Here is a 56,768-nt window from a genome sequence, read left to right on the forward strand (position 1 = left end):
TAGTCGGAGAATTTCGCGCCCGCCTCCTGCTTGCCGTCGACCACTCTGGCGCGCATGAAGGCGCGTTCCTTCATGTAGGTCCGCAATTTGCCGACAAGATCGGCATTTTCGGCGAACTGTTCCGACAGGATGTCGCGCGCGCCTTCCAATGCGGCCTTGGCATCGGCCACCTCTTCGCTGACATAGGCCAGCGCCAGTTCGGCGGGCACGAGCGAACGATCGGCGAGGATGGCCTCCGCCAGCGGCCCCAACCCGCGCTCCCGAGCGATCTCGGCCTTGGTGCGGCGCTTGGGCTTGTAGGGCAGATAGATGTCTTCCAGCTCCGCCTTGGTGGCGGCGGCGATGATCTTGCCCTCGAGTTCCTCGGTCAGCTTGCCCTGCTCGCGGATGGAGCCAAGGATCGTGTCACGTCGCGCGTCGAGCTCACGCAGATAGGCCAGCCGCTCGGCAAGGTCGCGTAGCTGCGTATCGTCCAGCCCGCCGGTGACTTCCTTGCGGTAGCGCGCCACGAACGGCACCGTCGCACCTTCATCGAGCAGTTCGATCGCCGCGGCCGCCTGCTCGGGCCGCGCCGCGATCTCGGTCGCGATGATGGCTGCGATGCGCTTGATGTCGGATGCCATGTCATTCCCACTCTTGTCGAAAGAGCGGCGACCATAGGCGCTGACATCCGGTCCGCCAACCGCCGCGCTTCCGTCAGCCCGGCGGGTCCACAGGAAAGCACTCGCTAATTTGGTGGCAGGAGGCGTTTAGACCATCCGGCTCAGCGCTTCGAAAAACGCCACAAGCTCGATATCCAGCGGATCGTCGACCGGCTCCGGCTGCGACGACATCTTGGCGATCACCACTTCGGTCGTCGGGTCGACATAGAGCCACTGGCCATGGATGCCGATGCCGCAATAGGCGCCGTTCTCGTGTCCGGTCTGGTACCATTTGTTGCGATAGCGCCCCTTCGGGAACAGCGGCTGCATCGCGCCGCGCTGCCAGGCTTCCGCGCTGCCGCCGGTGCTGGTCGTGTCGCGCACCCAGGCCTCCGGCACAATGCGCCGGCCATTGGCCGTGCCGCCCTGACGCATCATTTCGCCGACACGCGCCAGATCGCGCGGCGTCACCGAGATGCCGCCGGCGGTGCGTGCCGTGCCTTCCATGTCGACGCCGATAGAAGCCTCGCCGACGGCGCCGAGCGGCAGCCAGAGCTTATCGCGCATCAGCTCGTTGAAACGCTGGCCCGAGGCACGCTCCAGCAACAGGCCGAGCAGGTCGGAATTGGGCGAACGGTAGCGGAAGGTCTGGCCATGCGGCTCGGCCAGCCGCTGCAAGGTCAGGATGAATTCGCGCAGGCTTTCGGTGCCGCCGCCCGGGTTCCACAGCGTCGCCCGGCGATAGCGGGCAAAGGCGCTTTCCGGATCGAGATAGGCTTCCTCGAAATCGAGGCTGACGCTCATGTCGAGCACATGCCGCGCACTCGCATCGCCATAGGCCGAGCCGGCGGCCTCCGGAATGTAGTGCGCCACTGGTGCTTCCGCATCGAACACACCCTCGGCTTCCAGTATGCCGGCAATGATGGCGGTCACCGACTTGCTGATCGAGAAGATGATGTGGCGGGCGCCGAAATCCATATGCGGCGCGAACCAGTCGCCGATAATCTTGCCGCCTTTCATGATGGTCAGCGCGTCGGTGCTGGAGCGGACGAGAAATTCGGCCACCGTTTCCGGCGCGCTGGCGACCGAGACCTTTTCGCCAAGCAGGCCACCGAGATCTTGCATCGGTGCTTCGATGTCCCCCGCCGCCGTGACTCGCGCCGTCGGCACCAGTTCGCCGAGGTTCTGGAACGACCATCGGTTGAACGGGCTCTCGCGCCAGTTGGCGAGCAGCACCTCGTTGCGACGGAAGCCGTAGCGGGTCTCGAACGCGGTCATGCCGGTCATGGCGTTTCCTCTTGGAGTCGTTTTTTCTATGGGGCTCAGCTCAACGCGGCGGCGATGGCATGCACGGCCTTCAATGTCGCCATGGAGTAGGCGAGGTTGTTGAAGTCCGGATAGCTCGACAGCTTCACCACGACCATTCCCGTGTTCCAGTCGATGTGGATCATCTGCCCGAACACGCCCCGGCACATCAGCGCGCGCGAGCGGGGATCCTCGATCCAGAACTGGTTGCGGTAGCTGCCTTCCGGCAGGCTGGCGGAGAAATCGGGGCCATGCCTGCCATTGCGTGTCGTCTCGATCCATTCGGCCGGCACGATGCCGCCGCCATTGTCGAGGATCATCTGGCCGAAGCGGCCATAGTCGCGCAACGTTGCATTGAAGCCACCATCGGCGAGCGCATAGCCGGCGCTGTCGACGGTAAAGCAGGCGCTTTCGTCGGCGCCGAGCTTTTGCCAGAGCTCTTCCGAGACCAACTGCGCCAGCCGCTTGCCCGTCACCCGTTCCATGATGAAGGCGAGCACGTCGGTCTCGATCGAGCGGTACTCGAATTTCGCGCCGTGCGGACGGATTGTGTCCTTCAAGCCCAGGATCAGGTCGAACATATGCGAAGGCCAGCGAAAGTCCGGATCGCTGCCCGGCGGCACCGGCTTCCAGCCGGTCGCGACATCGACCTGGCCGATGTCGGAATAGCGGTCGGTGTATTCCTCGGAGAAGCGCACGCCCGTGGTCATGTCGAGCACATGCTGGACGCTGGCACCGGCCCATCCCGTTGCCTTCAGCTCTGGCAGGTAGTCGGTCACCGCCTTGGCTGGATCGATCAGGTCACGGCCGGCCAATATGCCGAACACCGATCCGGTGACGGACTTCGCCATCGACTGCGACAGATGCAGCGTGCGCTCGTCCATGCCATTGAAATAGCGCTCATAGGCGACCTTACCGTTTTTGAGCACCAGGATGCCATCCGTGTAGGTCTCGTCGAGCAGCCCGGCGAGCGTCGAAGGCTGGCCCTCGCTGCCCTCGACCGGCAGCCCGTCGAGATCGACCTCGGCGCGTTCGAGGCGGTGGCGATGCCCATTGCCGCGCCAGACTTCAGCCGTCGGCAGAATTTCCCTGATGTGCTGGAACGCCCAGCGGTTCCATGGCGGCCTGTCCCAGTCGAGCTTCGGCGGCACCATGGCGGGCGGCGAGCCCTGCATGATCGGCGGCCGCGGATCGCTGTTGCGATAGGAGTCCATGAAAGCCATTCCCGGAACAAAAAAGACCCGGCGGCGTGTGCCGCCGGGTCCATCGCGTAGCGATTACTTCTGCAGCTCGGTCCAGATTTTAGTGTAGAGTTCCTGCGTTTCAGGCGGGCACATCTTCTGGAATTCGCCTTTCGGCTTGGCGTCGGCCGGAATAATGACTTCCGGCGCGTCCTTCATGTCGGCCGGCATGTACTTGTCCGAGCCGGTGATGGCGTTGGCATAGCGGTGGAAGGCCGAGAGGCCAGCCGCGTTTTCCGGATCCATGATGAAGTTCTGGAACAGCTTGGCGTTTTCGACGTTCTTGGCTTCCTTGAGGACGACGACGTTGTCGCTCCACAGGCCAAAGCCTTCCTTCGGATAATTGTAGTGGATGGCCGGGTTGGCCAGCCGCTGGCGCAGCGCCGAGCCGTTCCAGTCACTGGTTGCCTTGAAGTCGCCGGCGCCCATCTTTTCGATGGTGTTGTATTCCATGGCGATCCAGTTCGGCTTGGCCGCCACCAGGAGGTCACGTACCTTCTTCAGCACCGCCTTGTCATCGGTGCACTGCTGGCCGCCGACATATTTGATCGCCGCGAAGATGACGTCGCCCATTTCCGGGACGACATTGACCTTGCCCTTCAGTTCGTCCGGCGTGTTGAAGACAATGCCCCACGTATCGGCCGGGCCCTTATAGGCATCGGTGTTGACGACGACGCCGATCGTGCCCCAGGCCCACGGCACGGAATATTTGCGGCCGGGGTCGAATTCAGGATTGGCCCATTCCGGCGCCACGTTCTTGAAGTTCTCCATCTTGCCCGGATCGGTCTCCAGCACGAGACCTTCCTTGATCCAGATCGGCACATAGGTCTGCGACGGAACCGCGATGTCGAAACCGGTGCCGCCCTGGCGAATCTTCGCAAGCGCGGTGTCGTTGGAATCGTAGTCGGTGATGGTCACCTTGACCTTGTATTTGTCCTCGAACTTCTTGATCACGTCGGGGCTGGTGTAGTTGCCCCAATTGTAGATGTTGAGCACGCCTTCTGCGCGGGCAAGCCCCGTCGATGCGAGCAACGCCAACCCCATGGCGGTCGCTGTTGTCTTCCAGTTCATCGTTCTAACTCCCATTTCAGGTTTCAGTCTCGTTTCCTGCTGACGAAGAAAAACAACGTGACGATCGCGACCGAAAGCAGCAGGAAAGCGGTCGATATCGCGTTGATCTCGGGTGTGATGCCGCGGCGTATCTGGCCGAGCATGTAGGTGGGCAACGTGTCCTGGCCGCCCGACTTGACGAACTCGGTGATGACGACATCATCGAGCGAGATGACGAAGGCCAGCATCAGTCCGGCCAGGATGCCGGGCCACAAAAGCGGCAGCGTGATGCGGCGGAAGGTCTTCCACGGCGTCGCGTAGAGGTCGGCGGCCGCACGTTCCAGCGTCAGGTCCATATTCTCCAGCCGCGCCCGGATCGGCAGGTAGGCGAAGGGAATGCAGAACGCCGTATGCGCGGCGACCAAATAGCCGATCCCCGAATAACCAGTGAAGATCTTGATGCGCGAGAAGAAGATCAGCAGCGCCACGCCGGTGACGATCTCGGGCACCATCAGCGGCTGGTTGATCGCCGCGTATTTGAAGGTGAGGCCGGGATAGGATGCCGTGCGCGTGGTGGCGAGCGCCGCCATGGTGGCGAAGATGGTCGAAAGCACCGCCGCGATGGAACCGATCTGGAAGGATCGCAGCGTCGCATCGATGACCTGCGTGTTCTGGTACGCCGACTGGAACCACTTGAACGAAAACCCGCCCCATTCCGATGTCGAGCTGGCTGCGTTGAAGGCGTAGATGACCAGCACGATGATGGGCAGATAGAGCACGACGAAGCAGGTCGCGGCGATCGCCGTGAACCCCGGCTGGTGCTTGATGGAGAAGTTGTCAGCCATGACGCACTCCCGACTTGCCGGCATTGCGCACATAGGCAAGCAGCGCCACCATGACGATGATCATCACCGTGATCGACAGCGCCGAGCCGAGCGGCCAGTTGCGGCCCTGGCCGAACTGCAGTTCGATCAGGTTGGACAGCATCATGTTCTTGCCGCCGCCAAGCACGCTCGGCGTCACATAGGCGCCAAGTGCGGGGATGAAGACCAGGATCGAGCCGGCGATAACGCCGGGTTTGACCAGCGGGAAAATGATCTTGCGCAGCACCTTGAAGCGCGTCGCGTAGAGATCATAGCCCGCCTCGACCAAACGAAAATCGAGCTTCTCCATGCTGGCATAGATCGGCAGCACCATCAGCGGCAGGTAGACATAGGCCATGCCGACCAGGATCGCCGTATCGGTGTAGAGGATCTGGATCGGCGCCGAGACGATGCCGAGCTTCAAGAGGATCGTGTTAATGATGCCTTCGTTGCGGATGATCTGCAGCACGGCGAAGGTACGGATCAGGAGGTTGGTCCAGAACGGGATGGTGATCAGGAACAGCCAGAGATCCCTCGTCTTCTCGCTTCGCGTCGCCATGAAATAGGCGGTCGGGAAACCGAGCGCCAAGGTCGCGAGCGTCGTCACCACCGCAAGCTTGACCGAACGCCAGAGGATGGTGACATGCGCCGCAGCGAGCGAAAGCGTGTCGTCGAAAATGTCGCGCTCCAGCAGCACCGATGTCCAGGCGTCGGACGAGAACTGCCATTTCACGTCGCCATAGGCGCCGGGCGTCAGGAACGAATAGACAAGCACGATCAGCAACGGGCCGGTCGCGGCAAACAGAATGACCAGCAGCGCCGGTGCTGACAACAGCCAGCGGTCACGCACATCGCGCCGCTCCGCTGCCTTGGCGACTTCTTCCGCGGTCGCCATCAGTCCCTCAGCACTTGCGCGGCGTCGTTGCCGATCTTGATGCCGACCTTGTCGCCGCGTTCGAAACCGCAGCCGGCGCTGCGCGTGTTCTGCTGGCGCACGGTGAAAGCCTCGCCGCTGTCGAGCTGGACATGGATATGCGTGTCGGTGCCGAAATAGACGATGTTTTCGACCGTGCCCGCGAGGTCGCCCTTGTCCCTCGTCAGCTTGGCATGCTCGGGCCTCACCACCACGGTAGCGTTGTCCTTTGGCTGGAAGCCTTCGGCTACGGTCGCCTCGATGGCCGTGCCGGATTTGAGCGTCGCGCGCACCCTTCCGTTGCCGATGCCCGATATCGCTGCGGTGAGGAAGTTGGTTTCGCCGATGAAGTCGGCGACGAAGCGTTCCGCCGGCTTGTCGTAAATGTCCCAGGGCGAGCCGACCTGCAGGATCTTGCCCGACGACATCACCGCGATGCGGTCCGACATCGTCAGCGCTTCTTCCTGGTCGTGGGTGACGAAGATGAAGGTGATGCCGGTCTCGTGCTGCAGCCGCTTCAGTTCGATCTGCATCTCTTTGCGCAGCTTGTAGTCGAGTGCGGACAGCGGTTCGTCGAGCAACAGCACTTTGGGCTGCGGCGCCAGCGCCCGGGCCAGGGCCACGCGCTGCTGCTGGCCGCCGGAGATCTGGCTGGTGCGCCGGCCCGCCAGCGCTTCCATCTTGACCAGCTTCAGCATCTCGGCGACGCGCGCCTTGATCTCGGCCTTGGGCTTACCCAGCATTTCCAGGCCGAAGCCGATATTGTCGGCCACCGTCATGTGCGGAAACAGCGCGTAGGACTGGAAGACGGTGTTGACCGGCCGCTTGAAGGGCGGCAACGGTGCGATGTCCTGGCCGTAAAGCAGGATCTCGCCGGCGGTTGGAAAATCGAAGCCGGCGATCAGCCGCAGCAGCGTGGTCTTGCCGCAGCCGGATGGTCCCAGCAGCGTGAAGAACTCGTTTTCGCGGATGGTCACCGACACCGTATCGAGGGCAGCGACCTGCCCTTCCCCTGATCCGAAAATTTTACTGACGTTTACGACTTCAATTGCATTCCGATCCGGTTTTTCCGGCACGATACGCCTCACTGTTGACCCCGCTCTTGCTGGCGAGGTTTTTCCCCTGTTGGATGTGACCACACGGCCGGTAGGTTGGCAAGTCCGGCATTGAATCACAGTTCAGTAGTCATTCATCCGGCTAGCAAGCCGCATGCCATTGTCAGGCCTGGTAGGTGACCTTGCCGCCGCAGATCGTCGTCACCGGCCGCAGTCTGTGCAGTTCGGCCGGCGCGGTCCTCTCGATATCATCGGACAAAACCACCAGATCGGCCATATAGCCTGGTTTCAGCATACCCTTGCGGTGCTCGGCGAACTCCGCATAGGCACCCTCCACCGTGTACGCGGTGAGCGATTCATGCAGCGAGAAGCTCTGGTCCGGGTCGCTTTCTGCCCATGGTTTGCGCATCACTGCCGCCTGAATACCCAGGATCGGATCGATCGGCGACACCGGCCAGTCCGATGCGAACACGACATGCGCGCCGGCATTCTTCAAGGTCCGCCAGGCATAGCTCAGCGGCCAACGGGCCGGCCCGATGCGCGACACGGTCGGCTCCAGCGGAAAATCCATGGCGCCGGGCGGATGCGGCGGCTGCATGGAAGCGATGACACCGAGTTCGGCGAAGCGCGGCACGTCCGATGTGGTTATGACCTCGATATGTTCGACGCGATGCCGGCTGTCGCGCTTGCCATTGGCCTTTTGCGCCGCCTCGTAGCCGTCGAGCACGGCGCGGACGGCGCCGTCGCCGATCGAGTGCACGGCGATCTGCAGTCCACGTCTGTCGACGGCAACCGCCAGATCGATGAACTGCTGCGGCGTGAACAGTGGCTCGCCGACCCAGTCGGTGCGATCGGCATAAGGCTCGACCATCACCGCCGTCCAGGAATCGAGCACGCCATCGTAGAACACCTTGACCATGCCCGAGGACAGCCACTCGCTGTTGTAGCGCTCGGTCATCACGGACGCCTTGTCGAGCATGTCGAGCGTCATGAAATTCTTGTAGTGGAACGGGATCTGGACGCGGCAGGGCAAGCCTTCCGCGGCCTCGATCTCGGCCAGCAGCTCAAGCTGGTAGAGATTGCCGTCCATGTTCTGGATCGAGGTGATGCCGTGGCGCGCGCACCAGGCAAGCCCGCGCCGCATGATGTCGCGGTCGGCGGCGCGTTCTTCAGCCGACGGCATCGGGTCCGGCTCGCCGCCTGTCGCCAGCCCCAGCCGCACCCGGCTCTCGCCGGCAAGGTCGAGCACCGGACCGAAGGCCTCGCCCTCGCGCAATTCGCCCGCCGCCAGCCCATCGTCACCCATGACGATCTCGTTGCCCGGACCAAGCGTGCGGCCGTGCAGGATGCCGGCCATCTCCAGCGCCCTGGTGTTGGCCCACATCGTGTGATGGTCGGGCGCGGCCATGCAGAAGGGCCGGTCCGGCAGGATTTGATCGAGATGGTGGCGCGTCACCCGCTCGCTGCCAAGCACGGTGTAGTCGACGCCCTGCCCGACCAGCATCGCGGCATTGGGCCGGGTCGGCGCATAGTCGCGGATCGCCTTTTGCAACGCCTCGAAGCCATGGACGCCGCCAAGCTGAAGATGCGCGAGCTCGGCCCCGCCCGAAAACAGATGCATGTGGGCTTCGATGAAGCCTGGGATCACCGAGCCGCCCTTGGCGTCGATCACTTTTGTGGCCGGACCTTTGAGCTCTTCGATGGAGGCGCGGCTGCCGATGGCGATGATGGTGCCGTCCTTGACGGCAACGGCCTCGGCGGTGGGATTGTCATCGTCCATGGTCAGCACATGACCATTGATGACGATCAGATCCGCATTGTGACCCGCACCTGTGACAGACATCGCGACTCCGCGCTTTTGACGACTGACTGAGACCGGCAATCCTCTTGTCCGACAACCTGCCACGTCACCGCAGCCGCGTTATCGGATGAAAATGATGCCAGTGCGCTGTCTCTGGAAATTCCCCTTGTGATCCCTGAAAACAGCGTGGATAAAAGAATGCGACTAATTATTCGCGTTTGTCAACGTACCGAATTTCGAATGTATTGGACAGCACCTGCACCCGTATTGATACCCGGCAGGGAACGAGGACATCGAGCAGTGAAGCGCAGTCTCAGCCGCGAAACCAGGATGGCGCTCGAACCGCGCAAGCAGCCGCGGCAACAGCGGTCGAGCAAGGTGGTCGACCGGATTCTCGACGCGGCGCTGGTCTTGACACGGGAGCAGGGAACCAAGGCGCCGACGACGCTCGCCATTGCCCGGCGCGCCGGCCTGTCGGTCGGTTCGGTCTACCAATACTTTCCCAACAAGGAAGCCATTCTCCTGGATCTCGCCCGACGCTGGCTGTCCTCCTTTCCCGAGGTGATCGCGAGGCGCATCGAGGTCGCCCCGCCCACCAACCGCGACGAGTTTCGCCAGGAAGTGCGCAAGCTCTTCATCGACACGTCCACGCTCTATCGCGACAACGCCACCCTGATGCCGGTGATCGAGGCTATTTCCGGTAACGCCGACCTCAGGCCGATCCAGGACGAATATGACGAGCAGATCATTGCCCTCTACGCCGCATGGCTGCAGCATGTGAATCCGGCCCTTGAAGACGAGATCGCCAGCCGGCTCGGCGTGCTGATGATGGATGTCGGGCACGCCTGCCGGCTCGTAGGGCTGAAAAGAGATCGCAAGACATACGACCTCATCGAGGACGATGTGGAAAGAATGTGGCTCGCTTTGGTGACCCCCTATCTCAACCTTGACTGATTTCGCATTTCGAGAGGAATTTTATGAAGACTGTCTATTCGCCGCTTCATGCCGGTCATGCCGGCCAGATGGAACTGGTCACATCGGCGATCGTGCCGGGTTTTGAAAAGCCCTCGCGCGCCGAATTCATCAAGGCGCGGGTCGAAAGCGAGAAGCTCGGTCCGATCGTCCTGCCGCTCGAGCACGATCTTGCCGCCGCCAAACGCATTCACAAATCGGACTATATCGACTTCCTGCCGACGGTCTGGCCGCAATGGGTGGCCTCCGGTCACGAGGGCACGGCCATGCCCTTCACCTGGCCGACGCGCGGCCTGCGCGGCGACGTGCCGCCGAAGCGTGTCGATGCGCTGCTCGGCTACTATTCTTTCGATGCCGGCGCCACCTTCGTTGAAGGCACGTGGGCGGCGATCAAGTCATCCTATGACGTGGCGCTCACCGCCGCCGGCCTGGTGAAGGCCGGCGAAAGGTCCGCCTTCGCGCTCTGCCGTCCGCCCGGCCATCATGCCGGCGCCGGCTTCATGGGCGGCTATTGCTACATCAACAACGCCGCCGTCGCGGCGCAGTGGTTCCGCGATCAGGGTGCCAAGCGCATCTCGATCCTGGATGTCGACTATCACCACGGCAACGGCACGCAGGAGATCTTCTATGACCGCGCCGACGTGCAGGTTCTCAATCTGCATGGCGACCCGATGGTCGAATATCCGTTCTTCCTCGGCCATGCCGACGAGCGTGGCGCCGGCGCGGGCGAAGGCTTCAACATCAACTATCCGATGCCCTTCGGCACCGGCTGGGACGTCTGGAACGCCTCGCTGGAGGACGCCTGCGCCAAGCTCGCCGCCTACGCGCCCGACATCGTCATCGTCTCGCTCGGCGTCGACACCTTCGAGAAGGACCCGATCAGCCAGTTCAAGCTGACCAGCCCCGATTATCCCAAGATCGGCCGCCGCATCGCCAAGCTCGGCCTGCCGACGCTGTTCGTCATGGAAGGCGGCTATGCCGTCGAGGAGATCGGCATCAACGCCGTGGGCGTGCTGACCGGTTTCGAAGATCGGTAGCCTTCTCGCAAGCACAGCGACAGGCACGAAAGAAAAGGGCGGCGCGGCCGCCCTTTTTGCAGGCTACGCCGCGGTGCCAGTGCTTGGCGCGGCCATCGGCGCCACTGGCTTGCGTGACCGGCCGAGATAATAGACCGCCGCCGCAGCGATGACGCCGGCGGCCAGGATGCCAACCGCCAGAACCGGCCGATACCAGAACCAGGCAATCGCGATTGTCGTCGTGCCGACCAGAATCGCCAGGAAGAAGGCGATGATGCCGGTTCCCATCCGCGCCATGCTGCCGAGGAACGGGATGACGTCGAGGATCACGCCAATCGGGCTGAGGAACAGGGCAAAGCCGATCGTCAGGAGCAGCAGGCCAGCGGCACGCAGCAGCCAGGTGATCAGCGTGTTGGCGCTGACCGCCTCGGCGAACATCTTGTCGGCCGGTACCTGGCCCATATCGACCATCAGCAGCGCATCGCCTGCCTCGGTCTGGTAGGACTCGAACCGGCTGCCGGCCTGGCGCGCGACAATGCTCACCACGCCGAGCGGCGCAAGCTCGTAGCCGATGCGGTAGTCGCCGAGCGCCGGCGTTGTGTTGTCGGTACCGAGATAGATCCTGCCGTCGACGATGCTGAGCGGCTTCGTACCGGTGTAGGCGGCCTTTATCGCGGCCGACTGGCTTGGCGATAGCGAAAGATCCTTGTCGCCCTCGATGCGATCCAGCACCGGCGCATCGAGATCGAAGGCGACGAGCTTGCCTTCCGGAATCTGGAAGGTCCGGCTGTGGATCGCCAACGGCGGATTCTGATGGCCATCAGGCTTCTTGAAATCCGACGAGTCGATCTGGCTGTCGTCCCACACCTTCGAATAGCTGTAGGTCGTCTCCGTCTCCTCGCCGCCGCCGAGCTTCTTGGTGGTCTCGGATTTGGAGTCTTCCTTCCACTGATACATCTCAACGCTGCGCGACAGGCGCAGGCCTTGCGCAGCGATCCCGAAATCCGGATCCGACAGCCCGCTATCGGCTGTCACCGGCCCGCTGACATGCACCAGTTTGCCGTCATTGGCGGCGTCGACACTGTCGGCGCCGGCCGAGACGACGGCGCCGGCGCCCTCGGCCAGCGAGCGCGCCGTCTGCACCGCGCGGCCTTCGTTCCAGAACAGCCCGATCACCATCAGCACGACCAGAAGCAGGCCGAATACGACCCCGCCGACAGCGCGCTTGATCCGCCCGAACCACGAGACGGATGTAACTTCCCGAAATGAATCGCTCATTGTTTCCCCCGAAACCGGACCATGCCATGAGCCTGCGTACGACTGCCCCGACGACTTCGTCAAACATGCCGTCTACAGGCTCTATTGCCGGAGATGCCCCACCCCTTCGGCATTTCGAATCTATCGCAACGGGCGGGCCGACGATATGGCCGGCTTGCGCAGTCCCGACATTTTCACGCCTCGAAGGCTACGAAAATCGCCTCCTGAGTCGCACTTGAGTCCATCAGATTCGATTTTGTCAAATCGCGTTTGATGTCGGATTCATCTGCGGGTAGATTAGACCCGAATCAGCCGGTCCTCGGGGGGCGCGGCGACCACCCAAAGTCTCACGTTCCGGAAATTTTCCGGCGCCAGACGCGGACGGCTTCGCGTTCCCTGAATGGATTCCGTCTGATTGGGCGCGGCCCCGCGCCTCGTGTGTGTCTCGTAAAAGTAACGCGTTTTCAGGTTCGGCGGTTGGCTCTCCAGCATCCGGACATCAGAATCGATTCCGGCCAAAAGCAACAGATGAGCAGTCCCGCCGCGCTTCTTCAATCCGACACATTAGGCTCGCGCCTGACGTCGCGCGGTGATCTCACCGGCTTTTTCATGGAATTGACCGCCGAGATCGGCGCTGACAGCTACATGCTGGTCGCCATCGTCCATGACCAGGACCGCAACGACGCGCGCATCGTCTCCTCGAACTGGATATTCGACGCCATCGAATTGATCGGCAAGCGGCTGATCGCCGGCCTTGCCCAGGGTGCTCTCACCGTTGCGCCCGGTATCCGTCCAAGGCCGCTGGTGGCGGCGCAGGCGCCGGATGCGGATGGACTGGTCTCCGGTGAAGAGGCGCGCCTCCTCGACGTACTCGGCCATGCCGAGATTTATTCGCTGCGGCTGAATGTCGGTCGTCAGCGCCTGTTCGCCCTGTTCTCGGCGGCAAGTGCCGGCAAGATCGACCAGCCGGCGCTGATGAAGGCGCAACTGAAGTGCTGCTATGCGCTCTCGCACATTCCGCAGTTGATCGCCGCCGCCGCCATGCAGGATCCGCTGTCGGACCGCGAGCGCGAATGCCTGTTCTGGGTTTCGGAGGGCAAGACCACCGATGAGGTCGCCGTCATCCTTGGCGTCTCGTCCAACACCGTCAACAGCTACATCACCCACGCCATCCAGAAGTTCGCCGCCAGCAACCGCGCGATGGCCATCGCCACGGCGATCAGGAGTGGCATCATTTGAAAAACGCCGACATCAAGGAAGCAGCCGAAGCCCTTTTCAACGAGCAGCGCAACCCGTTCGGCGCCTTCTCGCTCGGCTCCGAGACGCATCACGCGGTCACCATTCCCGATGCCGTCCGCCGCTGCCGCTGGATATCGGTCGACATCAACGCCTCGGCCTTCGGCCTGTTCTTCGTCAGCCCGTCACCGGAGCGGGCACGGCTGGTCCCGTGTTTCGATTCCGACTATCCCGGCATCGCGGTGGCGACGAAGTTCATCTCAGGCGCCAATGGCGAGGAGATCGTGCGCCATACCCGCAACTCGACGGAGCCGCGCTGGTGGACGGATGACGGCGTCGCGCCGATGGCTGAGATGTTCGGCAAACTCGCCTGGACCGAACAGATCGCAGCGCTGGCGCCCGGCACCAGCGGTATCGCCCTTCCCGTCCATGCCGATCGCGGCCAGTGCGGTCTCGTCGTCTTCCTCGGATCGGAGATCGCCCTCCCCCAGGATACGCTCTACGAAATCCATGCCCGCTGTTTTTCGCTGTTCGCCGCTGTCGCCCGGATCCGCCCCAGCGATGCCGGCAGGATGCGCGCCATCTCCAAGCGCGAACTCGAATGCCTGAAGCTGACCGCCAACGGCAACACCAGCGAAGAGATCGCGCGGCTGCTGAAACTGTCGGTGCACACCGCCAACCAGTACCTGACCCAGTCGACGCAGAAGCTCAACGCAGTCAACCGCAACCAGGCGGTGGCCAAGGCGCTGCGGCTCGGTTTGATCGAGTAGCGAAACGATCAGAGCGGTCGAGCTCTGTTGAGGTTCAAGTAGGTATCAGAAGGCGAGCGGCTCGACCCTGCGGATACGCGCCTCTTCGATCACGGTCTCGAGCAAGGCCGTATTGTGCTCGGGATCTTCGCCCGGCTTCTCGAACGACACGTAGTTGACCACGACCGAGTTGCCGTTCTCGCTCAGCGTCAGCTGGAAATAGACCGTCGCCCCGGGTGGCCGCAGTTCCAGGTCGAGCACGATGCGCGGGCTGCCGCTCCAGTCGACATGCGCCTCGCCGCCATGGCCGAGCCTGAGCGTGCCGGGCATGAAGAACAGCTCCGCCGCTGAATCGACCAGATCCGACAGGCAGGCGAAGTGCTCCAGCCGGATGAAGGCGATATAGTCGGCGACATCGATCAGCCTCAGTTCGCCCACCACTTGCTCGATGGCGCTGGCGACGATGATCTCGCGGGATTTTGCGTGCGGTTGGCGGTTCATGAAATCTGTCTGCGCTCAGCCTTTTTCGAGTAGACGATCCGCACCAGTTCGGCGACGGCCTGGTAGAATTGCGACGGGATCACATTATCGACCGAAACTTGCTTGTACATGGAGCGGGCAAGCGCCACGTCCTCGAAGATCGGGATGTTGTGTTCCCTGGCGATCTCGCGGATTTTCAGCGCCACCAGGTCCTGCCCCTTGGCCACCACGAGCGGCGCCGAATCCTCGTCACGCACATATTTCAGCGCGATCGAGAAGTGGGTCGGATTGGCGATGATCAGCGTCGCGCGCGGCACCGCCGTCATCATCCGCTTGCGCGCGCGGTCGCGTGCCAGCGAGCGCAGCCGCGACTTGACGATCGGGTCGCCCTCGGACTGCTTGAACTCGTCCTTGACCTCCTGCTTGCTCATGCGCAGGTCCTGCTTCCAGTGGAAGCGCGACCAGACGATGTCGATCGCCGCGATCAGCCCCATGACGAAGACGATCGCCACCAATATATCGACCGCGATGCCGCGGATGACGAGGCCGAAGGCAACGGGATTGGTGATCATCCCGGCGAGCAGCTTGCGGTGATCCTCCGACAGCGTGAAGGAGAGCACGGCAATGGCGAAGCCGACCTTCCCCAGGGATTTCAGGAACTCGACCCAGCCCTGGACACCGAACATGCGGTTCCAGCCCTTGACGATCGAGATGCGCGAAAACTGCGGCCTGATGCGCTCGCCGACGATTTGCGGCATGTTCTGCAGCACCGAGGCGCCGATGCCGGCGACGGTCAACAGCACCAGCAGGCTGACGAGGGCGCGGCCCACTTCCAGCATGACGAGTTTATAGAGCGCGATGACATCGGTCTCGGTGTCCATCGGCCAGGCTTCCGGCTTCTCGAGGAACGTCGCCAGGAACATGCCGAGGTCGATGATGGCATCCTTGGCATAGAAGACGGTGAACACCAGTATGGCGACGAAGGAGGCGAGAAGCGCGGTTTCCCTCGAATGGGGCAGCTTGCCCTGTTCGATGGTGTCGCGGATCTTCTTTTCCGTCGCCTCCTCGGTTTTCGAATCCTTGTCGACGGCGTCGGACATGCCTTAGGCGGCGTCCTGCGTCGAAGGAAGTTCGAACGCGCCTTCGCGCGACAGGCGGATGGTCGCCGTCACGATGGTCTTGCGTGCCGCCGTGATGTCGGCGGCGGGAATGCCTTCCGACCCCTCCCCGAGTTCGGCTTCGATCATCCGTCGCGACCGTGCGCCGATCGCCGACAGCACCGCCTCGGCGAGCGCCGCAGACGTGCCGCGCAACGCCAGCGTGACAAGTTCGGTCGACAGTCCGTCGAACAGCAGCACGCGTGCCTTCTGCGTAAGCAGCGGCAGGTCGTCGAAAGCGAACAGTCGCGCGCGCACGCCGTCGAGATCAGGCGTACCGGCGGCTTCCAGATCCTGCATGACCTCCTCGAGCAGCGGCTTGTCCAGTTCATTGAGCACGCTGGCGACGCGTGCCTGCCCCACCGACGTATCCTTGGTCGAGGTCTCCGCCAGCACGCTGGTGCGCAGCCGGTTCTCGACAATCCTGGCCGCGGCATCCGGAACATTGGCCATGGTCACCATGCGCTTGATGATTTCGCCACGCATCGGCTTGGTCAGGGTCAAAAGCACCCCCGCCGCCGTCTGCGGCGCCAGCTTCGACAGCACCATGGCCGCTGTCTGCGGATGTTCGCCGGCCAGAAACGTGCCCAGCCGCGCCGGCTCGAGCTTCTCGAGCTCCGGCCAGATCGGTGGTGGGCCTTCCGGAGCGACCTCGAATTTCTTGTCGCCCATGATCGCGCTCATCTCTTCGGGCGAGAGCGATTCATTGAGGATCGTGTCCATCCTGTCGGCGGAATCGAGCAAGCCCGCGCCCTCGGTGAATTCGGCCTCGAATTCGGCGACGATGCGCTCGAGATCGCTCTGTGGAATGGTCCTGAGCAGCCGCGCACCCTCGATCAGCGCCTTCAGCTCCTCCTGCTTGAAGAATTTCAGGAGACGGCTGGCCGACGGCTTGCCCATCGCCACCAGGATGGCGGCCGCCTTCTGCGCGCGCGTCAGGGTCGCCGGCGTCGTCATATTGCCTCTCGCCTCCGCTGCCACCGGCAAGCCCCGCAAACCATGTCTAGGCGCCCTTCGTACCGGCGATGATTTCGGTCAGCCTGATGCCGAAGCGCGAGGGATCGCTTTCCAGCACCGTGATCTCGCCACGCGCGATCTTGCGACCGTTGACGACGACGTCGACCGGTTCGCCGATGCGGCGGTTGAGCGCGACCGTCGACCCTTTCTGCAACGCCATCAGGTCGGACACAGCCATCTCGGTGCTGCCGAGAATGATCTGGACATCGACGGGGATGTTCATGATGACGCTGGAATTGGCTCCTGCCGCGGCCCGGAAGGCTGCGTCGGGGCGCTGTTCCTCTTCATGCAGGACCCCGCGCAATTCCTCGATGGCGCGGTCGAGCTGCTCGTCCGGCTGGTCGAGGTCTGGTTCTGCCTTGGTCTTGGCCATGTATCGTCTCCAAATGGTCAGGCGCGCCCGGCGCCAGCCGGCATCAACCCGTCGATAAAGTCCTGCCCGGCATCGAAGGGATGCCTGATCCGGACGGTGTAATTCTGTCCCAGTTTGCCGAACTCGCATACGAACAGCGTCTGGCCGCGCGCGCTGAGGCGAGCCCGCGATTGCGCCGTTTCCTCGAAATCGATGACCTGGCCCACTTCCAGCCTCGCAAGGTCGCCCAGCGTCAGCCGCGCCAGCGGCATGGTGGCTTCGAGCGCCACCGTCGAGCGCATCACCTCTTCAGAAAAGCGTGCGCGCCAACTGGTGCCGGGATCGGCCTCGCTGGCGCTGGCGATGCCGTCGCGGCCGGCCAGCACGATACGCTGCGGCATCGTCACCGTGATGCTGCCGCTGTCGACCGGCGTCGAGATGCCAAGGACGATGCGAATTGCCGCGCCGTCGCGCAAAACATGCCGCCTGGCCTCGATGCCGGACATGGCCCTGGGGGCCGGCAGTCGCAGTTCGAGCGAGCGCTGCCCCGATCCGTTCAGCGCCTGCGCCACCTCCTGGAACACCATGGTCGAGACATCGGCCTCGAGCGGCGACAGGTCGCGCTCGATCGGCGACACCGGCATGTCCGGGTCGCCGCCAAACAACGTGGAGACCATGATCGCGATCGCGGCTGCGTCGATGACGAGTGTCATCGCGTCCGACGAAGCCGGTGAGCCGACCACGGTCATGGCGAAATTGTCGCCGGCGCGCGAGCGCGCCTCGGTAACGCGGCTGACCTCGACCGCCTTGAGATCGACGATGACGGGGACGCCAAGCCCGCTCGACAGTCCCTTCTGCAGCAGCGGCACGGCGCGTTCGGCCATGGCACGGCCGGCGTCGATGACCTGATCGGCCTCGCCGCTGTCACCGACCAGACGCTCTATGATCAGCGAGCGCGCTTGCGCGGGGCTGCCTGGACTGGTCATGACCGTGTGGGCACCGATCTGTCGTGCATCGCTCAGGCGGCCTTCTTCTCGGCGGCGCCGGTGTTCATCGTGCTCTGCTCGACGGCGTCGATGGTCGGCCGCTCATAGGACGAGATGGTCTTGCGGCCGAACTCGATCGCCACCTGCGGCAGGGCGCCGTTCATGTAGGCGAGGAGCGTCTGCTTGACGATGATGTAGAGGCGGTTCTTCTTCTCGCGCACCGTCTTGATCTTGGTGGCGACAGGCCCGACCACGGCGTAGGACAGGAAGATGCCGAGGAACGTGCCGACCAGGGCGGCGCCGATCAGGCCGCCGAGGATTTCCGGCGACTGGTCGAGCGCGCCCATCGCCTTGACCACGCCGAGCACGGCGGCGACGATGCCGAGCGCAGGCAGGCCGTCGCCGACCGCGACCAGCGCGTGATAGGCCTTCATCTTGTCGGACTTGATGGTCTGGATTTCCTCGTCCATCAGCGCCTCGATCTCATGCGAGCGGGCATTGCCGATGATGATGATGCGGCAGTAGTCGCAGATGAAGGCCATCAAATCGTGGTTCTTGAGCACGGTCGGAAAGGCCTGGAAGATCGCTGATTCTTCCGGATTGTCGATATGCGCCTCGACCTCGCTGCGCGATTTCGAGCGCAGCTCGCGCATCAGGCTGTGCAGCACGCCGAGCGTCTCCAGGTAATCCTGTTCCTTCGGCACCGCCTGCTTGAAGGCCTCGAGGATGCCCCTGCCGGTATCCTTGACCGTCTTCATCGGGTTGGCGACCAGGAAGGTGCCCAGTGCAGCGCCGCAGATGACCACGGCTTCCCAGGGCTGGACCAGCACGTGCAGATGCCCGCCCATGGCCATGAAGCCGCCGAGGACGCAGCCAAGCGTCACCACCAGTCCAATCAGAATGCCCACGACAGGTCCTTCCGCATTTCACATCAGGTGCAAGGGATAGTCCCCGTGCCTTGTGTGAGGCTTGAATCGGAGCCGCCATGGAACGAATTGAGGCGATTCAGTTTCGCGCAAGGAAGTGGCGCTATTGTGCTGGCATTGCTTCGGCCGGAGGCGCGTCCTTGCTCAATACCTTTACCAGCTACCAGTTGATCACCAGAGACATCTCGAAGTCGATCGACCGGATCGAGAAACAGCCGACGGTCGATCGCGATACGCAATATTATCTCGCCAACATCACCAAGGTGAAATCGATCGACGATTTCGTCAAGAACGATCGGTTGTTCAAATATGCCATGAAGGCCTACGGGCTTGAAGACATGGACTACGCCAAGGCGTTCATGGTCAAGGCGCTCAAGGAAGGCGTCACCGATCCCGACAGTTTCGCCAACAAGCTGACCGACAAGCGCTATGCCCAGTTCGTCAGCGCATTCAATTTTGCCGCCAACGGCGCCGATGCGACGATCTACAACAAGTCGCAGCAGCTGGTGACGAAGAACTACGCCACGCAGGCGCAGATCGCCGGTCTCGATCCGAATTCCGACTATGTGAAGGGCGAGACGACCTATTATCTCGCCAACATCACCAAGGTGAAGTCCGTCGACGATCTGATGTCGAACAGCCGGCTCTACACCTACGCGCTGGCTGCATATGGTCTGGACTCCGCGACCGAGGACAAGGACCTGATCAAGCAGGTTCTGCAAAGCAAGGTGAGCGATCCTGACAGCGTCGCCAACAAGCAGACGAACCCAGCTTACGCGGGACTGGCTTTGGCCTTCAATTTCGAAGCCAATGGCGAGAACGCCACCACCATCAATCCCGTGCAGCAGCCGACCGTCGACAAGTATCTGCGCCAGACTCTCGAAGAGGATGCCGGCCAGACCAATCAGGGCGTGCGGCTGGCGCTTTATTTCCAACGCAAGGCGCCTGACATAACCAGCTGGTACGACGTGCTGGCCGACACGGCTCTTGCCAGCGTCGTGCGCACCGCGCTCGGCCTGCCCGATTCCTTTGCCACCGCCGACATCGACAAGCAGGCGCAGTTGTTCGAGCAGAAGCTCGACCTCACGGATTTCACCGATCCCGCGAAGCTCACCAAGTTCCTGACCCGCTTCACCAGCATGTATGAGATCAACAACCCGACCTCGACCGCGGTGTCGTCGATCAGCGTGCTCTTCGCCAAGCCGGTCACGTCGGGCATTTCCACCGACCTGATGATGGCCATGCAGAAGTTGAAGTTCTGATCATGCGGGACAGTCTCTACGTCGCCCTTTCCGCGCAAATGGCGCTCGAGCGCCGGCTCGACACGATCGCCGACAATGTCGCCAACGCCAACACTGTCGGGTTTCGCGCCACGGGCGTGAAATTCGAGGACGTGGTGTCCGGCACCGGGCAGAAGTCGGTCTCCTTCGCTTCGTCCGGCAAGACCTATCTTTCCGGCGCCCACGGCCCCTTGACCGAGACCGGCAACCCGTTCGATTTCGCCATTCAGGGCGACGCCTGGTTCGCCATCGACACGCCCGCCGGCCCTGTCATGACCCGCGACGGCCGGTTTTCCATGAACGAGAATGGCGAGCTGATGTCGATCGAGGGCCATCCGGTGCTCGATGCCGGCGGCGCGCCGATCCAGCTCGACCCGCGCAACGGCCCGCCCAAGGCAGGAGCCGACGGCTCGCTGCGCCAGAACGACCAGCTTGTCGGCTCGATCGGCCTCTACAATTTCGATCCGGGCGTAAACTTCGTGCGCTACGGCAATTCGGGCATCGTGCCGGCACGCACGCCCGAACCGGTCACCGATCGCTCCGATGTCGGCATCGCCCAGGGCTTCGTCGAGGAGTCCAACGTCAATCCGGTGCTGGAAATGACGCGGCTGATCATGGTCCAGCGCGCCTTCGAAAACACCGCGGCCCTGATGCGGCAGACGGAATCCTCCACCGATGAGGCGATCAAGACGCTCGGCTCGAAGTAGCATGTCGCTCCAACAGCCATCCATCCGCGCACCCGAGAGACAGCTGCAGCCGGCGCCGGAAGACCGTCTCGCTGCACTCGAGCGTGTATGGCGCCGCTTCAGCGGCGCCGACGGGCTGGTCAAGCGCGGCGGCCTCGTCACCGAAGTCACGCCCACGCACTACAAGGTGCGCGGCCTTTCCGATTTCGCTCGGTTGGGCGATATCGTCGAGCAGCGTGGCCTGGCCGGCGCGCGCCGCGGCGAGATCGTCAAGATCAGCCGCGACGAGGTTGTCGTAGCCCCCTTCGAACGCAGTGCCGATGCCGGTATCGGCGATGCCGTCTTCCGCCGCGGCCCGCTCGCCGTGGCTCCGCACGGCTCGTGGCGCGGCCGCACCATCGATGCGCTGACCCGGGCGATCGACGGAGGCCCGCCGCTCGTCAGGGGTGACGACATGGCGGCCAGCGCCACCACGCCCGGTGCTATGGCCAGGCAGCGGGTCGGCACGGCGTTCATGACCGGCGTCAAGGTCATCGACATCTTCACGCCGCTGTGCCTGGGCCAGCGCCTCGGCGTCTTTGCCGGCTCCGGCGTCGGCAAGTCGACGCTGCTTGCCATGCTCGCCGGTGCCGACGCTTTCGACACCGTCGTCGTCGCGCTGATCGGTGAACGCGGCCGCGAGGTCCGCGAATTCCTCGAGGACACGATCGGCGACAGCATGGCCAAGACCGTGGCCGTGGTCGCCACCAGCGACGAGAGCGCCATGATGCGCCGTCGCGCACCCGACACCGCCATGCGGGTCGCGGAGCATTTTCGCGACCAGGGCCACCGCGTGCTCCTGGTGCTGGATTCGATCACCCGCTTCGCCCATGCGTTGCGCGAAGTGGCTACGGGAACCGGCGAGCCGCCGGTCGCCCGCGGATACCCCGCCTCGGTTTTCACCGAACTGCCGAAGCTGCTTGAGCGAGCCGGGCCAGGAGCCGAGGGAAAAGGCTCGATCACCGCCATCATTTCCGTGTTGGTCGATGGCGACGATCACAACGACCCGGTCGCCGATTCCGTGCGCGGCATCCTCGATGGCCATGTCGTGCTCGACCGCGCGATCGCCGAACAGGGCCGCTATCCGCCGGTCAATCCGCTGTCATCCATATCGCGTCTAGCTGGCAAGGCGTGGAGCCTCGAGCAGCGCGCCCTGGTGACGCGGCTGAAGTCGATGATCTCGCGCTTCGAGGACACACGCGACATTCGCCTGCTCGGCGCCTATCAGGGTGGCGTCGATGCCGAGCTCGACATTGCCGTGCGCCAGGTGCCGCTGATCTACGAGGCGCTGACGCAATCGCCCAGGGACCGTCCTTCGACCGATCCGTTCTCCGACCTTGCCCGTCATCTCAAGGGAAAGCAGAATGCCGAACCAGGAGAGTGAGCGACAGTACACCGAACGCGTCCTGCGCGAGATGATCGCCGAGGCGAACGCCGCGGAGGAAGCCAGGACACGGGAAGCGAATGCGGCCAAGGCAAAAGCCGCTCGTGCCATAGCCGCCAAGGCCGAAGCCGTTCTGGCCAGGGCTGTCAAGCCGATCCTGCCCAGGGCCGGCAGAGCCGAGCCTATCGTGCCCAGGATTGTCGAAGCCACCCTGCACGAGGTTCCTCATGCAGAGGCTGCCGAGATGGCGCAGGCCAGTCGCAACTTGCTGATCGACGACCTGTTCCGCGTCACCGAGTGGCCCCAGCCGCCAAAGGCGCAATTTCCCAGGGTGGGCAAGAAGCCCGACCGGCGAAGCGATGTCGTCATTGCCGCGCTCGGCATTGCGCTGGGTCTCACCTGCGCCCTGTTTCCCTGGTACATCTTCTTCAATCAGGACCAGTTCGGCGTCCAGGCGATCAAGTTCGGCGGTACCGGCACCAATTCGGGGCGCGAGGGTGGCGGCGTGGTCGCCGAACGCAGCGCTCCGCTGACGGCGAAGGACGTTCCCAACGCCAATCTCGACCTGTTTGCCACGGCAACGGTGCAGGACGATTCAAGGCCGGCATCGCCGCCCGGCGATCAGCCTTTTCCTGCCGACGTCGCGAAATTCCGTATGGTCCACGTCGCCAACGGCCGCGCCATGATCGAGGACGACACCGGCCTGTGGCTCGTCCAGCGCGGCTCGAAATTGCCCGATTCCAGCAAGGTGTCGGCGATCGAACAGCGCAACGGCAAATGGGTCATGCTCACCAGCACCAACCAGGTGATCGAGCTTTCCAGGTAGTCGACGCGGTTTGCCCTAAATGAAAGGGATAAGGCCTGATGCCTGGACAAACAGTGCCCGTTTGTCCGAGAAAACCGGGTCACGCTTTTGGGCATCCCGCTCTAGCGGTCGTCCGCAAGGTCCGCGCAAGACTGGCGGCCTAGTCTCTGGGGCATCTGCCCGGAGATTCCCATGGAGCCCGTTTCCCTTTTCGATCTCGCCGCCAAGCAAGCGCAGTGGCTGGCCGTGCGCCAGTCGGCGGTCGCCGGCAACATCGCCAACGCCAACACGCCGGGTTACACGGCAAACGATGTCGAGCCGTTCGAAAAGGTGCTCGACCGTGCTGCCGTGTCGCTGCAGGCCACCCAGGCCGGCCATCTTGGCAGCGCTGCCACCAACGCCGGCTTCGCCATCAAGCCGCAGGAAGACGACGGTGTTGTCATGCCCTCCAAGAATTCGGTGGTGCTCGAGGACCAGCTTCTCAAGGCCGGCGAGGTGCGCCGTTCCTTCGAGCTCAACACGGCCATCGTCAAGGCGTTCCACTCGATGATGATGATGGCGGTTAAGAGCTGACCATGGACGCGCTGACCGCAGCCCTGAAAGTCGCAGCATCCGGCCTTGGCGCCCAGTCCGAACGCCTGCGCGTTGTTTCTGAAAACCTCGCCAATGCCCAGTCGACCGGCACCACGCCCGGCTCCGACCCGTATCGCCGCAAGACCATCAGCTTCGTTTCCGAACTTGACAGAGCCTCGGGCAGCTCGACCGTCGAAGTGAACTCGATCGACCGCGACCCGAGCGACTTTCCCGTCGAATTCCAGCCCGGCAACGAAGCCGCCGATGAGAAGGGCTACGTCAAGATGCCCAATGTCAACGTGCTGATCGAAATGGCCGACATGACCGAAGCCAACCGCTCCTACGAGGCCAACCTGCAAGTCGTGAAGCAGGCGCGCGACCTCATTTCCATGACCATCGACCTGATGAGGAACCAATGATCGTGAACGGCATCGGCGCGCTTAACCTGAAGCCGGGTCTGGGCGACACTACGACTGACCTGCTTCAAGGCGGCGTTGCGCCCGCGGCGCCCGGCAACCTTGGCACGTCCTTCGCCGAGGCGCTGAGCCGGGCCGCCTCCAAAACCGTCAGCACGATGCAGAATGCCGAGCAGGTGTCGATGCAGGCACTCAAGGGCGACGCCGATACCCGCCAGGTCGTCGATGCCGTGATGAGTGCTCAGCAGGCGCTTCAGACCGCCGTCGCCATCCGCGACAAGGTCGTTTCGGCCTATCTCGAAGTTAGTCGTATGGGCATCTGAGGAACAGGCCATGAAAGCACTCGCCATCGCCGCCACCGGCATGAATGCCCAGCAGACGAATCTGGAAGTCATCGCCAACAACATCGCCAACATCAACACCACCGGCTACAAGCGGGCACGCGCCGAATTCTCCGACCTGCTCTACCAGGTCGACCGCACGCAAGGCGTGCCCAACCGCTCGAACGCCTCGCTGGTGCCGGAAGGCGTCTCGATCGGCCTCGGCGTCAAGACGACGGCCGTACGCAACGTCCACACCCAGGGCGAACTGACCAGCACCGGCAACAGTTTCGACATGGCGCTCACCGGCCGGGGCTGGTTCCAGATCGAGGGCGCCGATGGCGGCACGCTCTACAGCCGCGCCGGTGCCTTCAACACCAACGCCACCGGCCAGTTGGTGACCGTGGACGGAGCCAGTGTCATTCCGGCCATCAACGTGCCTGTCGACGCCGTCGAGGTCATCGTCAACAAGACCGGCCAGGTCTTCGCCCGCATCGATGGCCAGACCGACCTGCAGAACCTCGGCCAGCTTCAGATCGCGAACTTCGCCAACGAGGCGGGCCTCGCCCCGCTCGGCGACAACCTGTTCCAGGAAACGACCGCCTCCGGCCCGGCCAATGTCGGCGTTCCCGGCGACCCCGGCTTCGCCACCATCCAGCAGGGCTACCTCGAGGCCTCCAACGTCGATCCGGTCAAGGAAATCACCGAGCTGATCTCGGCGCAGCGCGCCTATGAGATGAACTCCAAGGTCATTCAGGCCGCCGACGACATGGCCTCCGTCGTCTCCAAGAACATCAGGTAACGATGGCCATGCCGATCTCCTGCTCCGCATTCCGCCACACCGCGCTCGTCCTTGCGCTGGTGACCGGCGGCATGCCGGCTTTCGCCCAGGAATCGACAAACCAATCGACAGGTCAATCGGCAAACCAATCGGCTACTCAGATCGCCAGCAATCAAGCCGGCGGCGAGGTCGTGCTGATCCCCAACCGGGTCATCTATCCCGGCGAGACCATCGAGCTCACCGCCTTGAAACAGGTGACCCTGATCCCGGGCAAGCACAAGCCCGAGGCGATGGCGACGCTGGCCGAGGAACTCCAGGGCAAGGTCGCCAAACGCACGCTGCTGCCCGGCCGCTATATTCCTTCGACAGCCGTTCGCGATGCCTGGCTGGTCGAACAGGGCGCAGCCGTGCAGGTCTTCTTCATCTCGGGCGGCCTGACGATATCGGCCACCGCCGTGACATTGCAGCCCGGTTCCGCCGGCGACCTCATCAAGGTTCGTAACAGCGACAGCGGCAAGATTCTCTCCGGCACGGTGATGGCCGACGGAACCATCCAGGTCAGCGCTTCATGATGCGTCCGCTTGCCCTTCTGCTGGCGGCCTTGCTCGGCCTGCAGCCGGCGCTGGCTGACGGCCTGACACCCAAGGCCAAGCGCGAACTCGCGGCCAGGAATGGCGGCGTCTACGACGATCCCGAATACGATCCGGCCACCACCACTCGCATGTTCCGCGTTTCGCCCGGGCCAAGCTCGCTGCCGCCTGGCCAGGTCGCCTCGCGCATCAAGGACATCGCCCAGCTGCAGAGTTCGCGCGACAACCAGCTCGTCGGTTACGGCCTGGTCATCGGGCTTGCCGGATCGGGCGATAGCCTGCGCAATTCGCCGTTCACCGAACAGTCGATCCGCGCCATGCTCGAAAACCTCGGCATCGCCACCGAAGGCGGCAGCGCACGCGCCAAGAACGTCGCCGCCGTCATCGTCACCGCCAACATGCCGCCCTATGTGCAGTCGGGCGCGCGCATCGACATCGACGTCTCCTCGATGGGCGACGCGACCTCGCTTGCCGGCGGCACGCTGATCATGACGCCGCTGAAAGCGGCGGACGGCGAGATCTACGCCGTCGGCCAGGGCGCGGTCATCGTTTCGGGCTTTACCGCCCAAGGGCAGGCCGAGCAATTGACGCAAGGCGTGCCGACCGCCGGCCGGGTGCCGAACGGCGCCATCGTCGAGCGTTCGGTGAAAGCCGAGTTCGACGACCAGGCGATCCTCACGCTGCAATTGCGCAATCCCGATTTTTCGACCGCCATCCGCATCGCCGACGCAATCAACGACTACACCAGCCAGCGCTTCGGCATGCGCGTGGCGGGCGAGCGCGATTCCCGAACCGTGCAGATCAGGCGGCCGAAGAATGTTTCGGCGGCGCGCTTCTACGCCGAGATCGAGAATCTGGTGGTCGAGTCCGACACGCCGGCCCGCGTCGTCATCGACGAGCGCACCGGCACCATCGTCATCGGCAACGACGTCAAGATTTCGCGCGTCGCCATCAGCCACGGCACGCTGACCGTGCGCATTACCGAAGCGCCGCGCGTCGTGCAGCCCGAACCCTTCTCCAAGGGCGAAACCGCCGTCGAGCCGTTCACCGCCATCGACGCCAGCCGGCCGGACGCCCGTGTCGCCGTGCTGGACGGGCCGGACCTGCAGACCCTCGTCTCCGGCCTCAACCGGCTCGGCGTCAAGCCGGACGGCATCATTGCCATCCTGCAAGGCATCAAGTCGGCTGGCGCCCTGCAAGCCGATCTGGTTCTCCAATAGGCGATGCCGATGATCCTTTCCCTCTCACCCCATGAAAAACGTCGCTCCGGCGCGATCCTGCTCGCCATAGCTACCCTTGCCGCCATGTCCTTTTCCGGCAGCGCGCGCGGCGAGGATACAGTTCGCCAGGTTCTGCCCGGAGCGCAGCCCGCCGTGGCACCACAGCAATTGACACGGCAGAAGGCACCGGACCAAAGCGAGATCGAGCGCTTTTGCTCAAACATAGCCGATGCCGCCCGTGACCGCCGCTATGCCTTGCAGGCCGAGGAGCTGAAGCAGCTCCAGGCCGGTATCGACGAGCGCATGAAGGCTCTGGACGCAAAGAAGGCCGAATACGAGACCTGGCTGAAGCGGCGCGAGGTCTTCCTGGCCCGGGCAGAGGACGGCGTCGTCAAGATCTATGCCGGCATGAAGCCCGATGCCGCGGCCGAGCGCCTGGCAATCGTCAACGCAGACCTCGCCGCGGCCATCCTGATGAAGCTCGATTCGCGCAAGGCCGGCGTCATCCTCAATGAAATGGACCAGAAGGCGGCGGCGACGCTCACCGGCATCATGGCCAGCGCAGCCCGAAGGGTAGATCCGTCATGATCCGCAGAACGCTCATCCTGTTCGCGGTGGCTGCGCTGTCCGGCTGCGGCACCAACCTCAAGGAAGTCGGCAAGGAACCGGCCCTCTCTCCGGTCGGCTCGGGCATAGACGGCGGCGATACCGGGTCCCTTTACAAATATCCCGAGACGCCGCGCGCGCCGGTCAAGAAATTCTCGCTGTGGGACGATCGCCAGAGCCGGCTGTTCACCGATCCACGGGCACTGTCTCAGGGCGACATCCTGACCGTCAGGATCAAGATCAACGACCGCGCCAACTTCAAGAACCAGAACGACCGGAGCCGTACCGCCAACCGCAAGCTCGGTTTCGATATCAGCGCCCAATGGGACAAGATCGGCAGCACTGCCGGCAAAGGCGCTGGAGCGCTGAATTCCCAAACCGACACGACCGCCGATGGTGAGATAAAGCGATCCGAGACATTGGAGCTCAACGTGGCGGCCATCGTCACCGACGTCCTGCCCAATGGCAATCTGATGATCACAGGCTCGCAGGAAGTGCGTGTCAATGCCGAACTCAGGGTGCTGACCATCGCCGGCATCGTGCGGCCGGCCGATATCGGCGCCGAGAACACGATCCCCTACGAACGCATCGCCGAAGCGCGCATTTCCTATGGCGGACGCGGCCGTATCACCGAGGTCCAGCAACCCCCCTACGGCCAGCAGGTTCTCGACCAGGTTCTTCCGTTCTAGGATTGGGAAGCGAAAACGTGGCCAACGTCGAACAGCTTCAGCATCGCAAGGGTCCTTCCCTCGCCGTCCAGGGTGCCATGCTGCTGGTGGTGACGGCCGCCGCCATCGGCATGGGCTGGATGTCGGGCGGCTATCTCAAGGGTGTCGGCGCACCGTCATCGGTGCCGGCTGCGGAGAATGAGGGCAAGACGGCCGAGCCCGCCGCCACGCATGAAGCTGGCACGGGATCGACCCTCGTTGCACTGGCGCCGATCACCACCAACATCGCCTCGCCCGCAGAAACCTGGCTCAGGATGGAAGTGTCGGTGGTCTATGACGCGCCGCAGCCGCCGGCCATGTCGGAGGACATCCATCAGGATCTTCTGGCCTTCGTCCGCACCTTGAAGATGCACCAGATCGAAGGCGCCAGCGGCTACCAGCACCTGAAGGCAGATCTCGACGAACGCGCGTCGATCCGCAGTCAGGGACACGCCAAGCAAGTACTCATCAGGACATTTCTGCTCGAATGAGAAAACTCCTTCTCGCCGCGGCGCTGATTGGCGCCACCACATCGATCGCAGCGGCCCAGCAGCTGGATCTTGGCGGCATCGGCAAGGCCGACGGCGCCACCGTCGGCTACATCATCCAGATGTTCGGCCTGCTGACCGTGCTGTCGGTAGCGCCGGGCCTGCTGATCATGGTGACCAGCTTCACCCGTTTCGTCATCGCCTTCTCGATCCTGCGCGCCGGCATCGGCCTGCAATCGACACCCGCGAACCTTATCCTGATCTCGCTATCGCTGTTCATGACCTTCTATGTCATGGCGCCGACCTTCGACCAGGCATGGAACACCGGCGTCAAGCCGCTGATGGACAATCAGATCAGCCAGACCGAAGCCTTCGACAATATCTCGGATCCGTTCCGCACCTTCATGCTGCACAATGTGCGCGACAAGGATTTCGACCTTTTCGCCGACCTCGCTCGCGAGCGCGGCCAGACCGTTTCGCGCGACACCGTCGACCTGCGCATCCTGGTGCCTGCCTTCATGATTTCCGAGATCCGGCGTGGCTTCGAGATCGGCTTCCTGATCGTGCTGCCGTTCCTGGTCATCGACCTGATCGTCGCCACCATCACCATGGCGATGGGCATGATGATGCTGCCGCCGACCGTGGTGTCGCTGCCGTTCAAGATACTGTTCTTCGTGCTGATCGACGGCTGGAACCTGCTCGTCGGCAGCCTGGTGCGCTCGTTCAACTGATCGTCCGCACCGTAACGCCTCGGTAGAAGCACCGTCCGCCGAAGGGGCTGGACGGGGTGCACGGCATCGTCGAAATTACCCAAATTATTTTCGGTTAACCTTCCGGTTTAGCCCTTTGGTAGGGACTTGCCGCCATATTCGCTCGCAGATGGCGGGTGATCGAAACAACGGTCATTGGCATGATGCCGCTCCGTCATACCGGGAAAGCCGGTATGTCAAAAAAACACCTGTAAAAACAAGGTACGAGTAGCATGGCCAGTATCATGACGAACGCCGCAGCGTTGACCGCGCTGCAGAGCTTGAACGCCACCCAGAAGAGCCTTGACACCACCCAGTCCCGCATCTCGACGGGTTATCGCGTCTCCCAGGCTTCGGACAACGCCGCCTACTGGTCGATCGCCACGACGATGCGCTCCGACAACCAGGCCATGTCCACCGTTTCGGATGCGCTCGGTCTCGGCGCTTCGAAAGTCGACACCGCCTACACCGGCATGAACAGCGCGATCTCCACCATCAACCAGATCCAGCAGAAGCTGACCGCATCTTACGGCCAGACGGATGCGTCGAAGGAAAAGACCCAGGTCGAAATCGCCGCTCTTCAGAAGCAGCTGAAGGCCTACGCCGATGGCGCCACCTTCTCCGGCACGAACATGCTTTCGGTGTCCACCGCTACCGGCACGGCTGCCGACGTCAAGGTCGTTTCGGCCTTCAACCGCAGCTCCACCGGCGCGGTGTCGATCTCGACGATCGACGTCAACGTCGAAAGCATCAAGCTGTATGATGCAGGCGCAACGCCGACCGCGAAGGGCATCCTCGACGCCGACCGCCTCGGCATCAGCGGTGTTGCTGCAACGGCCTCGGCCCCGACCCTCGGCGCTGCCGCGGCGGCCACCGACACCTATTCGGTCNTCAGCGGTGTTGCTGCAACGGCCTCGGCCCCGACCCTCGGCGCTGCCGCGGCGGCCACCGACACCTATTCGGTCGCCTCGTTGAAAATCTTCTCGGGCACCACGGCCGCCAGCGATACTCAGATCCAGCAGATGATGACCGTCGTCGACGCCGCGCTCAAGGATATGACGACCGCCGCCACCAAGCTCGGCGCCGCCAAGAGCTCCATCGACCTGCAGAAGACCTTCACCTCGAGCCTGATGGACTCCATCGACCGCGGTGTCGGCCAGCTCGTCGACGCCGACATGAACAAGGAATCGACCCGCCTCCAGGCTCTGCAGGTCCAGCAGCAGCTCGGCGTCCAGGCGCTGTCGATCGCCAACGGTTCGTCGCAGTCGATCCTGTCGCTCTTCCGCGGCTGATCGCTCTCACCAACCACGAACAGCACTAGAATATCGGGCCGCGCCAAAAGCGCGGCCCGATTTGCGTTTGCGCCAGCCCCGCGCAACGCTCGTTCCTTAACTCTCGAAAGCAAGCCTTTAACAAGCCGTTAACCATAACGCGCTAGTCATGGTTAACCATTAGCTTACAACGGATTGGCGAATCGACGGCAATCCATGGGCGGGCCAGCGGCTCGCGAGGGCAATGCCGGTTTTGAGAAACCGGCTCGGAAAAAGGAGCGAGTTTCTTGGCGAGCATCATGACAAACGCTGCGGCGTTGACGGCACTTCAAAGCCTTAACGCCACCAACAAATCGCTCGAGCACACGCAGGCCCGGATATCGACGGGTTACAGGGTCTCCGAGGCCTCGGACAACGCCGCCTACTGGTCGATCGCCACGACGATGCGCTCCGACAACCAGGCGCTGTCGACCGTGCAGGATGCACTCGGTCTCGGCGCCTCGAAGGTTGACACCGCCTATACCGGCATGAACAATGCGCTTGATACGATCGGCAAGATCAAGACCAAGCTGCTCTCCACCATTGGCCAGACGGCTGCCGCCAAGGCAAAGACGCAGACCGAAATCACGGCGCTCCAGGCGCAGATGAAGTCCTTTGCGGATGCCGCCACCTTCTCGGGTTCGAATTTCCTGTCGGTGACATCCACGCAGGTCGCGGCCGCAAATGACGGTGTCCAGCCTGACGCCAAGATCGTCTCGTCCTTCAATCGCTCCTCATCGGGCGCGATCTCGCTCGGAACGATCGACATAAATGTCGAGAGCACCAAGCTGTTCGATTCCGGCTTGGCGACCGATGTCAAAAACCAAGGCACGCTCGATCGCCAGACCTCCGTCTATGCCACCGCGGCCGCCCAGAGCCTGTACGACAACGCTTATGCGACCGCGCTCGCCGGCGGCGCCACCGATATTGCCGCCAACACGGCCGGCCAAACCGCGGCTGGCGCGGTCGTGGCCAGGATCGACAACGTTTCCGCCTACAATCTCGACATCACGGCGGCCGGCGTGACCGACGACATCATCACCCAGATGGTCGGCAAGATCGACAAGGTCATGAGCCAGCTGACCGACCAAGCCACCATCCTCGGCGCCGCCAAGAGCTCCATCGACCTGCAGAAGACCTTCACGCAGAGCCTGATGGACTCCATCGACCGTGGCGTCGGCCAGCTCGTCGATGCCGACATGAACAAGGAATCGACTCGCCTGCAGGCGCTGCAGGTGCAGCAGCAGCTCGGCATCCAGTCGCTGTCGATCGCCAACAGCTCCTCGCAGTCGATCCTGTCGCTGTTCAAGAACGGCTAATCCAGCCGTAGCTGACGGACACCCCACCTCCAATTCACGGGCCGCGCGCAAGCGCGGCCCGATTTCATTTTCGCACAAGCTTCGAGGGCTAGTGTTCCGGCGGACAGTCATGCTGGGAGTCGCTCTATCGTGCCGGAACAGATCCAGAGCATCATCTCGAATCTTCGCGGTTTTGGTGTGAAACGCCTTGCCATGCTGGCGGGTATCGCCGTCCTGGTGATGGGCGTCATCGGCATTGCCTCGGTCTATCTCAACCGCCCTGCCTACGACACGCTCTATGTCGGGCTCGATCGTTCCGACGTGAACCAGATCGGCCTGGTGCTGGGCGAGGCCGGCATTGGTTTCGACGTCGGCTCCGACGGAACCTCCGTGCTGGTGCCGGCCGGCACCACGGCGCAGGCGCGCATGCTGCTCGCCGAAAAGGGCCTGCCCACCAGTGCCAATGCCGGCTACGAACTGTTCGACAATGTCGGCGCGATGGGCCTCACCTCCTTCATGCAGCAGATCACCCGCGTGCGTGCGCTCGAAGGCGAGATCGCCCGCACCATCCAGTCCATCGCAGGCATCAAGGCGGCGCGCGTCCACATCGTCATGTCCGAACGCGCCAACTTCCGCCGCGACGAACAACAGCCCTCCGCATCGGTCGTCATCCGCTATTCCGGCATCGACGCCGAGAAAAGCGCCATGTCGATCCGCCATCTCGTCGCCGCCGCCGTGCCGGGCCTGTCGGCCGACAAGGTGACGGTGCTTGATTCCAACGGCAATTTGCTGGCCGCGGGCGATGATCCCTCCAACACCAGTGCTGCCCGCACGCTCGGCGTCGAGCAGACGGTGGAGGCACAGATCGGCGACAACATCCGCCGCGCGCTCACCCCCTATCTCGGCCCGGACAATTTCCGCGCCAGCGTCAAGGCCGAGATCAACACCGACACCCGCCAGACCGAAGAAACCATTTTCGACCCGAATTCCCGCGTCGAACGCTCTGTGCAGTCGGTGCGGGCCAACGAAAACAGCAACCAGAAGCAGGCTTCGACCCCGGCCAGCGTCGAGCAGAACCTGCCGGAGACCCAGGCGACCAGCACCGAGGGTCCGCAGACCTCTTCGGCGAACGACCGCAAGGAGGAGATCACCAATTACGAGATCAACTCCAAGAAGATCGCCACCGTCTCCAATGGCTACACCGTCACCAAGATGTCGATCGCCGTCGTCGTCAACCAGGACCGGCTGAAGACGATCCTGGGCAAGGAAGCGACCCCCGAAAAGATCGCCAAGCGCGTCGCCGAGATCCAGAAGATGGTGAGCTCTGCCACCGGTTTCGACGACAAGCGCGGCGATGTCATCGACGTCTCGGCGGTCGAATTCATCGACGGACTGGATGGCGAGGCGGTTCCGCAAGCTGGAATGCTCGATTCCATCGGCCAGCACGCCGGCACGCTGATCAATGCCGGCGCCTTTATCGTCGTGGTGTTCCTGGTCGCCTTCTTCGGCCTGCGGCCGATGGCGGCCGCGCTGACGGCAAAGGCGACGCCCGCTATTTCGGGCCCCAACTTCGATGAGGTCCAGCGCTCGTTGCCGACACCGGAGGCAGCCGCTTCCGCCAATGCCGCCGTCGGCGCGTTGCCCAGTGCGAGGCCCGGCGCCACCCCGCTCGACGATCTACGTCAGAAAATCAGGCCCGCGCCGCAGGAGCGGCTTGCCCGCATGGTCGACATCAACGAGGAACGCACCGCGCAGATCCTGCGCAAATGGGCGGCCCAGGAAGTCGCGGCCTAGACCATGCCCTCCGCAACCCTTTTCGATCTCCTCCCTGATTTCGGTACGCGCGCGCAGCGTGTCAGCCCGCCTCAGGCCACGGCCGACCCTCGGCGGCCCCCTGAACCGGCGGCATCCCAGGCCGATATCGGCATCCTGATCGCCGAGGCGGTTGCCCAGGCGGAGGCCACACTCACGGAACGCTTCTCGGCCGCCCATGAAGCCGCGCTGGAAGCGGAGCGCCATGCCAATGCCGAGGAAGCGAGGATCTTTCTGGAAAGCTTCGGCGGCGATGTCGGCAACGCCGTGTCGTCGCGCATCGACGCCATGGAGGCGCGTGTCACCGACCTCGTCGCCGCCACGGTCGCCCGCATCATTGGCGGCGTCGTCAGCGACGACGTGCAGAAGCGTTCGCTTGAAGCGCTGGCCGGCGCGGTTCGTGAAGCTGTCGGCGACAGCGAAGCAGTGCGTATCGCCGTGCGCGGGCCGCTCTCGCTGTTCGAAACACTGAAGGCATCGCTCGGGCCGCGCACTGCCAATCTCGACTTCACCGAGGCGCCCGGCTTCGACTTGACCGTCAACATCGACGAAGCGGTGTTCGAGACCCGCATGGCCGAGTGGTCGGAAACTCTGTCCGAGGTTCTGTCGTGAGCGTCGCTGAAGCCGATCACGGCAGGCACGAGATCATCATCGTGCGGCATGCCCATGGCGACCACGACGAAGGTCACCACGGCGGCGTCTGGAAGATCGCCTTCGCCGACTTCATGACGGCGATGATGTGTTTCTTCCTGGTCATGTGGCTGATCAACGCCGCCAACGAACAGACCAAGGCGGCTGTCGCCAGCTATTTCAACCCCGTCAAGCTGGTCGACCGCAACTCGAGCCGCAAGGGCCTGGAAGACCTTGGTGACGGTCCGAATGCGATAGGCGCGACCGCCGAAAGCCCGCAACAGGCGACAGGCAAGAGCGGGCAGGACGGCACCGGTGGCGCGGGCACATCCGAACGCAAACAGGACAAGCAGGAACAACAGCAGTCCGAGAGGTCCGACGAGCATCTCTTCGCCGACCCTTACGCGGTGCTCTCGGAGATCGCCACCGACACCGGCGTCATGCAGAACGTCAGCCAGAAGGGCGACGGCGGCGCGCAAAGTGCCGGCCCGGCGACCGGCGCCTCCGGTGGCGCATCCTATCGCGATCCCTTCGAGCCGGATTTCTGGTCGCAGCAGGTCGCGGCACCGGGCGCCGAGGCGAGTGCCCAGCGCCCCAGGATCGAAGGCGACCCGGTCAAGCCCGGCGACAAGGGCGCCGAGACACAGGTCGCCAAGGTCAAGGCCGTGCCGCCGGCACCGCCTCTCAAGGACGCGCCCCTCGAGCCCTTGGCCAAGGATGCGGCCGCGACGATGGCCAAGGCCAGCGATGTCAAGCCCGGCGATATCAAAGCCGGCAATACCAAGGCCAGCAATGCAGAGGCCGGACAAGGCAACGCCGCGGAAGCGGCCAAGGCGGACGCTAACCCTGCCAGCCGAGAAGCCGCGAAGCCTGAGGCCGCGGAAAAGGCACCGACTGCCGCCGCGCTGAAGGCGGCGGCCGACGTCAAGCGGCAGCTGGCCGATGCCTTCAAGCCCGGCGACAAGCTGCACGACGGCGTCTCGGTCGAAGCCACGGACAAGGGCGTCGTCATCTCCATAACCGATCAGCTCGACTTCGGCATGTTCGAAGTCGGCTCGGCGTTGCCGAGCCGCGAACTGGTGTTGGCGATGGAAAAGATCGGCCGTATCGTCAACAGCCAGAAGGGCACCATCAGCATCAACGGCCACACCGATGCACGCCCCTTCCGCAGCGACAGCTACGACAACTGGCGGCTGTCGACGGCGCGCGCCCATTCCGCCTACTACATGCTCGTGCGCGGCGGCGTCGACGAACGCCGCATCACCGAAGTCGCAGGCTTCGCCGACCGCCAACCGAAGGATCCGGCCGATCCCATGGCGGCGGTCAACCGTCGCATCGAGATATTGATGGCGGCCGGCGGATGAGACGGGTGGCCGTCACCAGCCGCATGATGGGCCTGTTGCTGCTGGCCGCCGGACATCCATCGTCCGGCTTCGCCCAGGATGCGCTGCAGCCCTATCAGCTGGTGCGCTCGCTGCAGCTCATCCAGGACCGCATCGCCGCCGGCGATCACGCCGCCATGCCGATGCAGGCCAAGCTGCTCGAGATGACCGATGCGCGTCTGCGCGAGGCGGATGCGCAGGATTTCCAGGAACCAAAGAATTTTCGCGCGCTCCTGGTCTATGGCATGAGCGGCGGCAATCCGGTGACTGTCGAGGCAGCCGTGTCACGTGCCGCCGCCGATCCGGGTGACCTGGCCATCGCCAAGGGCGTGATCGACTATCTGAATGGCCGGCCCGGCGACGCGATCAAAGCCCTCGAGCCGATCGATCCGATGGCGCTGCCCGGCGATCTCGGCGCATTCCTGGCCCTGGTCAAGGGGTCGCTTCTCGCTGGCGACGAGCCGGCGGCGGCACTCAAATTGCTCGATGAGGCCAAGCTGCTCAGCCCCGGCACGCTGGTCGAGGAAGCGGCCTTGCGGCGCTCGGTCGGCATTGCCGTGGCGCAAGGCGACGCGGCGCGTTTCGCGCTTGCTTCAACGCAGTATGTCGAGCGCTACCTCTATTCGCCCTATGCCAGCCAGTTCGCGGATTCCTTCGTCTCCGGGGTCATCGCGCTGCACATGTCGATCAGCCAGGACAAGCTGGCCGACATCACCTCGATGATGGATCCCGAGCGCGAGAAGGTGATCTATCTGCGCATCGCCCGCCGTGCCGCGATCGACGGCCTGAACGAGTTGTCGGCCTTCGCGTCGACGCGCGCCGAACAGGGCCGCGACGGCAACACCAATCAGGACGATCCGCGCGCCCTGCTTTATTCCAGCCTGTCCACCGTGACCTCGGACACCATCGAGGATGTGCGCACCAAGCTCGGCAAGATCGATCGCAGCAAGCTGTCGGATGGTGACCGCGACCTGCTCGACGCCGCACAGGCCATCGCCGGTGAAGTGGTGGCGCCACCCGCTTCTCTTCCAGCCGCAAGTCCGGCGCCCGCGGCAGCTGCGCCGACGCAACCCGAAGTTACCGCCGCGCAGGCCGCCGACGCCGCCGGGTTGCCGCCCGTCGAAGGCGCTGCCTCCGAACAGCCCGTGGTTGCGCCAGCCGATGGCGTCGCGACCGTTGCGCCGAGCGCGCCGGTTCCTTCGGCCGAAACCGCAGCCGTCCTCCCGGCCTCGGCGCCCGCAGCCTCGGCCAGCCCTGACAAGACCGACCCGACCGACGCCGCCATGATGAAAACCCGTCGACAGCTCGACCTGATCGACCAGATGCTTGGAGCCGCCCCGAAATGACACCCAGCCTCGGCCCAGGCCTGCCAGGATTTACCGCCGCGCGCACCACGGCGGACCAGCCCGCCGTGCCGGGAAAGAAGGATGATGACGGCTTCGGCAAGATGGTGCACGCCGGCGCGAACCCGGCCCGCCCGGAAAAGCAGCCGCCGACCGAGGCCGGGTCGCGCGATCCGCGCTGGAGCAAGCTCGCCGCTGGCCTTGCGGCGCAGACGGGCGAGGACAAGCCGATGCCGGACGGCAAAGCGCGGGCCGCACGGGCCGCACCGACCGGATTGACGGCGGCGAAATCCACGAAAGACGGCAAGGATGCCCAGGCGGCCAAGGACACCGACGCTGGAACACCGGCGTCGGACGCCGGCGCAACGCCACTTGACGATCATCTGCCGCTTCTGATGGCATTTCATGACCTGCGCCATTTCTCGACATCGACCAAGTCGGCCGACGTCGGCGAAACCGGCCAGAACGCCGCTGTCGAGGGGCAGGTTCTGCCGAAGGGCTACAGGCCGAAGTCGGCCGCCGGGAATGGCGACGTCGAACCTATGTCGAAGCCTGAGCGGGCGTCGCTCGTCGACGGGCCGTTGACGAAACTTGACGACCCGTCCGCGCGCGACGCCGCCGCTGGCGCGCCACGGCGCGACAATGCGATCGCCGCCGGCCCTTTGCCGGAGACGACCCCGGCCGACGTACCCGGCGTGGATCCGAAACAGGCGGCGCCACAGCTGAAGTCCATCGCCGACGTTCAGTCTTCGTTGCGTTCCGAACCAGGAAAACGGCTCTCGACGGCCGGGCGCATCGAAGTGGTTTCCGAACGCAACTTCCCTGCCCCGCCGCAGGCGCCGATGAGCCAGGCAGCGCTCAGCGTGATCGGCGCCATAACCGCCGATGGCGGCCCGCAGCAGGTGCATTCGACGGCTTCCGCGGCCACCCAACTGGCCAGCCCTGTTGCCGTTCCGACACATGTGTTGAAGATCGAACTCCACCCGGCCGAACTGGGCCTGGTCACGGCACACCTTCGTCTCTCCGGAGAACAACTCTCGATTGAACTGAAGCCCGAAACACACGATGCCTACCGTCGGCTTTCCAGCGATAGCGAGGCGATCGTCAAGTCGCTGCGCGGGCTGGGCTTCGAGGTTGATAAGGTCACCATCATGCAACCGTCGGTGGCGGTTGGGGCTACAACTCGGACGGATGCAACCGCGTCGATGACCGCGGTGCCTGACCGCGACCAGTCGTCCTTTCAGCCCGGAAATTCCAGCGGCGGCAATGGTGGAGCCGGCGGCCAGCAACCCGGCCAGCAATCCGCAAGGGGTAACCACGATGACGCGCAAGCACACGGCCGCGCCGTTTCGCCTTCTCGCGAGCGCGCTGGCGGCGATATCTTTATCTAGCCTTGCGGGCGGCGCCGCTGCCGCCGCCAATCCCTGCGAGCCCGAGATCCTGCGTGCCGCCGACCGCTACGGCATACCCGCCGGCATCCTCTACGCGGTTGGCCTGACAGAGACCGGTAAGAAAGGCAGCCTTCAGCCTAACGCTTTGAACATAGAAGGAAAAGCAGTCTTCCCGAAAAGCCGGACCGAGGCACTTGCCACCTTCGCCAACGCCCAGCGCGAGGGCAAGACGCTGATCGATCTCGGCTGCATGCAGATCAATCATCACTACCACGCCTCGCATTTCCGCAGCGTTGAGGACATGCTCGACCCCCGCCAGAATGTCGACTACGCGGCACGTTTCCTGGCCGGTCTCCATGCCCGCCACGAGACCTGGTCGATGGCCGTCGCGCGCTATCATGCCGGTCCCGACAACAACCCGGCGCAGAAGGTCTATGTCTGCCGGGTCATCGCCAACATGGTTGCCACCGGTTTTGGCAAATGGACAACCAACGCCCGGTCCTTCTGCAACCCATAGGCGTATTTTCAGCCTCCTATATGCTAGCCGCACTGCACCGTGGCTCCATTTTGACTTGGCCCCTCAAGCATATTTGGCTGCACGCTAATGCAACCGGCACGATTCCAGACTCCCAAGAAACTAGTTACAAGAAATGACCGTGTTCAGGATTCCCGCCACCGGTTACGCCTCTTTCCACGGGGCAAATGTGCTGATTCGGAGGCGGGGCCGATGATCGTTATCGTTGACGAGCGAGAGCTCGTAACAGAGGGATACAATTCACTTTTCGACCGCGAGGGGGTCGCCTGCGCGGGTTTCGCGCCCGGCGAGTTCGGCGAGTGGGTGAACTCGGCCGCCGACGCCGATCTGCGCTCGGTCCGCGCCTTCCTCATCGGCGACTGCCGCGAAGGCTCGATCTCTCCACGCCAGATCCGCGACCGCACCGGAGCTCCTGTCATTGCTCTCAGTGAACAGCATTCGCTGGAAAACACGCTGCGGTTGTTCGAGAGCGGCGTTGACGACGTCGTCCGCAAGCCCGTCCACATCAGAGAGATCCTGGCCCGCATCACCGCCATTCGCCGCCGCGCCCAGGAGGACGTCGCCTACACCGAGATCGGCGCCATGCGCATCTTCATGGACGGCCGCGATCCCGAGATCGACGGCCAGCCGCTGCCCTTGCCGCGCCGTGAACGCCGCATCCTCGAATATCTGGCGAGCAACCGCGGCCGCCGGGTTACCAAGACCCAGGTGTTCAACGCCATCTACGGCATCTTCGACGAAGAGGTCGAGGAGAACGTGGTCGAAAGCCACATCAGCAAACTGCGCAAGAAGCTGCGCGAGAAGCTGGGCACCGACCCGATCGATTCCAAACGCTTCCTCGGCTACCGGCTGGTGTTCTGATGCCGTATCGCGCCAGCTTCGCGCAAGACAAGGCGCGTAGCCTCGCCGCCAGTGGCATGGATATTGCGGAGACATCTCGATGAGCCTCTACGGAATGATGCGGACCGGCGTTTCCGGCATGAACGCACAGGCCAACCGCCTGTCGACGACAGCCGACAACATCGCCAATTCCGATACCACCGGTTACAAGCGATCCTCCGCCGAATTTTCGACTCTGATCATGCCGTCGACGGGTGGCGCCTACAATTCCGGCGGCGTCACCACGACAATCCGGCAGGCGGTCAGCGATCCGGGCGTGCTCCAATACACCACCTCCGTCTCCGACCTTGCCGTCAGCGGCGATGGCTTCTTTGTCGTCCAGGATCCCAGCGGTACGCCCTATCTGACCCGCGCCGGCGCCTTCGTTCCCGACGCGCAGGGCCGCCTGGTCAACGCGGCCGGCTTCCAGCTGATGGCCTACAGCTACGCCAACGGCACGCCGGCTGCGACAGTGAACGGCTTCGAAGGTCTGGAGCCGGTTGTCATCTCAGACCAGGGATTGACCGCGACTCCGAGCACCGCGGGTAGCTTCAGCGGCAATCTGCCTGCAGGTGCGACAGCGGTCGCCACTGCCAACCTGCCCGGCGCCAACGCGGCCACCGCACAGTACACCTCGAAATCGTCGATGGTCGCCTATGACAACCTCGGCAACAAGAAGCTGCTCGACGTCTATTTCACCAACACGGGTACCGGCACTTGGCAGGTGGCGGTTTTCGACCAGTCGAAGGCGACGGCTGGAACATCGTTCCCCTACACCGGCGGCGCACTCGGCACAGCCAACCTGACCTTCGACACCACGACCGGCAAACTCACCGGCACGCCCACCAGCGTTTCATTCACCGTGCCGGGCGGCGCGAGCCTCAATCTCGATTTGTCGACGCTGACCCAACTCGGGACCGGCTTCACCGTTTCCGACGCCCAGGTCAACGGCAACGCGCCGAGCACCATCGACAAGGTCCAGATCAGCAAGGACGGCACCATCTACGCCCAGTACAAGGACGGCACCTCCAAGCCGCTCTACAAGATACCGCTTGCCGACGTTCAGAGCCCGGACCAGCTCAAGGCCCTTCCCGGCAACGTCTATGCCCAGGGCACTGATTCCGGTGCGGTCCGTGTCGGCTTCGCCAACGAAGGCAAGGCCGGTTCCATCATCTCCGGCGCGCTCGAAAACTCCAATGTCGATATCGCCGAGGAACTCACCGACATGATCGCGGCGCAGCGCAGCTACACCGCCAATTCGAAAGTCTTCCAGACCGGTTCCGACCTGATGGACGTCCTTGTCAACCTGAAGAGATAAACCGGGCGTCGCCCGTGAAAGACCAGCATGTCGCTATCCTCCGCATTGAGTATCGCCCAATCGGCGCTTATGAATACCGCGCGGCAGACCAGCGTTGTCTCGCGCAACATCGCCGACGCTTCCAATCCGGATTACACGCGCCGCATCTCCGTCATCACCAGCACGGCGCCCGGCGCTCGTTTCGTTGACGTCCAGCGTGCGGCCAACGACCTGCTGTTCCGCCAGAACCTCGGTGCCCTGTCGGCGTACAGCGGTCAGAACGCGCTCTACAGCGGCATGGATCAGCTGGACGTTTCGGTCAACGGTGTCGACAACGCGTCATCGCCCTCGACGGCGATCGCCAATCTGCAGCAGGCGCTGCAGCTCTACGCCACATCGCCGTCCAACCAGAATCTCGGCTCGAGCGTCATCGATGCGGCCAAGCAGGTCGTGCGCTCCCTGAATGAAGGCTCCAAGGCCATTCAGGATTTTCGAACCCAGACGGACGGCCAGATCGACACGGCGGTCAAGGACCTTAACTCGCTGCTTGGCCAGTTCGAGGACGCCAACCAGGCAGTCATGTCCGGAACCCGTTCCGGCACCGATGTTTCCGACGCTCTCGACCAGCGCGACGCGCTGCTGAAGAAGATCTCGAACTATGTTCCGATCTCGACCTTCACGCGCGGCGACAACGATATGGTCATCACCACGGGCGACGGCACGACGCTGTTCGAGACGATACCGCGCACGGTGAGCTTCACGCCGGCGGCCGGCTATGCCGCCGGGGCCGCCGGCAACACCGTCTATATCGACAACGTGCCGATTTCGGCGGGAACCGGTGGCAACACAACCGCCAGCGGCACGCTTGCCGGTCTGCTGCAATTGCGCGACGGCGTCGCCTCGACCATGCAGAGCCAGCTCGACGAAACCGCGCGCGGCTTGATCATCGCCTTTGCCGAGACCGCCCCGTCGATGCCCAACGCCGCCGGCCTGTTCACCTGGTCTGGCGCGCCGGCGGTGCCGGCCGCGGGCACGCTCGTCAACGGTCTTGCCGGCACGATCGGCATCAATGCCGCGATGGATCCAACCGTCGGCGGCAACCCGACATTGCTGCGCGATGGCGGCGCCAACGGTGTGGCCTATGTCGCGAACACCACGGGCGGCGCCTCCTATTCCAACCTCCTGATCGCTTATGGCGACCGACTCGACAACCCGATGACGTTCGATTCCGCGGCGGGTATTTCGGCGACGTCCAGCGTTTCCGACTACGCCGCCAATTCGATCGGCTGGCTCCAAAGCGTGCGCCAGCAGGCTTCGACCGCCGCCGACGCCAAGGAGGCATTGGCACAGCGCAGCGCCGACGCGCTGTCCAACGCGACCGGAGTCAATATCGACCAGGAAATGTCGCTGATGCTCGATCTCGAACACACTTACCAGGCATCGGCCCGGATGATGAAGACAGTCGACGACATGATGACGGCGCTGTTGAGCGCGGTGGGATAAAGCCATGACTTCCGTCTCTTCTGCTGCCCTTTCGAACGCCGCGCGCTATCAGCAGATGCGCATGCAGGCCGATCTTGTCAAAGCCACGAAAGAGTCCTCGACCGGCAGGATCGCCGATGTTGGACTTGCGCTGGGTGGACGCACCGCCCAGTCCGTCACCTTTTCGCGCGATCTCGACCGGCTCAACGTCATTGTCGATTCGAACGGACTGGTCGCGGCCCGGCTTTCATCGACCCAGACCTCGCTCGGCCAGCTCTCAAGCGTCGCGCAGACCTTCCTGTCCAGCCTGACCACGGCATCGTCGGGCGACAACTCCGACAGCCTGACCCGGTCGACCGGCCAGACGACGATCCAGCAGCTTGCCTCGATCCTCAACACCAGCGTCAACGGCGAATACCTGTTTGCTGGCACCAACACCGACGTCAAGCCGATCAACGCTTTCACCGCGCCCGGCTCACCCGCCAAAGCCGCCTTCGACGCCTCTTTCGTCGCCAATTTCGGCTTCCCGCCCAATGACCCGCTCGCCGCCAACATCACCGCCGCCCAGATGGACGACTTCATCACCAACGACGTCGAGCCGCAGTTCCTCGGCTCTGGTTGGCAGGCCAACATGTCGAATGCCACCGACCAGCAGATCGTCAGCCGCATCGCGCTCAACGAAACCACCGAGACCTCGACCGGCGCCAACAGCGATGGCATCAAGAAGCTTGCCATGGCCGCTGCCATGGTCAGCAGCCTGATGTCCACAAACATCAGCCAGGCTGCGAAAGATACGATCGTTAGCCGCTCGCAGATCTTGGTAGGCGAGGCGCTGAGCGGCATCGCCCAGGTCCAGTCGGAAACCGGCATCGTCCAGAAGCGTGTCTCGGACGCCAGCGACCGCATGAAGACGCAGGTCGACCTGTTCGAACGGCACATTCTCGATCTCGAAGCCGTCGACCCGGCGGAAGCCGCGACCCGCGTCGCCGATCTGACGCAGCATATCGAGACGTCCTTTGCTCTGACAGCGCGCCTGCAGCAGCTCAGCCTGTTGAATTACCTGACCTGACAACTCCAGCGGAACGGTAGAGCCAACGATGTACCAATTCTCCTACGCCGACGTTCAAAGCACCTCCGTCTCGGACGCCAAGGACCGTGAGCGTGAGCTTTTGACCCGCTCGATCGACATGCTGTCGGCGGCGGCCGCCGCCGGCCAGGATTCGAAGGAGGCGGTGGAGGCACTGCATTTCACCAACCGTGTCTGGACGACCTTCGTCGAGGATCTCGGCTCCAGCGACAATGCGCTTCCCAAGGAATTGCGCGCCAACCTGATTTCCATCGGTCTGTGGCTGCTGCGCGAGGCGGAAGATATTCGCCAGGGTCGCACCGACAATTTCGAAGGGCTGATCGAAGTGTCCCAGATCATCCGCGACGGCATTCAATGACCAACACGCTGAAGATCTCGTTGAAGCCGAACGAGAAGATCTACATCAACGGCGCCGTCATCCGCGTCGACCGCAAGGTTACCGTCGAACTGATGAACGATGTGCAGTTTCTGCTCGAGAGCCATGTGATCCAGGCCGAAGAGGCCTCGACACCGCTCAGGCAGTTGTACTTCATCCTGCAGGTCATGCTGATGAACCCCGCCGGCGCGGACGAAGCGCGCGAGATGTTCCGCCGCTCCCTGCCCCTATTCCTGGCCAGCTTCGAGGACGCCGAGATCTGTGGCACGCTGAAGCAGATCGACCGCATGGTCGGCGAGGACCATATCTACGAGGCATTGAAGGCGATCCGTTCGCTTTATACTCTCGAACGCCGCGCGCTTGGCGGCAATGACGATGTACCGGGCGCGTCGCGCCCGCTTGCCGTGGGAGCACGCTACTAATGACCGTGGACATGACGACGACGATACCGGTCGGCTCCAATTCGACCACCACGTCGACCTCGAAGACAGCGGTCGACTACCAGTCCTTCCTGAAGCTTCTGATCGCCGAGATGAAGAACCAGGATCCGACCAAGCCGATGGATTCGACGCAATACGTCGCCCAGCTCGCCACCTTCTCGCAGGTCGAGCAGTCGGTTCAGACAAACACCAAGCTCGAGCAGATCATGCAGTCCTCCGCACTGTCGCAGGCCGACGCCATCATCGGCCGCACGATCACCTCGGCCGACGGCAAGACCACCGGAACGGTGGCTTCGGTGACGCTCGCCAGCAACGGACTTATCGCTGTGCTGCAGGATGGCACCCAGGTTCCCGTCGGCGCAGGCGTGTCGATCAAGCCGGCAAGCTAGGCCAACCGCCACATGAACGAGGCCGACGCACTCGACATCGTCCAGTATGCGGTGTGGACGGTGCTGACCGCGTCCGCTCCGGTCGTGCTGGTCGCCATGGCGGTCGGCATCGGCATCGCCCTCATTCAGGCGCTGACGCAGGTCCAGGAGATCACCTTGACCTTCGTCCCGAAGATCGTCGCCATCATGCTTGTGGTGGCGCTGACCGGCCCGTTCATCGGCGGCCAGATATCGGCCTTCACCAACGTCATCTTCGAGCGCATCCAGAACGGGTTCTGAGCCTGGAAGTATCCGTTTTGATCAAGGGGTTTTAGGGACCCATTCTTGCTGCGCTTTGAGGAGAGCGTTTGCCAGGGGCGGCATGGAGCTTTTCCTTCGCTTGCATGCCGGCGGCCAGACCGCGGGCCACCTACCGAGATGCTGCATGCCGCGAGGCACGTTGAGATAAGGCATCCGGCAAGCCAGTGGAAGCGTGGCCCTTTGCTATCCCCTTGTTGGACCATGATCTTCCGCGCAAGACATTCGCCCTTTGCGGCGCGATGCCATAGTTTCGGCAAACCATCCGGGGAAACGATCAGCGCAAGGATCAGCACGCCGTGGCAGGAACCCATTCATGATTGACGAAAACCCGGAAAGCGAAGGCGTCTCGGCGCTGGCGCCCTTCCGGCATGGCATCTTCCGCGGCGTATGGGCCGCGAGTCTCGTCTCGAATTTCGGAGGCCTGATCCAGGGCGTCGGCGCGGCCTGGATGATGACAACGATCGCCACCTCGCCCTATCAGGTCGCGCTGGTCCAGGCCTCCACCACCTTGCCGATCATGCTGTTCGCGCTCGTCGCCGGCGCCATCGCAGACAGCTTCGACCGGCGCAAGGTGATGCTGGTCGCCCAGACCTTCATGCTGTTCGTCTCGGTGCTTCTGACCGTATTCACCTACTACAATTTGCTCACGCCCTGGACGCTGCTGGCCTTCACCTTCCTGATCGACAGCGGCACGGCGCTTAACAGCCCCTCCTGGCAGGCTTCCGTTGGCGACATGGTTCCGCGCAACAAGGTGCCTGCGGCTGTCGCGCTGAATTCCATGGGCTTCAATCTAACGCGCAGCGTCGGCCCGGCGATCGGCGGCATCATCGTCGCCGCCGCTGGTGCCGCGGCCGCCTTTGCGGCGAATGCGGTGAGCTATATCGGCCTCATCGTCGTGATGGCACGCTGGAAGCCCGATGTCCCGGTATCGACCTTGCCGCGCGAGTCGCTGGGCGCGGCCATGGGCGCCGGCCTGCGCTATGTCGCCATGTCGCCCAACATCGGCAAGGTGCTGGTCAGGGGCGCGGCCTTCGGCTTCAGCGCCGGCGCTGTCCTGGCGCTCCTGCCGCTTGTGGCGCGCGACGTCGTCAAGGGCGACGCCTTGACCTACGGCATCATGCTCGGGGCCTTCGGCATCGGCGCGGTCGGCGGCGCGCTGATCAGCGTGCGGCTGCGGCAATTGCTCTCCAGCGAGACGATGGTGCGCTGCGCCTTCGCCGGCTTCGCGGTTTGCGCCTTCAATGCGGCGATCAGCCAGCATGCCTGGCAGACATCGCTTGGCCTGCTGGTCGGCGGTGCCTGCTGGGTGATCGCGCTCTCGCATTTCAACGTCACGGTGCAAATGGCGACGCCGCGCTGGGTGGTCGGCCGGGTCTTGTCGGTCTACCAGACCGCGACCTTCGGCGGCATCGCGCTCGGCAGCTGGATCTGGGGCGTCGTCGCCGATGCGCATGGCGCCGAAACGGCGCTGATCGCGGCCGCCATCGCCATGCTGGCCGGCGGCGCCATCGGCCTCGTACTGCCGCTGCCGCAGCAGCAGGTGCTGAACCTCGACCCGCTCAACCGCTTCAAGGAGCCGCATCTGGCGCTCGACCTGAAGCCGCGCAGCGGTCCCATCGCCATCATGATCGAATATGTGATCCGGCACGAGGACGAGGCGGAATTCCTCGCCACCATGGCCGAACGCGGACGCATCCGCCGCCGCGACGGCGCCCGCAACTGGACGCTGGCGCGCGATCTCGAAAATCCCACGATATGGATCGAGCACTATCACACGCCGACCTGGCTCGAATATGTCAGGCACAATAGCCGCATCACCCATGCCGACGCCATGGTCGGCGAACGCCTGCGGGCGCTGCACAGCGGCGACGAGCCGCCGCGCGTGCGTCGTGTGATCGAGCGTCCGACGACCGCCGGCACGACGCTCGTGATGGCCAAGGGACCGATCGAGCATTGACGGCGGTCGCGGACCGCAGCTTTATCCTTCGCCCGACAAATCCCGGCGTGCCTTTTCGAGTTCCTCGGCGTAGCGCCGCATCAAGTGGCCCTCGGTCAGCAGCCCGAGCACGATGTGATCGGCGAAGTCCTCGACAACGGCCAACTCCTCGGCGCCGGCACGCTGGAACGTCTCGGCGGCGGCCTGTACGTTCATGCTGGGCACCAGGACGGCATCCTTGTACTGGGCAAGATCGCGCACCGGCACCTCGCCGCCGGCTTGATCGCTGTGCAGTTCGGCCACGATCAGCACGCCGACATACTGATCGCCCGGATCGACGGCGATAACGCGCTGGGCCGAGCCGAGCGGGATGTCCTTGCGGAAGTCGGCCAGCGTCGTCGAGGCATCGATCGTCCTGATGTCCTTGCGCATCATCGAGCCGACGGTGAGGCTGCGCATCCAGCCGACGTCGTGGGCGCTGCGGATCGTCTCGCCGCGCAGATGAAAGCGCCAGGTCGAGAACGAATAGCCGAAGGTCTCGCGCACCAGGATCGCCGCCATGATCGAGGCGGCCAGCACCACGCCGGTGAGTGTCAGGTCGCGTGTCGATTCCAGCGCCAGGAAGGTCATCGTCAGCGGACCGCCGACGACACCGACGGCCAGCGACGTCATGCCGACGACCGCCGCCACGGAAGGGTCGATACCGGTCGCTGGCGAGATCAGCGCCATCACGCCGGCGAACGCCTTGCCGAGCAGCGCACCGAGAAACAGCGAAGCGAAGAACAAGCCACCGCGAAAACCGGAGCCGAGCGAGACGGCTGATGCCGCGAGCTTCAGCACGAAGACGCTGGCGACAACGGCCAGACCGTAATTCATGGCGAATTCGCGATGCAGCGCGCCATGGCCACTGGACAGGACCTGCGGCGTGATCAGCCCCAGCAGGCCGACAATGACGCCGCCGATGACGGGGCGCAGCGAGGCATCGATGGACAGCCTGTTGAAGCCGCGTTCGATCAGCGTCACCAGTTGCATGATGGCGATCGAGGCCGCACCCCCGAGCAGTCCAAGCAACAAGAACGGCACATACTGGCTGGGGGAGAGTGCCGGCAGGCCGGCAAGTTCCAGCGGAAACGGCACGCCGCCGAACATTTCCGCCGTCAGCGAAGCCGAGATCGCGGCGGTCATGACCGGCGCGACATTGGCGACCGAATAGATGCCGATGACCAGTTCGAAGCCGTAGAACGCCCCCGTCAGCGGCGCGTCGAAGGCGGCGGCGATGGCGCCGGCGGCACCGCAGCCGACCAGGATGCGGACATCGTTGCGGCGCAGCCTGAACATCCGCGCCAGCCGCGACGCCACACCGGAGCCGACCTGCGTATAGCCCGCCTCCAGGCCGACCGAAGCGCCGAAGCCGCTGGAGATCATCGTCTGGCCGACGATGATGAAGGTGTCGGTCAGCGACATGCGCCCGCCATAGAGCGCGTTGGCCTCGATCGGATCGACCGGCGTGCGGAATTTCCGCTTTCTCAGCCAGATCACGCTCAGTCCGAGCAGGACGCCGCCGACTGCCGGGATCAGCGCCTGCACCGGATTGGCGAGCGAGAACATGCCGGAAAGCCGGCCACCCGGTTGGACGCCAAACAGCAGCCCATGCATGTCCTGCACGATCTGGCTCATCGCGGTAACCAAAATGCCCGCCATGACGCCGATGATGCCGGCCAGGATGACCACCGCGATGCCGCGCGCCTCGAGCAGCGGGATCGACCTCAAAAGCACCGCGCGCAGCCGGCGGGCGTAGACTTGCGGTTGGTTTCTGGAAAGCACCGGGGCGGCTCGCCGATATCGGAAAAGGCAACGGAAAGCCGCTGATACGCCCGCCGACACCGCATGGCAACCACAATGGCGACATGGAAGGCGCCGTTGTGGCCAAGAGGCCGCTCATTGCGTGAAGCGCTCAGGTCGGCATCGACTCGCCAGCCTCATAGAGCAAGAGATTGCGCTCGCCGATGCCCAGCGCCGGCCAGCTCGAGCGCCACTCAGCGATATGCGGCGAACGGAAATGCGCATCGAGGGCAAGCCTGTCGCGCCACACCTCGGTGACGCGCATCAGCCCGACATCGAGCACGTCGCGTGCATAGGAATATTCGAGGCAGCCATCCTCGGCGCGGCTGCCCGAGATCATGCGCTCCATCGCAGCCTTTGCCTCCTCGAACTTGTGGGGCGGCAGGCGGATCGTGCCGATGATCAGGAGCATGGGTCTTCCTTTTTCGAGACGTCGGAGCGAGCCACTCTCCCACCCTCGCGCAAGCTTGGCCAGCTACCCTCGCCGGGTTGTCGCATGCGCGGCAGCACATGGTTCGAGGACTTCAATGGCGATCACCGAAAGCATCCAGCCCGGCGCGGTGGCCAAGAATGGCCGCGACATCTTTTTCGCGCTCGGCATCGTCGTCATCCTGGCCGTGCTGTTCCTGCCGATCCCGGCCTTTCTCATCGACATCGGCCTCGCCTTCTCGATCGCGCTTTCGGTGCTGATCCTGATGGTGGCGCTGTGGATCCAGCGGCCGCTCGATTTCTCCTCGTTTCCGACCGTGCTGCTCATCGCCACAATGCTCAGGCTGTCGCTCAACATCGCTACCACGCGCATGATCCTGTCGCACGGCAATGAGGGCACGCACGCCGCCGGCTACGTCATCGCCGGCTTCTCCAAGCTGGTGATGGCGAGCGACTTCGTCATCGGCCTGATCGTCTTCATGATCCTGATCGTGGTGAACTTCATCGTCATCACCAAGGGCGCCACCCGTATCGCCGAAGTCGGCGCCCGCTTCACGCTGGACGCCATCCCCGGCAAGCAGATGTCGATCGACGCCGACCTTTCCGCCGGCATGATCGACGACAAGACCGCGCAGTTGCGGCGACGTGAACTGGAGGAGGAGTCCTCCTTCTTCGGCTCGATGGACGGCGCCTCGAAATTCGTCCGAGGCGACGCCATCGCCGGCCTCATCATCACCGCCATCAACATCGTCGGCGGCATCGCCATCGGCTACATCAGGCACGGCATGGGCATGGGCCAGGCCGCCGACGTGTTCATCAAGCTGTCGGTCGGCGACGGCCTCGTCACCCAGATCCCGGCGCTCATCGTCTCGCTCGCCGCCGGCCTGCTCGTCTCCAAGGGCGGCACCCGCGGCTCGACCAACCAGGCCGTGTTCGGCCAGCTCGGCGCCCATCCGCGCGCCCTCTATGTCGCGGCGGCGCTGCTGGTGCTGCTCGGCCTGATGCCCGGCCTGCCGCTTTTCCCGTTCTTCGCGCTGGCCGGCGGCATGGCCGGCCTTGGCTACATCATCCCGATGCGCGCCAACCGCGTCCTCGCCGAGGCCGAGGCGCTGAAGGACAAGGAAAAGGCAAGCAAGGTCGAGGAGGAGAAGAACTCCGTCAAGGCCTCGCTCGCCACCGCCGAGATCGAGCTTCTCATCGGCAAGCAGCTTTCGACCCGTCTCCTGGTATCGCACCAGGAGCTGGTCTTCCGCATGTCCAAGATGCGCAAGAAATTCGCGCAGCAATACGGCTTCGTCGTGCCGGAAGTGCGCGTCGCCGACGATTTCGCCATTCCGCCGAAGAGCTACCAGATCAAGGTGCACGGCACCGTGGTCGCCGAATACCAGATGCGGGTCGGCGAGGTCATGGTGCTGCTCGGCAATCGCGACGTGCCCGAGATACCGGGCGAGGAGATCCGCGAGCCGGCCTTCGGCATGCGCGCCTATTCCGTCATGGAAACCTTCGCCGAGGATTTGAAGCGCGAGAACTACACCTTCGCCGACAACATGTCGGTGCTGCTCACCCATCTCTCGGAAGTCATCCGCAACAACCTGCCGCAGCTTCTGTCCTACAAGGACATGAAAGCGCTGTTGGAGCGTCAGGACCAGGAATACCGCAAGCTCGCCGACGAGATCTGCACCACGCACATCTCCTATCCCGGCCTGCAAGCGGTGCTGAAGCTGCTTCTGGCCGAGCGCGTCTCGATCCGCAATTTGCACCTGATCATCGAGGCAATCGCCGAGATCGCGCCGCATGTGCGCCGCACCGAGCAGATCGTCGAACATGTCCGCATCCGCATGGCGCAACAGATCTGCGGCGACCTCTCCGAGGGCGGCGTGCTCAAGGTGCTGCGCCTCGGCAACCGCTGGGACCTCGCCTTCCACCAGAGCCTCAAGCGCGATGCCAAGGGCGAGGTGCGCGAGTTCGACATCGATCCGCGCCAGCTCGAGGAATTCGGCCAGGACGCCACCAAGGCGATCAAGAAATTCCTCGAAGCCGGCGAGCGCTTCGTCCTCGTCACCGCGCCCGACGCACGCCCCTATGTGCGCATGATCATCGAGCGCCTGTTCACCACGCTGCCGGTGCTCTCCCACGTCGAAATCGCCAAGGGCGTGGAGATCAGGGTGCTCGGGACCATATCGTGAGTGTTCTCTCGCAGAGCGTCGTCATCGCGGCGTTCCTCGCCTTCTGCCGCATCGGCGCCTGCTTCATGCTGATGCCGGGCCTGTCCAGCGCCCGCGTGCCGGTCCAGGTCAGGCTGTTCGTGGCGGTCGCCGCCACCGGCGGCCTGCTCGCCTTCCTGTGGGACAAGATCTTTCCCTTCGTCGATGCGCGCCCGCAGATCCTGGTGCCGATGATCATCTCGGAACTTCTGGTCGGCGGGCTGATCGGCGCCATGACCAGGCTTTACATGGAAGCCCTGCGTTTCATGGGCTCGGCCATCGCCATGCTGATCGGCTATGGCGGCTCCGGCGGACCGGCGATCGAGGAGCCCGAGCCGCAGGCAGCCCTTGCCGCCATCATCTCGTTCTCGGCGCTGCTGATGCTGTTCGTCTTCGATTTCGACCACGAAATCATACGCGCCCTGGTGACGTCCTACACGGTCGCGCCGGTCAACATCTTCTTCAACCCGCAGGCAGCCCTCGTCGATGTCGCCGACACCGTGTCGGACACGTTCTTCCTGGTCATCCGCCTTGGCAGTCCGTTTGTCGCCTACGCCCTTCTCGTCAACCTGACGATCGGCTTCGTCAACAAGCTGACCCCGCAGATCCCGATCTACTTCATCTCGCAGCCCTTCGTCATCGCCGGCGGCATGATCATCTTCTATTTCGCCATCGGCACCATGCTGTCGCTGTTTGTCGACGGCTTCGTCGACCTGACGCTGGCGAGGTGACATGAGTACGCGCAAGGACCGCCTGCGAAAACTGGTCAAGGTGCAGGAACAGCTGAAGGCGCTGCACGAGACCCGCCACGCCACCTTCCTGGCCGCGGCAAACGCGGCTGAGGCCGAGGCCAGGGAGTTGATCGGCCATTTCGACCAGGACAATTCCCTCTCCAGCCTGTTCCCCGATCTCTACCACCGCCGCATCGCTCAGGCCGTCGTGCGCCAGGAAGAAAGCCTGGAAAGCGCCAGGCAAGAGGCCGGCCTGATTGCCACGGCAAACGCGCGCACCAACATGGTCGAACGCGCCTACAAGGACGTGCGCAACCGCGACGAGCGCGAACGCTCCGACCGTGAACGGCTGGATTTGATCGCGCAGAAGCGAAGTGAGGAGTAGCCGAGGGAATTCTGTCTAAGACCTGCAAGCTGACGCTGGCAATGACCATGCTAGAGATTGCTGCTGCGCCATCTCCCGGCGCACCACCTAGCCTTCACAGCGGTCGGTCGACGTTCATGCTTACTTCAGTGACCAGCTTGCGGCGAAGAGCCATGACGTAGTCGTCCGGCCCCTTCGGCGTTATGACGAAGGCTTGGGAACCGCCAATGACCGATTTGGCAAAATAGGATGCCAACGTATTGTCGGGGCTCTCATCTTCCATCGGGATGGCGATCGCGTTGATCGTGTATCCCTTGGCAATGGCGTTCAGCCTGCTCGGCTGAACAGGAAGTCCATCGTTGTTCTCGCCATTGGAAGAGATGTCGATTACTTTCCTGGCCGCCTTTCCAGGAAACTGGTCGAGCAGAAGACTGCCGATGTCGATGGCTGAGGAAACGGATGTTCCTCTGCGTCCTCTGCGGGTGATTCCGGTATCGCCATGCTTGCTGATCACCGATGCTGCCGCTCTGGCGTCTTCCAGCCCGCAGATGTTTGTCCACGGAAGCACAGTGCGTGCGTGTCCGGGACTCGACCATTCAAAGTAAGCCACGCTGATGCAGCCAACGTAGTTCCGCGTGATGGCCGCGATGATCTCTGGCGACGTGAGCGCGGCGGCATGACCCTCGCGCTGCAGATCGGCAATCTTCGGATCGATCGAGGATGAGAAATCGACCGCGAATACAATGGCGACATCGACATCGGCGGCATGTGCCTGCGGTCCCCAAAACATCGAAGCGGCAAGTGCTCCCGCCAATCCAAAGTACGAGTTAACCCGCTTTGCCGGCCACCTGACCGATCGCTTCGCCGGCTTCGGAATGCCCTTCCCTCTCATCCGCGGCTGCTCGTGAAAGGAGCCTGTCACAGACAAGCCAGTTACGTCCTGATGCACAGTTGGGCACATGTCATTCTCCATCGAGCAGCCGTTTCAAAGCGGACATTTTCAGCATGTGGAAATTTGGCGAGGGATCCCCACGCCGAACAGCAGCAGATCGGCCCTGGTCCACAGAGCGTAACAACCAAGCAAGGTCAGCGGCATGGCGAGTACCGCGAAGGATCCGCCCGACCAGACCTCCTGCAAGGCCCAGCCCAGGGCGACGGCCGCCGCCAAAATCGCGGGCAACCGGCTGGCAAGCACCGCGCTGCGGAATGGATCAGGCCAGGCGGCCGGCCACACCGGAACCTGAGTGCCCGGTGTGTGGAAGGTGCTGCCGAATTTGCCCAGGGCGTGCAGCAGGCCGGACGTCGCCGCAAGCAGAGGATCGCCGAGCAGCAACAGGGCGATGCCGAGCCCGATCGCGCCCAAGCCTGACAGGAAGTCGCCGAGACGGTTGAGGAATAGCAGCAGCAAATTGGCTTTTGTCCTGGACACTCGCCACCCCTCAAACCAAGTCTTCCGTTGACTTGCCCTCCCTAATTTAGGAAAGCCTAAGTTACTTGCCGTTACGGCAGCGTTTGAGCGCGGGGGCCAATGGCGGCGAAACGTTAGTTTCGAGTTAGGATTTCGTCAGGCTGGGATAGCGAATGCGAAGTGAGGACAGCGGCGCTGCAAATAGAATCTCACTCTTCGGCGGGTTCCGGATTGATAATGAAACGGCCGGTCCGCTTCGGCTGACCGGGAAACGGGGGCCAGCAATCATTGCTTACCTGGCCCAGAGCCCGGGCATGGCGGCGACGCGGGAGAGGCTGGCGGACCTGTTATGGGGCGACAGCGATAGCGAACATTCGCGCAATAGTCTTCGGCAAACCCTCAGCGTCTTGCGCCGGGATCTATCGCCCGCTCGAGTGGATCTTATCCACTCGAGCGGGGAGTCCATCAATCTCAGGCCTGAGATGGTTCGGGTCGACGTGCAGGAGTTCGAAGCGGGTCTCGCGGCCCGGTCCGCGCACGAACTCGAGACGGCTTTGGCGAGCTACACCGGCCCATTTCTCGACGGACTTTATTTGGGAAGCAGTGGGTTCGATGACTGGGTCGCATCGGAACGCGACAGGCTGCTCGGCCGCGCTCTTGTGTCTTTCGAGAAACTGGCTCGCCTTGTCGACTCTGAAACCGGGCTGGTCCTTGCCGATCGCCTTCTGGCCATGGAACCGACGCGGGAAGAATCTTATCAGCTCAAGATGGAATTATTCCTCGCACGTGGCCAACGCGACAGGGCGATCAAGACATACGAGACTTGCAGAAGCATGCTGAAGAAGGAGTTCGGTGTCGAGCCTGGCTCTGAGACGCGGGCGCTTTGGCAATCGCTGCTCCTTGCTGCCGACACGGCGTCAAATGTTCCGTCGGCAAGTGGTAATCCGACCGGCCAGCGCTCCGGGCGCCCGTCTATCAGCGTTGCCGACTTCACCAATCTGACCGGAAAGCAGGGCGATGATTTTTTCGCCAGGGGGCTCGTCCAGGACATCACCACGGCGCTCTCCGAGGTAGCCGACTATGTCGTGCTGTCCGCGCCTCCGTCCATGGAGAAGAAAGGCCCAGGCGAAGAAGACAAAACGCCGGGAATGCTCCGGGCGCAATATTTGCTCAGCGGCAGTGTCCAGAGATCCGGCAATGGGCTGAGGGTGAACATCCAGCTTGTCGATACCGCTGGCGGCCAGCATGTCTGGGCCCAGAAATTCGACGGCAACTCAGAGAACGCGCTCGAATTCCAGGACAGGATCGCGCAGGCCGTTGTTCTGGCCGTGATCCTCGAACTTCAACTGACCAACTGGAAAGTCCGCGACAAAAGCCCGCCTGGTCCCCCTGAAGTGCGCAGGTTGGTGAACGAGGCTCTCATGAAGTATTTTGAGATGACGCAGGACTCGCTGTTGGTCGGGATTGAGTTTGCCGAGAAGGCCCACTTGATAGGCCCCGACAACGCCCGTGCGAAGCGGACGCTCTCGATCGTGATCTCCATGGGCGTGGCGTTTGGCGCACTGCCTCGGGAGGAAGGCCTGATCGAGCGTGCGCTTCAGCTTGCGGAAGCCGCCGTGAGGGCGGTGCCGGACGATGAAATTGCCCGGTGTATCCTGTCGTTCGCACTCGAAAGTTCTGGCCGTATCGACGAGGCGGTCGTCGAGTGCCGCCATGCAATCAGCCTCAACCCGAACTATCCAAGCGGTCACGGCGATATTGCGATGCTGTTTGCCCTCCGCGGACAGGTCAGCGAAGCAGTCCGCGAGGCCAACGAGGCAATTCGGCTCGGGGCGCATGACGTCATCGACTACTGGCGTCACCACGGCTTGGTTGTGGCGCTGTTTGCCGGCGGAGACGATCAGCGGGCGCTCGAAGTCGCCCGCAGGGTGGTCAGGACAAAGCCGGGTTTCGTTCGAGGCGCCCTATATTGGGCTGCGGCCGCGTCGGCAACCGGAAACAACGAAGAGGCGTCCCGGGCCATCCACCATTGCCTCTCACAACTTCCACATCTCAACCTGGGCAATGTCTGTCCCGGCTTTGTGCCACGTTACGTGAAGGATCATCAGCACTCGAGATTTCTTGAAATGTTGTCGAGAGCCGGCCTTCCCAGTTCCTAGGGCAAGGGTGAGAAATCGCGGCCGGTCGGTGATCGGTTGGTCTCAAGCCAATTTCCGTCTGCCGCTCTCCAGTTTTTTCCAAG

Annotated in this window: 58 protein-coding genes (1 of these 58 only partly in view); 39 read left to right on the forward strand and 19 right to left on the reverse strand. The window is 63.5% G+C overall.

What is annotated here, in order from left to right; translation table 11 throughout:
- From X741_RS150375 to X741_RS150340, 8 genes are all read right to left on the reverse strand, one after another.
- Positions 1 to 623, reverse strand: the beginning of a protein-coding gene (locus tag X741_RS150375) for a Tex family protein (protein WP_023778447.1). 1,699 nt of this gene lie to the left of the window's left edge; only the first 623 of its 2,322 coding nucleotides appear in the window; it begins with the start codon at positions 621 to 623; its stop codon lies beyond the left edge, outside the window.
- A gap of 126 nt (positions 624 to 749) precedes the next feature.
- Entirely contained in the window at positions 750 to 1,928 is a 1,179-nt protein-coding gene (locus tag X741_RS150370; protein WP_023778448.1) for a serine hydrolase, read from the reverse strand.
- Positions 1,929 to 1,963: 35 nt separating this feature from the next.
- The gene (locus X741_RS150365) at positions 1,964 to 3,160 is read right to left on the reverse strand and encodes a serine hydrolase (protein ID WP_023778449.1); all 1,197 of its coding nucleotides are present in this window, start codon (positions 3,158 to 3,160) and stop codon (positions 1,964 to 1,966) included.
- Positions 3,161 to 3,223: 63 nt separating this feature from the next.
- Positions 3,224 to 4,258, reverse strand: coding sequence for an extracellular solute-binding protein (locus X741_RS150360; RefSeq protein ID WP_023765725.1), 1,035 nt, complete (start codon positions 4,256 to 4,258; stop codon positions 3,224 to 3,226).
- Positions 4,259 to 4,281: 23 nt separating this feature from the next.
- Complete coding sequence (locus X741_RS150355; protein WP_023765726.1) at positions 4,282 to 5,082, reverse strand: ABC transporter permease; 801 nt, start codon at positions 5,080 to 5,082, stop codon at positions 4,282 to 4,284.
- A complete protein-coding gene (locus X741_RS150350) occupies positions 5,075 to 5,995 on the reverse strand; it encodes an ABC transporter permease (RefSeq protein WP_023765727.1) in 921 nt (306 codons plus the stop codon). The genes X741_RS150355 and X741_RS150350 overlap by 8 nt, the downstream gene beginning before the upstream one ends.
- The gene (locus X741_RS150345) at positions 5,995 to 7,089 is read right to left on the reverse strand and encodes an ABC transporter ATP-binding protein (protein WP_023778450.1); all 1,095 of its coding nucleotides are present in this window, start codon (positions 7,087 to 7,089) and stop codon (positions 5,995 to 5,997) included. Before X741_RS150345 ends, X741_RS150350 begins: the two co-directional genes overlap by 1 nt.
- A 142-nt stretch (positions 7,090 to 7,231) precedes the next feature.
- The gene (locus X741_RS150340) at positions 7,232 to 8,911 is read right to left on the reverse strand and encodes an amidohydrolase (protein WP_023778451.1); all 1,680 of its coding nucleotides are present in this window, start codon (positions 8,909 to 8,911) and stop codon (positions 7,232 to 7,234) included.
- Between the two features lie 258 nt (positions 8,912 to 9,169).
- Here X741_RS150340 and X741_RS150335 point away from each other — a divergent pair, with 258 nt between their 5' ends.
- Entirely contained in the window at positions 9,170 to 9,823 is a 654-nt protein-coding gene (locus X741_RS150335) for a TetR/AcrR family transcriptional regulator (protein WP_023765730.1), read from the forward strand.
- Between the two features lie 23 nt (positions 9,824 to 9,846).
- On the forward strand, positions 9,847 to 10,878 hold the full coding sequence (locus X741_RS150330; RefSeq protein WP_023778452.1) for a histone deacetylase family protein: 1,032 nt from the start codon (positions 9,847 to 9,849) through the stop codon (positions 10,876 to 10,878).
- Positions 10,879 to 10,941: 63 nt separating this feature from the next.
- On the opposite strand, the gene X741_RS150325 is transcribed toward X741_RS150330, so the two are convergent.
- Entirely contained in the window at positions 10,942 to 12,135 is a 1,194-nt protein-coding gene (locus X741_RS150325) for a TMEM43 family protein (protein ID WP_023778453.1), read from the reverse strand.
- Between the two features lie 507 nt (positions 12,136 to 12,642).
- Between X741_RS150325 and X741_RS150320 the strand changes: the two genes are divergently transcribed.
- Both X741_RS150320 and X741_RS150315 read left to right on the forward strand, forming a co-directional pair.
- On the forward strand, positions 12,643 to 13,353 hold the full coding sequence (locus X741_RS150320) for a helix-turn-helix transcriptional regulator (protein WP_023778454.1): 711 nt from the start codon (positions 12,643 to 12,645) through the stop codon (positions 13,351 to 13,353).
- Positions 13,350 to 14,120 carry a helix-turn-helix transcriptional regulator gene (locus X741_RS150315; RefSeq protein ID WP_023778455.1) on the forward strand — a complete coding sequence of 257 codons (771 nt, stop codon included), beginning with the start codon at positions 13,350 to 13,352 and terminating at the stop codon, positions 14,118 to 14,120. The genes X741_RS150320 and X741_RS150315 overlap by 4 nt, the downstream gene beginning before the upstream one ends.
- Before the next feature lie 45 nt (positions 14,121 to 14,165).
- Here X741_RS150315 and X741_RS150310 read toward each other — a convergent pair whose 3' ends face one another.
- From X741_RS150310 to motA, 6 genes are read right to left on the reverse strand one after another with little or no spacing between them, the layout of a single operon-like run.
- Complete coding sequence (locus tag X741_RS150310; RefSeq protein WP_013893227.1) at positions 14,166 to 14,600, reverse strand: hypothetical protein; 435 nt, start codon at positions 14,598 to 14,600, stop codon at positions 14,166 to 14,168.
- Positions 14,597 to 15,679 carry a flagellar biosynthesis protein FlhB gene (gene flhB / locus X741_RS150305; RefSeq protein WP_023778456.1) on the reverse strand — a complete coding sequence of 361 codons (1,083 nt, stop codon included), beginning with the start codon at positions 15,677 to 15,679 and terminating at the stop codon, positions 14,597 to 14,599. The genes X741_RS150310 and flhB overlap by 4 nt, the downstream gene beginning before the upstream one ends.
- A gap of 3 nt (positions 15,680 to 15,682) precedes the next feature.
- Complete coding sequence (locus X741_RS150300; RefSeq protein WP_023778457.1) at positions 15,683 to 16,693, reverse strand: flagellar motor switch protein FliG; 1,011 nt, start codon at positions 16,691 to 16,693, stop codon at positions 15,683 to 15,685.
- A gap of 46 nt (positions 16,694 to 16,739) precedes the next feature.
- Positions 16,740 to 17,126, reverse strand: a complete 387-nt coding sequence (gene fliN, locus X741_RS150295; protein WP_013893224.1) for a flagellar motor switch protein FliN — start codon at positions 17,124 to 17,126, stop codon at positions 16,740 to 16,742.
- Between the two features lie 17 nt (positions 17,127 to 17,143).
- A complete protein-coding gene (locus X741_RS150290) occupies positions 17,144 to 18,091 on the reverse strand; it encodes a FliM/FliN family flagellar motor switch protein (protein ID WP_023778458.1) in 948 nt (315 codons plus the stop codon).
- A 32-nt stretch (positions 18,092 to 18,123) separates the two neighbouring features.
- Entirely contained in the window at positions 18,124 to 18,999 is an 876-nt protein-coding gene (motA, locus tag X741_RS150285) for a flagellar motor stator protein MotA (RefSeq protein ID WP_023765737.1), read from the reverse strand.
- 158 nt (positions 19,000 to 19,157) lie between these two features.
- On the opposite strand from motA, the gene X741_RS150280 reads away from it, so the two are divergent.
- From X741_RS150280 to X741_RS150130, 31 genes are all read left to right on the forward strand, one after another.
- Positions 19,158 to 20,279 carry a DUF1217 domain-containing protein gene (locus X741_RS150280; protein WP_023778459.1) on the forward strand — a complete coding sequence of 374 codons (1,122 nt, stop codon included), beginning with the start codon at positions 19,158 to 19,160 and terminating at the stop codon, positions 20,277 to 20,279.
- A gap of 2 nt (positions 20,280 to 20,281) precedes the next feature.
- Complete coding sequence (gene flgF / locus X741_RS150275; RefSeq protein WP_023778460.1) at positions 20,282 to 21,004, forward strand: flagellar basal-body rod protein FlgF; 723 nt, start codon at positions 20,282 to 20,284, stop codon at positions 21,002 to 21,004.
- A 1-nt stretch (position 21,005) separates the two neighbouring features.
- The gene (gene fliI, locus X741_RS150270; protein ID WP_023778461.1) at positions 21,006 to 22,406 is read left to right on the forward strand and encodes a flagellar protein export ATPase FliI; all 1,401 of its coding nucleotides are present in this window, start codon (positions 21,006 to 21,008) and stop codon (positions 22,404 to 22,406) included.
- Positions 22,387 to 23,232, forward strand: coding sequence for a hypothetical protein (locus tag X741_RS150265; protein WP_023778462.1), 846 nt, complete (start codon positions 22,387 to 22,389; stop codon positions 23,230 to 23,232). Before fliI ends, X741_RS150265 begins: the two co-directional genes overlap by 20 nt.
- 171 nt (positions 23,233 to 23,403) lie before the next feature.
- On the forward strand, positions 23,404 to 23,784 hold the full coding sequence (gene flgB / locus X741_RS150260; RefSeq protein WP_023778463.1) for a flagellar basal body rod protein FlgB: 381 nt from the start codon (positions 23,404 to 23,406) through the stop codon (positions 23,782 to 23,784).
- Positions 23,785 to 23,786: 2 nt separating this feature from the next.
- Complete coding sequence (flgC, locus tag X741_RS150255; RefSeq protein ID WP_013893216.1) at positions 23,787 to 24,203, forward strand: flagellar basal body rod protein FlgC; 417 nt, start codon at positions 23,787 to 23,789, stop codon at positions 24,201 to 24,203.
- Positions 24,200 to 24,523 carry a flagellar hook-basal body complex protein FliE gene (locus tag X741_RS150250; RefSeq protein WP_023765743.1) on the forward strand — a complete coding sequence of 108 codons (324 nt, stop codon included), beginning with the start codon at positions 24,200 to 24,202 and terminating at the stop codon, positions 24,521 to 24,523. The genes flgC and X741_RS150250 overlap by 4 nt, the downstream gene beginning before the upstream one ends.
- 10 nt (positions 24,524 to 24,533) lie before the next feature.
- On the forward strand, positions 24,534 to 25,322 hold the full coding sequence (flgG, locus tag X741_RS150245; protein WP_013893214.1) for a flagellar basal-body rod protein FlgG: 789 nt from the start codon (positions 24,534 to 24,536) through the stop codon (positions 25,320 to 25,322).
- Between the two features lie 2 nt (positions 25,323 to 25,324).
- Positions 25,325 to 25,873 (forward strand): flagellar basal body P-ring formation chaperone FlgA, encoded by a 549-nt coding sequence (gene flgA / locus X741_RS150240; protein ID WP_023778464.1) that lies wholly within the window; start codon positions 25,325 to 25,327, stop codon positions 25,871 to 25,873.
- Positions 25,874 to 26,022: 149 nt separating this feature from the next.
- The gene (locus X741_RS150235) at positions 26,023 to 27,111 is read left to right on the forward strand and encodes a flagellar basal body P-ring protein FlgI (RefSeq protein WP_224730695.1); all 1,089 of its coding nucleotides are present in this window, start codon (positions 26,023 to 26,025) and stop codon (positions 27,109 to 27,111) included.
- A 3-nt stretch (positions 27,112 to 27,114) separates the two neighbouring features.
- A complete protein-coding gene (locus tag X741_RS150230) occupies positions 27,115 to 27,699 on the forward strand; it encodes a MotE family protein (RefSeq protein WP_032927980.1) in 585 nt (194 codons plus the stop codon).
- Positions 27,696 to 28,406 (forward strand): flagellar basal body L-ring protein FlgH, encoded by a 711-nt coding sequence (flgH, locus tag X741_RS150225; protein WP_023778466.1) that lies wholly within the window; start codon positions 27,696 to 27,698, stop codon positions 28,404 to 28,406. The genes X741_RS150230 and flgH overlap by 4 nt, the downstream gene beginning before the upstream one ends.
- A 17-nt stretch (positions 28,407 to 28,423) precedes the next feature.
- Positions 28,424 to 28,915: a flagellar basal body-associated FliL family protein gene (locus X741_RS150220; RefSeq protein ID WP_023765747.1), complete on the forward strand. Its 492-nt coding sequence runs from the start codon at positions 28,424 to 28,426 to the stop codon at positions 28,913 to 28,915.
- On the forward strand, positions 28,912 to 29,643 hold the full coding sequence (gene fliP / locus X741_RS150215; RefSeq protein ID WP_023778467.1) for a flagellar type III secretion system pore protein FliP: 732 nt from the start codon (positions 28,912 to 28,914) through the stop codon (positions 29,641 to 29,643). Before X741_RS150220 ends, fliP begins: the two co-directional genes overlap by 4 nt.
- A 251-nt stretch (positions 29,644 to 29,894) precedes the next feature.
- Positions 29,895 to 30,953 (forward strand): flagellin, encoded by a 1,059-nt coding sequence (locus X741_RS150210; RefSeq protein WP_023778468.1) that lies wholly within the window; start codon positions 29,895 to 29,897, stop codon positions 30,951 to 30,953.
- A gap of 266 nt (positions 30,954 to 31,219) precedes the next feature.
- Entirely contained in the window at positions 31,220 to 32,290 is a 1,071-nt protein-coding gene (locus tag X741_RS150205) for a flagellin (RefSeq protein ID WP_023778469.1), read from the forward strand.
- A gap of 129 nt (positions 32,291 to 32,419) precedes the next feature.
- Positions 32,420 to 34,063, forward strand: coding sequence for a flagellar basal-body MS-ring/collar protein FliF (gene fliF, locus X741_RS150200; protein ID WP_023778470.1), 1,644 nt, complete (start codon positions 32,420 to 32,422; stop codon positions 34,061 to 34,063).
- 3 nt (positions 34,064 to 34,066) lie between these two features.
- A complete protein-coding gene (locus tag X741_RS150195) occupies positions 34,067 to 34,693 on the forward strand; it encodes a hypothetical protein (RefSeq protein ID WP_023778471.1) in 627 nt (208 codons plus the stop codon).
- Positions 34,690 to 36,075, forward strand: a complete 1,386-nt coding sequence (locus tag X741_RS150190; RefSeq protein ID WP_023778472.1) for a MotB family protein — start codon at positions 34,690 to 34,692, stop codon at positions 36,073 to 36,075. The genes X741_RS150195 and X741_RS150190 overlap by 4 nt, the downstream gene beginning before the upstream one ends.
- Positions 36,072 to 37,439 (forward strand): chemotaxis protein, encoded by a 1,368-nt coding sequence (locus X741_RS150185; protein WP_023778473.1) that lies wholly within the window; start codon positions 36,072 to 36,074, stop codon positions 37,437 to 37,439. The genes X741_RS150190 and X741_RS150185 overlap by 4 nt, the downstream gene beginning before the upstream one ends.
- On the forward strand, positions 37,436 to 38,827 hold the full coding sequence (locus X741_RS150180; RefSeq protein WP_023778474.1) for a flagellar hook-length control protein FliK: 1,392 nt from the start codon (positions 37,436 to 37,438) through the stop codon (positions 38,825 to 38,827). The genes X741_RS150185 and X741_RS150180 overlap by 4 nt, the downstream gene beginning before the upstream one ends.
- Entirely contained in the window at positions 38,757 to 39,344 is a 588-nt protein-coding gene (locus X741_RS150175) for a transglycosylase SLT domain-containing protein (RefSeq protein ID WP_051410475.1), read from the forward strand. The genes X741_RS150180 and X741_RS150175 overlap by 71 nt, the downstream gene beginning before the upstream one ends.
- Positions 39,345 to 39,554: 210 nt before the next feature.
- Positions 39,555 to 40,223 carry a response regulator transcription factor gene (locus X741_RS150170; RefSeq protein WP_013893200.1) on the forward strand — a complete coding sequence of 223 codons (669 nt, stop codon included), beginning with the start codon at positions 39,555 to 39,557 and terminating at the stop codon, positions 40,221 to 40,223.
- A gap of 79 nt (positions 40,224 to 40,302) precedes the next feature.
- Complete coding sequence (locus tag X741_RS150165) at positions 40,303 to 41,559, forward strand: flagellar hook protein FlgE (protein WP_023765758.1); 1,257 nt, start codon at positions 40,303 to 40,305, stop codon at positions 41,557 to 41,559.
- Positions 41,560 to 41,586: 27 nt separating this feature from the next.
- Positions 41,587 to 43,041 carry a flagellar hook-associated protein FlgK gene (gene flgK, locus X741_RS150160; RefSeq protein WP_023778476.1) on the forward strand — a complete coding sequence of 485 codons (1,455 nt, stop codon included), beginning with the start codon at positions 41,587 to 41,589 and terminating at the stop codon, positions 43,039 to 43,041.
- Positions 43,042 to 43,045: 4 nt separating this feature from the next.
- Complete coding sequence (locus X741_RS150155; protein ID WP_023778477.1) at positions 43,046 to 44,089, forward strand: flagellar hook-associated family protein; 1,044 nt, start codon at positions 43,046 to 43,048, stop codon at positions 44,087 to 44,089.
- 28 nt (positions 44,090 to 44,117) lie between these two features.
- Positions 44,118 to 44,465, forward strand: a complete 348-nt coding sequence (gene flaF / locus X741_RS150150; protein ID WP_023765761.1) for a flagellar biosynthesis regulator FlaF — start codon at positions 44,118 to 44,120, stop codon at positions 44,463 to 44,465.
- Positions 44,462 to 44,905 (forward strand): flagellar biosynthesis repressor FlbT, encoded by a 444-nt coding sequence (flbT, locus tag X741_RS150145; protein ID WP_023765762.1) that lies wholly within the window; start codon positions 44,462 to 44,464, stop codon positions 44,903 to 44,905. Before flaF ends, flbT begins: the two co-directional genes overlap by 4 nt.
- A gap of 11 nt (positions 44,906 to 44,916) precedes the next feature.
- Entirely contained in the window at positions 44,917 to 45,312 is a 396-nt protein-coding gene (flgD, locus tag X741_RS150140; protein ID WP_031250183.1) for a flagellar hook assembly protein FlgD, read from the forward strand.
- 12 nt (positions 45,313 to 45,324) lie between these two features.
- A complete protein-coding gene (gene fliQ / locus X741_RS150135) occupies positions 45,325 to 45,591 on the forward strand; it encodes a flagellar biosynthesis protein FliQ (RefSeq protein ID WP_013893193.1) in 267 nt (88 codons plus the stop codon).
- A 334-nt stretch (positions 45,592 to 45,925) separates the two neighbouring features.
- Entirely contained in the window at positions 45,926 to 47,569 is a 1,644-nt protein-coding gene (locus X741_RS150130) for an MFS transporter (protein WP_023778478.1), read from the forward strand.
- A 21-nt stretch (positions 47,570 to 47,590) separates the two neighbouring features.
- On the opposite strand, the gene X741_RS150125 is transcribed toward X741_RS150130, so the two are convergent.
- Positions 47,591 to 49,372, reverse strand: a complete 1,782-nt coding sequence (locus X741_RS150125; protein ID WP_023778479.1) for a chloride channel protein — start codon at positions 49,370 to 49,372, stop codon at positions 47,591 to 47,593.
- A gap of 130 nt (positions 49,373 to 49,502) precedes the next feature.
- Positions 49,503 to 49,802, reverse strand: coding sequence for a putative quinol monooxygenase (locus X741_RS150120; protein ID WP_023778480.1), 300 nt, complete (start codon positions 49,800 to 49,802; stop codon positions 49,503 to 49,505).
- A 115-nt stretch (positions 49,803 to 49,917) separates the two neighbouring features.
- On the opposite strand from X741_RS150120, the gene flhA reads away from it, so the two are divergent.
- From flhA to X741_RS150105, 3 genes are read left to right on the forward strand one after another with little or no spacing between them, the layout of a single operon-like run.
- Positions 49,918 to 52,005: a flagellar biosynthesis protein FlhA gene (flhA, locus tag X741_RS150115; RefSeq protein ID WP_023778481.1), complete on the forward strand. Its 2,088-nt coding sequence runs from the start codon at positions 49,918 to 49,920 to the stop codon at positions 52,003 to 52,005.
- Entirely contained in the window at positions 52,002 to 52,754 is a 753-nt protein-coding gene (fliR, locus tag X741_RS150110) for a flagellar biosynthetic protein FliR (RefSeq protein ID WP_023778482.1), read from the forward strand. Before flhA ends, fliR begins: the two co-directional genes overlap by 4 nt.
- A 1-nt stretch (position 52,755) precedes the next feature.
- On the forward strand, positions 52,756 to 53,139 hold the full coding sequence (locus X741_RS150105; protein ID WP_023765768.1) for a hypothetical protein: 384 nt from the start codon (positions 52,756 to 52,758) through the stop codon (positions 53,137 to 53,139).
- Positions 53,140 to 53,233: 94 nt separating this feature from the next.
- Here the strand turns inward: X741_RS150105 and X741_RS150100 are convergent, their stop codons facing one another.
- On the reverse strand, positions 53,234 to 54,079 hold the full coding sequence (locus X741_RS150100; protein WP_023778483.1) for a DUF1194 domain-containing protein: 846 nt from the start codon (positions 54,077 to 54,079) through the stop codon (positions 53,234 to 53,236).
- 39 nt (positions 54,080 to 54,118) lie between these two features.
- On the reverse strand, positions 54,119 to 54,526 hold the full coding sequence (locus tag X741_RS150095; RefSeq protein ID WP_023778484.1) for a hypothetical protein: 408 nt from the start codon (positions 54,524 to 54,526) through the stop codon (positions 54,119 to 54,121).
- Between the two features lie 173 nt (positions 54,527 to 54,699).
- Here X741_RS150095 and X741_RS150090 point away from each other — a divergent pair, with 173 nt between their 5' ends.
- On the forward strand, positions 54,700 to 56,685 hold the full coding sequence (locus tag X741_RS150090) for a BTAD domain-containing putative transcriptional regulator (protein ID WP_023778485.1): 1,986 nt from the start codon (positions 54,700 to 54,702) through the stop codon (positions 56,683 to 56,685).
- Positions 56,686 to 56,768: the final 83 nt, after the last annotated feature.

The organism is Mesorhizobium sp. LNHC221B00 (genome assembly GCF_000502935.1).
In the GTDB taxonomy this organism is placed as follows: domain Bacteria; phylum Pseudomonadota; class Alphaproteobacteria; order Rhizobiales; family Rhizobiaceae; genus Mesorhizobium; species Mesorhizobium opportunistum.

Bases quoted from the DNA above. Each gene is read 5' to 3' on its own strand.
- X741_RS150370 (WP_023778448.1), bottom strand. From the start codon at position 1,928: ATGACCGGCATGACCGCGTTCGAGACCCGCTACGGCTTCCGTCGCAAC.
- X741_RS150365 (WP_023778449.1), bottom strand. From the start codon at position 3,160: ATGGACTCCTATCGCAACAGCGATCCGCGGCCGCCGATCATGCAGGGC.
- X741_RS150360 (WP_023765725.1), bottom strand. From the start codon at position 4,258: ATGAACTGGAAGACAACAGCGACCGCCATGGGGTTGGCGTTGCTCGCA.
- X741_RS150355 (WP_023765726.1), bottom strand. From the start codon at position 5,082: ATGGCTGACAACTTCTCCATCAAGCACCAGCCGGGGTTCACGGCGATC.
- X741_RS150350 (WP_023765727.1), bottom strand. From the start codon at position 5,995: ATGGCGACCGCGGAAGAAGTCGCCAAGGCAGCGGAGCGGCGCGATGTG.
- X741_RS150340 (WP_023778451.1), bottom strand. From the start codon at position 8,911: ATGTCTGTCACAGGTGCGGGTCACAATGCGGATCTGATCGTCATCAAT.
- X741_RS150330 (WP_023778452.1), top strand. From the start codon at position 9,847: ATGAAGACTGTCTATTCGCCGCTTCATGCCGGTCATGCCGGCCAGATG.
- X741_RS150325 (WP_023778453.1), bottom strand. From the start codon at position 12,135: ATGAGCGATTCATTTCGGGAAGTTACATCCGTCTCGTGGTTCGGGCGG.
- X741_RS150320 (WP_023778454.1), top strand. From the start codon at position 12,643: ATGAGCAGTCCCGCCGCGCTTCTTCAATCCGACACATTAGGCTCGCGC.
- X741_RS150310 (WP_013893227.1), bottom strand. From the start codon at position 14,600: ATGAACCGCCAACCGCACGCAAAATCCCGCGAGATCATCGTCGCCAGC.
- flhB (WP_023778456.1), bottom strand. From the start codon at position 15,679: ATGTCCGACGCCGTCGACAAGGATTCGAAAACCGAGGAGGCGACGGAA.
- X741_RS150300 (WP_023778457.1), bottom strand. From the start codon at position 16,693: ATGACGACGCCGGCGACCCTGACGCGCGCGCAGAAGGCGGCCGCCATC.
- fliN (WP_013893224.1), bottom strand. From the start codon at position 17,126: ATGGCCAAGACCAAGGCAGAACCAGACCTCGACCAGCCGGACGAGCAG.
- X741_RS150290 (WP_023778458.1), bottom strand. From the start codon at position 18,091: ATGACCAGTCCAGGCAGCCCCGCGCAAGCGCGCTCGCTGATCATAGAG.
- flgF (WP_023778460.1), top strand. From the start codon at position 20,282: ATGCGGGACAGTCTCTACGTCGCCCTTTCCGCGCAAATGGCGCTCGAG.
- fliI (WP_023778461.1), top strand. From the start codon at position 21,006: ATGTCGCTCCAACAGCCATCCATCCGCGCACCCGAGAGACAGCTGCAG.
- X741_RS150265 (WP_023778462.1), top strand. From the start codon at position 22,387: ATGCCGAACCAGGAGAGTGAGCGACAGTACACCGAACGCGTCCTGCGC.
- flgB (WP_023778463.1), top strand. From the start codon at position 23,404: ATGGAGCCCGTTTCCCTTTTCGATCTCGCCGCCAAGCAAGCGCAGTGG.
- flgC (WP_013893216.1), top strand. From the start codon at position 23,787: ATGGACGCGCTGACCGCAGCCCTGAAAGTCGCAGCATCCGGCCTTGGC.
- X741_RS150250 (WP_023765743.1), top strand. From the start codon at position 24,200: ATGATCGTGAACGGCATCGGCGCGCTTAACCTGAAGCCGGGTCTGGGC.
- flgG (WP_013893214.1), top strand. From the start codon at position 24,534: ATGAAAGCACTCGCCATCGCCGCCACCGGCATGAATGCCCAGCAGACG.
- flgA (WP_023778464.1), top strand. From the start codon at position 25,325: ATGGCCATGCCGATCTCCTGCTCCGCATTCCGCCACACCGCGCTCGTC.
- X741_RS150235 (WP_224730695.1), top strand. From the start codon at position 26,023: ATGTTCCGCGTTTCGCCCGGGCCAAGCTCGCTGCCGCCTGGCCAGGTC.
- X741_RS150230 (WP_032927980.1), top strand. From the start codon at position 27,115: ATGCCGATGATCCTTTCCCTCTCACCCCATGAAAAACGTCGCTCCGGC.
- flgH (WP_023778466.1), top strand. From the start codon at position 27,696: ATGATCCGCAGAACGCTCATCCTGTTCGCGGTGGCTGCGCTGTCCGGC.
- fliP (WP_023778467.1), top strand. From the start codon at position 28,912: ATGAGAAAACTCCTTCTCGCCGCGGCGCTGATTGGCGCCACCACATCG.
- X741_RS150195 (WP_023778471.1), top strand. From the start codon at position 34,067: ATGCCCTCCGCAACCCTTTTCGATCTCCTCCCTGATTTCGGTACGCGC.
- X741_RS150185 (WP_023778473.1), top strand. From the start codon at position 36,072: ATGAGACGGGTGGCCGTCACCAGCCGCATGATGGGCCTGTTGCTGCTG.
- X741_RS150180 (WP_023778474.1), top strand. From the start codon at position 37,436: ATGACACCCAGCCTCGGCCCAGGCCTGCCAGGATTTACCGCCGCGCGC.
- X741_RS150175 (WP_051410475.1), top strand. From the start codon at position 38,757: ATGACGCGCAAGCACACGGCCGCGCCGTTTCGCCTTCTCGCGAGCGCG.
- X741_RS150170 (WP_013893200.1), top strand. From the start codon at position 39,555: ATGATCGTTATCGTTGACGAGCGAGAGCTCGTAACAGAGGGATACAAT.
- X741_RS150165 (WP_023765758.1), top strand. From the start codon at position 40,303: ATGAGCCTCTACGGAATGATGCGGACCGGCGTTTCCGGCATGAACGCA.
- flgK (WP_023778476.1), top strand. From the start codon at position 41,587: ATGTCGCTATCCTCCGCATTGAGTATCGCCCAATCGGCGCTTATGAAT.
- X741_RS150155 (WP_023778477.1), top strand. From the start codon at position 43,046: ATGACTTCCGTCTCTTCTGCTGCCCTTTCGAACGCCGCGCGCTATCAG.
- flaF (WP_023765761.1), top strand. From the start codon at position 44,118: ATGTACCAATTCTCCTACGCCGACGTTCAAAGCACCTCCGTCTCGGAC.
- flbT (WP_023765762.1), top strand. From the start codon at position 44,462: ATGACCAACACGCTGAAGATCTCGTTGAAGCCGAACGAGAAGATCTAC.
- flgD (WP_031250183.1), top strand. From the start codon at position 44,917: ATGACGACGACGATACCGGTCGGCTCCAATTCGACCACCACGTCGACC.
- fliQ (WP_013893193.1), top strand. From the start codon at position 45,325: ATGAACGAGGCCGACGCACTCGACATCGTCCAGTATGCGGTGTGGACG.
- X741_RS150130 (WP_023778478.1), top strand. From the start codon at position 45,926: ATGATTGACGAAAACCCGGAAAGCGAAGGCGTCTCGGCGCTGGCGCCC.
- X741_RS150120 (WP_023778480.1), bottom strand. From the start codon at position 49,802: ATGCTCCTGATCATCGGCACGATCCGCCTGCCGCCCCACAAGTTCGAG.
- flhA (WP_023778481.1), top strand. From the start codon at position 49,918: ATGGCGATCACCGAAAGCATCCAGCCCGGCGCGGTGGCCAAGAATGGC.
- X741_RS150105 (WP_023765768.1), top strand. From the start codon at position 52,756: ATGAGTACGCGCAAGGACCGCCTGCGAAAACTGGTCAAGGTGCAGGAA.
- X741_RS150100 (WP_023778483.1), bottom strand. From the start codon at position 54,079: ATGTGCCCAACTGTGCATCAGGACGTAACTGGCTTGTCTGTGACAGGC.
- X741_RS150090 (WP_023778485.1), top strand. From the start codon at position 54,700: ATGCGAAGTGAGGACAGCGGCGCTGCAAATAGAATCTCACTCTTCGGC.